Genomic DNA, 49,592 nt, shown 5'->3' on the forward strand with positions numbered 1-49,592 from the left:
TTCGCTAAGACTAATAAAAAATATTTAAATGTGACTTCAACATTGGTAATATATCCCTACGTATAAGTTAAATTTAAGTTGAGGTTATCTATGGTATTAATACATAGGAGTAAAAAATAGTTGGGAGTGAACTTGATGAAAGTATTAGTAGTTGGCTCTGGTGGCCGTGAGCATGCTATTGCGTGGAAGGCAGCGCAAAATGCATCTGTAACTAAAATATATTGTGCACCAGGTAATGGCGGTACTGCTTTAGAGGATAAATGCGAGAATCTAAATATAGTAGACATAGAGGAATTAGCTAATTTTGCACAAAAAGAAAATATTGATTTAACTATAGTAGGACCAGAGGTTCCTCTTATAGATGGAATTGTAGACGAGTTTAAAAATAGAGGGTTAAAAATATTTGGACCAACAGCTAAGGCAGCTATGTTAGAAGGAAGTAAAATCTATTCAAAGTTTTTTATGAAAAAGTATGGAATTAAAACTGCTGCCTATGAAGTTTTTGAAGAAAAAGAACCTGCATTGGAATACATAAAATCTTGTGAATATCCTATAGTAATTAAAGCAGATGGATTAGCTGCTGGAAAAGGTGTAGTTATATGTAACGAATACGAGGAAGCTCAAAAGACTATAATAGAATTTATGGTAGATGATATTTTTAAGGGTGCTGGAAAAAGAATTATTATAGAAGAGTTCTTAGAAGGACCAGAAGCTTCTATTCTATCAATCACAGATGGAGAAATAATACTACCTTTTATTTCTGCCAAGGATCATAAGCAGATATATGATGGAGGGGTAGGTCCTAATACTGGTGGAATGGGCGTATTAGCACCAAATCCTTATTGTACAGAAGAAGTTCTAGATGCTTTTAAAAAGGATATTATGGAACCAACGCTTAAAGGAATAAAAGAAGAAGGATTAGACTATACAGGTATAATATTCTTTGGAATAATGATAACAAAAAAAGGACCATATTTACTAGAATACAATGTAAGAATGGGTGATCCAGAAACTCAAGGAGTTTTACCATTAATGAAAAGTGACCTTATAGAACTTATACTTGCAGCATTAGATAAAAAACTTTCAAAGTTTGAATTGCAGTGGCATAATAAGGTTTCATGTTGTGTAGTGGCTGCATCTAAAGGATATCCTGGAAAGTATGAAACTGGTTATGAAATTACAGGTTTCAATAAAGCTGACAACGTATTTGCCGCAGGAATTAAATACGAAAATAATAAGCTTACTACTAATGGTGGAAGAGTATTAAGTGTAGGAGCTTTAGGCGAAAATATAGATAAAGCAATAAAAGAAGCATATGCTAATATAAAAAGTATTGATTTTGAAGGAATATATTATAGAAAAGATATAGGAAATATAGATTAAGGTAAGCAATAAAAAATTATTAATATAATTCATAATAAAACGGATAAAATTACTGGTGTAAGTTGGTGTTTTATTCGTTTTTTGTTTATCCATTGGACTACTAGTGCTAATACTACTGCTTCTGCGAATACTGGGTTAAAGGCTGCTACGCTGTGGATTACTTTAACTAAAATTCAGATGGCATTAAAACTCCACCTATATTAAATTTCACTGTATTTACACTTTATACATAAATATAGTCTATAATAATCCATGGGTAGAAATAATTTTAAGATAATAGTAAAATATGTTATGTGCAAATCTATAACATCAATGTTACTGAAATGATTTGGAGGTAAGTATGAAGGAAGAAAAGAATAAGCCAGAAGTAAAAAAAAGAAGAAAGAAGTTTTCAGTAAGGCTGCTAATAACTTTTTTTATTTATGAACTCATAGTTGTAGCTATAACAGCACCAATATTTATTTTTTATGGACCTTTTCAAAATGTAAAAAGAACTATAGTAGGTACAGCAATGGCTACCTTTTCCCACCAATATATAGCAACAACATTTTTGTCTAGTGATGAAATAAATGGTATCTTAAACAGTTCTTCAAATGGTGAAACAACTAGTAGTGAAATAGAAAATTTAAGCAATATACAGGTTAACCATTCTAAGGATATAGATATTTATGATATACATACTAAAAAATTTGATGGATATATTTTAGAAGTAAAAGATCCAACTAGGATAAGAATAGGATATACAAAAAAAATAGGAGAAGTGGGGCAAAGAACCAGTGAAATAGCTGCTGAAAATGGAGCTATTGCAGCTATAAATGGGGGAGGATTTACAGATAGAGCTTCAAATAATGGCAAGCTTTGGGCAGGTACGGGAGCCTATCCTGAAGGTATAGTAATGTCTGATGGAAATGTAGTTTATAATGATGTTAAATCTACAGAAAAGGTAAACGTAACAGCTTTTAATAAAGAAGGAAAACTTATAGTTGGTGATCATACTTTAAATGATTTAAAGAAACAAGGAGTAGTAGAGGCAGTATCCTTTAGAAATACTTTAATAATAAATGGCAAAACAGTTGCAGTGCAGGATGAAGGATTAAATCCTAGAACCGCTATAGGTCAGAAAGCAGATGGAACTATAGTCATGTTAGTATTAGATGGAAGACAAGGGCTAAAGCCAGGGGCTACATTAAAAGAAGTACAAAATATACTATTGCAAAGAGGAGTAGTAAATGCAAGCAATTTAGATGGAGGCTCATCATCTACAATGTATTATAATGGTGAGGTAATAAACAACCCTTGTGACTGGAATGGAGAAAGAACTGTAGCAACAGCTATATATGTAAAACCTTAGAGGAGAGTGTGACAATGAGAGGATTCAAAAGACTTTTGGTATGGAGTCTAATTCCTATATTAATAGAATTATTAGGATTACTTTATCTAGATAATTTTTATCTTAAGGATGAAACTAGTTTTAATACAGAAAAAATGGATTTAACTTCTAAGAAGGCTCCAAATAAAATAAATATTAAAATTCCAGATTCAGCAGATGATATTCAAGTATCCTATAAAGGAAACTATATTTCATATTATGATAATGGAGTTATTAATGTTGTAGATACATCTAACAACAAAAAGAAGGAAATACAATTTGATAATAATACAAAACTTTCTTATTATAAGTGGCTAAATGATAAAAATATAATGTTAATAGCAGAAAAATATTATGATGTTGATGGTGATACTTATATAAAATTTGAATCATATAGTGCAAAAAAAGATGAAAAAATGCCAGTTAGTGATGAAAAAAATAAACAATTAAAAATATCGATAAAAGATGAGAAATCTGAAGTTCAAGATATAGGACTACCAGGTGCTGGAAATGTAACTTATGTTAAGCTTGGAAAAGAAGGGACTAGAAGCAAAATATATAGAATTAATGTAATGGCGCAATGGGAACAAGTTAACTATCAAGGTAACAAATTAGGGAATATAGAAGCTTTCTACAAAGAAGATAGATTAATTTATGAAGATATTATTGCTAATAGAATACGTGCAACCGGACTTAAAGATCCTATAGCAACTGGAGAAAATGCTAAACATAATCTCTTAAAGGTAGATAATGAAGATAACATATACATAGGGAATGGAGAAGGAGACAGCGTAAATAAAATATTTGTAGTTAATTTGAAAAAAAATAACGGTGATCGGAAAGTAATAACTTTAAAAGAGCCTGTTAAGAAAAGTAATATTTATATCACTATGGATGGAAAAATATATGTTAACAATACTCAAAGTAATGTAGTTACGGATATTGAATCAGGGAAGGAAACTCAATACACGGGAACCTTGTTAAAGATATATAATTATGGAATAATTTCTAAAAATAATGGAAAACTAATTGGAACTTTGTTTTAGCTGAAAAATTTAATTATAACCTTTCATAATTAAATAAAAACACTATCAGTTTATTGAATTTGAATAAATTTTGATAGTGTTTTTATTATATTTGAGCATAATATAAATGGCATTTAAAAAATTCTACATCACTGTGATTTCTTAAAATAATAAAGTTTTCCGTATTCTAAAGAGTAATCTATAAAACCTTTAGTGAAAAGATAACTTATGAAGGCACACACAGAACTATAGCTTAAATGATATTGATAGAAATTATAATCCAACTCATTTAATACAGTTAGATTTTCTAAAATCTCCTCACGAGTTAAAGGTTGATCTAAAAGATCCAGTATTTGTTTATTATAATTTTCAATGTTATGAAGATTTTTTCCTACTAGAGTAATTATTTCGTCCTTATTTAATATATTTTCTGCATGGCCTATAACAAAAAAGTCTGCATCAATTTCTTTTATTTTGGCAAGAGTATTTAAACTTTCTTCTAAATCAAAAAGATATGGTAAAGAATACTTTTCAAGTATATTTTCACTAAAAATAGAGTCACCAAGGAAGCATACTCGTTCAGGAGTTATTACTCCTATTTGTTCAATAGAATGGCCTTTTAATGAAATTATATCAAATTTTTCATCATTAATTTTATTTATGCCATAATCTAAAGTTAAATCTACAATTATAGACTTAGTAGACTTTTCAATACCTTTCATTGGTGAAGAACATGAAAGAATAGAGGCATGAATCTCCTGATTCTCCATAAACATTTTTTCCTTTGATGATGAATAAACCAGACAGCCAGGATAATTTTTTTTGAAATAATTGTTTCCACCACAATGATCTAAATGACTGTGAGTATTTATTATATATTTAGGGTGTAAATTGTTCTCTGAGATCAGTTCATCTATTTTCTTTGCATCACTATTATTAGAACCTGTATCTATGATTAAACAGTTCTTGTTTTTAAATATAAAAACACCAACATTAATAGCTGAATCTATATAGTAAGTATTACCTTTTATTTTATTTAAATTCATAGTAGTCACTTCCTTATAGTAATGATAATTTAACATAGTATTTATTATACATTATATAATTCTATTTATCCATTCACTACCAATAATAATATTCCTAAGAAGAACATTTCCAGGGATTGAAGTTTTTAAAGACTTTGAAGTTTAGATATTACATGATATAATTTTTTGTATGTCATAATAAAAACCAAGCATGGAGGTTAAATAATGTCAAATGTATTACTGATCTTAGCAATTATGGGAATTCTTCAAGGATTAGCTATGAAGTTTAGTAAGAAGGTGCAGGATAAGCTTAGGTTAAATGCGGAAGGTATAAATAAAAAATATGTTAACTTTAAAGTTAACTCTCTTATACTCATTGGTATGGTATTATTAGTAACTCAAGTGGTTTCTGGGTTTAAACCCGAATTAGAGGAGAAAATGAATATATTATTTTCGGCTTTTTTACTTCTATACATAATTACAGACCTTATTCATAAGAAGACTAGGAATAAACAAAATCAGAACTAGGGAGAAAATTTCCTAGTTCTTCATTTTTTCATACTACAATAATTTCTATTTTATCATTCCAAAAAGCATTTTTCCTGCCACAGCTAAAGACATAGTTACAAAAATCGGCTTTATTAATTTAGCTCCATTGGTTAAAGCAACTTTTGTACCAAATCTTGCACCAATCATCATAAATAATGCTACAGGTATACCTATTCTATAGTTAATCTGCCCTCTTATTGCAAACATACCTAAGCTGGCAATGTTGCTTATAAAATTAAGAACCTTCCCATTTCCGCTAGCTCTAAGAAAATCAAAAGAAAATATATTAATGAGTCCAAAAATTAGGAAGGAACCTGTACCTGGGCCAAAAAAACCATCGTAAAAACCTAATGATAAAGCAAGAAGAATACCATAAAATATGCCTTTCTTAGAAAGTCCTTTAAAGTTGTCAATAACTCCAATATTTTTTGAAAATAAGCTGTATATACCTACAAACAGTAAAAGCACAAGTACTATGGTATTAAGGTAAGTAGTATTAATACTAAGCACTGAGTTAACACCTAAAATTGCTCCTATGAAAGTGAAAGGAATTAAAAATTTTAACAGCTGAAAATCAACTTTGCCAGATCGAGCAAATTTAATAGAGCTGGTTAAAGAAGCACAAGAAGATGAAAATTTATTTGTACCTAATGATAAGTGAGGTGGAATACCAGCTAGCAAAAATGCAGGTACACTTATAATTCCCCCTCCACCTGCTATAGAATCTACGAAGGCAGCAAAAAATCCAGCTGCACATAAAAATATTAAATTATTAGTCATAAAAACACCGCCTAACAAGTTAAATTTACGTCGTATGTATAGGGTTCCAAAGTAGAAACTTAACTTATACTCCGGAATATGTTGCCAAACTTCAGCACGTTAAAAACTTTTAATCAGTCTAAAGTTCGTGTTTTTGAAAATCTAAGAAACTTTGATAAACTCGTATCTCAAACATATCAAAGCTCCTAAGATTTTCTAAAAACACTTCACTAAGACTGATAAAAAAGTTTTTAAATGTGCTTCAGTTTTGGCAACATATTCCTACGTATAAGTTAAGTTTCGAGCTTGAACCCTATAATTGTAACATAAAATAATATTCTTATGCTATAGATATAGTTGTTAACTATGGTTTTCTGCATAATAAAAAAAACATACAGCATACAATAATAACTTTGCAAAGTTCTACAAATAATGATGAACTAATTAAAGTATATTATTGTTACTGCATGTTTTTTATTTATTTATCTTCTAGTTTGAACTTTTTTAGTAAATTATGTTTTAGTATTTCATCAGAATACTGTAGTTGATCTAAAGCATTTTCTCTGCTATCTTTTAGGTTATCATTTTCCGAAATCTTTTTTGAGGAATTCATATCATAGTATGTATTGGTTTGAGCCATATAATAATAATTATCATCTATAAAAGATCCGTCTCTAAAAATTACTTTGCTACCTCTGGAGTTAAACAAATCTTTTCCCATTAAGTTTTTGTTAGGCAAATCAAACAAGTTGCATATTGTAGGATAAATATCCATTTGACCACCTAAAGTGGCATTTATGCTAATATAATTTTCTTCGGGAAAGTGTATAATAAGAGGAACTTTCTGAAGTTTCATCCAATCTAAATCGGATAAAGATGATTTACCTAAAAACTTAGCTAAATATATTTCTTGGTTTCTAGGGATTGCATAATGGTCTCCATACAAGACAACTACTGAATCTTTTAAAATACCTTCCTTTTCTAATTGAGTTAAAAACATTCCAAGTTGTTCATCAGTGTAATGTATAGCTTTTAGATAGTTTCCAAGCAGAGTATTACTAAAAGGTTCAACATTAAAGTCACCGTAATTTTTTACATCATCATAGGGAAAATGACTGCTTAGAGTTACCATAAAAGCATAGTAGGGCTTTGTTAAATCTTTTATTTTAGAAACTGATTGAGATAGGAAGGATTTATCACTTAATCCTAAACCTATATTTTCATTAATAGTATAGCTTTTTTCACCATAAAAATTATTAAAACCAAATCGTTTGTAAACTAGATTTCTATTCCAAAAGGTTTCTTTATAACCATGGAAAGCTGCAGTATCATAACCAGCTTCTTTAAAGTTTTTAGGCATTGCATCAAATTCATTTCCACAATACAAGAAATAAGCAGCACCAGCAGCAGCAGGATATAAAGAGTTATTAGATATAAATTCGGCATCTGAGGTTCCGCCAGCAGCTATTTGATAATAAAAATTATAAAAGTATTCACTCTGTTCTGCCCATTTATTAAGATTTGGAGTTATTTCCTGGCCGTTAACTGTATTGTTTAGTACAAAGTCTTGAAGAGCCTCTACTTGAATCATAATTAGGTTTTTTCCCTTAGCAATTCCCTTTAAATTATTAGTATCAGCAGTATTAGTCTGTAAAAATGTTTTAATTTCATTTTCCTTAGCTTTAGATAATGGAGTCTTTTTACTTATATTAGAATAAAGAGAATTATATATATCTAAATAGTGATAGTTAACAGTACCCAGTTTACGTACCACATAAACTTTATTATACATAGTACTTAAAAGACGAGGTTGCTCTAAGGACAAAATGTAAAAACTTCGAGCATCTAGTCCTATACACATAAGTAATAAAATAGTAGCAATAGAAATCTTTATTCTTCTAGGCAACTGAGCATTATTGTTTTTATAAATATAACGGTTGATTTGGGGTAAGATAATAAGGTCTAATGCATAAAAGAAATCTGATAACTTAATAAGATTGCTGACACTAGATTTAACAGCACCTAATTGCAGCCCATTTATTAAAACTGGTATAGAAATCACATCTTTAAAGTATCTAAAATATGTAAGATCACTTATTATGAATATGGTTATAATCAAGTTGCAGAAATATAAAAATCTTGCTCCAAGTCTATTTGAAAAAAACATTGATATAGCTGTAAGAGCTAAAACAGAAAAAAACACTGGAAAAAATAATGAATAAAAAGAGAAATTTTCTGGTTCCATTTGTTTTCCATAGAGCATTACTTTTGAAATAACTAAAAATACAAATAGAAATTTATCTAAATAGTATTTTACAAGAATATTTAACTTTTTCATATTATATCCTCCGTGAAATAAAATTTGGCAAAATAGATTATAAATCTAATATGTGTATAATTGCAAAACAATATGTTAACAAAGTGTTTCTAAACAAATTTATTTGAAAACATATTTTTATAAATTTATATTACTATTTACATACACAAAATAGTATAGCATAATATACTTGGTGTAAAGTGAAAAATAACTAGGAGGAATTGTAAATGTTAGATAAGGATGAACTTAAGGAAGAAATTTTAATAGATGAAAAAGAGGCTAAAAAACGATTTTTGGAAGAATTGAGAAGTAAAAATATGGAACAAACAAAAAAAATAGAAAATAATGATGAGGCTGAACAGATAACAGATGAAGAGTCCTTAAGCACTATAGATAAGGAAGCGTCGGAACAGATTGGAGAAAATGAAAAAGCTTCAGTGGATGAAAAAACAAAATTTCAATCATTTAAAAAGAGTTTTAAGGTATCTTTAATAGATACAGCTGTATCAGCTATACTTTCTGTTGCAGGTGTATATTTATTTGATTTAATTCTAAGACTATTATTTGGATATTTTGTAGTTGATTTTAAAGGAATATATATAATAATATTTTTAATAATATTAGTTATATATCCAGCTATTATGCAAAATTCCAAGGAAAAGCAAACAATAGGAGAAAAGTTATCTAAGAATATACATGCAAGAAAGGTAGAATAAGAATTGAAAAAAGGTAATGAATATGAATTTTACATAGAAAAAACTCAATTTCCTGGTACAGGAGTAGCAATGTATGATGGAATTGAAACGTTAATTAAGGGTGCAGTTCCAGGACAAAAAGTAAAAGCAAGAGTTACAAAAAAGAAAAAAGATTATGCTGAAGCTAGAATGTTAGAAGTTTTAGAGAATGTAGAACATGCAGTTCCAGCTTCCTGTAAACATTTTGGATACTGCGGAGGATGTGGAACACAATTTTTGCCTTATGATAAACAATTAGAACTAAAGGAACACCAAGTTCTAGAACTTCTGAACAAAGGAGACATAAATAACTTTGAATTTTTAGGTATAGATAAAAGCCCAGAAGAATTTGAATATAGAAATAAGATGGAGTTCTCCTTTGGAGATTTTGAAAAAGGTGGAGAACTTACATTAGGTATGCATATAAAAGGAAAAAGCTTTGGTATCATAAATGTTGAAGAATGTCAAATTGTTGATAAAGACTTTAGAGTTGTTTTAGATACAGTTGTTAACTACTTTAGAACTAAGAACGTTTCTTATTATAAAATTATGAAAAGAGAAGGATACTTAAGAAATCTTGTAATAAGAAAAGGAAAGAATACCGGAGAAATATTGATTAATATTGTTACTACTTCACAGTTAGAGTTTAGTTTTGAAGAGCTTACTGAAATACTTGTTAACTTGGACTATTCAGGGGAATTAAAGGGTATACTACATACAATTAATGATAGCTACTCTGATGTAGTTCAAGCAGATAGTGTTAAAATACTTTTTGGAAGAGAATACATAATGGAAGAAATTCTAGGACTTAAGTTTAAAATCTATCCTGAGTCATTTTTCCAAACTAACTCTAAAGGAGCAGAAGTACTGTATAGTATAGTAAAAGACTTTTTAGGTGATGCATCATCAAAAGTGATTTTTGACTTATATTGTGGTACTGGAACTATCGGCCAAATTGTTGCTAAAGATGCAAAAAAAGTTTTAGGTATTGAGCTTATAGAGGAAGCAGTTAAATCGGCAAACGAAAATGCTAAAATTAACGGACTTACAAACTGTAGCTTTATTGCAGGAGATGTGGCTGAGGTAATAAAAAATATAAAAGATAAGCCTGATATAATAATATTAGATCCTCCAAGACCGGGGGTGCATCCCACTGCATTAGAATATGTTACTAAGTTTAATGCTCCTAGCATAATATATGTATCCTGTAATCCAAAAACACTGGTAACAGATCTTAAAATTCTACAAAAATCAGGTTATAGTGTAGAAAAAATAAAACTAATGGATATGTTTCCTCACACACCACACGTGGAGTGCGTAGTAAGATTAGAAAGGAAACACATATAGCTTTAATATAGTAATACCAATGATTTAAAGCCCTCGAGTACACGTACACACACTCGAGGGCTTTCGTATGCGGGAAGATATTTAATAGATTAAAAAAGGTACAATATGAAAAAACCATTGACATTAAAACAAAAAGGTAATATATTATCTATATAGGTAATATATTACCTTTATTATTAATAAATAGGAGATAATAAGGGTAATACAGAAAAATCTGTAAAATACTGATGAAATGGATATAAAAAGTGAGGAGGAGAGGTAAAATGAAATATAATAAATAACAAAAAATAATGTTCAATCAGAGGCACTATTCCAGTTATTTTTAGAAATTAAGGTATTGAACAATAGTCGTCCTAAAAAGTTAAGCTTGAAGTCCAGTTGTATCAAAAAATATATTGAGAGGGTTGTTAAACATGAATAAAATTAATTTTCAACTTAAAACTGATAAAAATCTTTTATATTTCACTATTCCAATTGTTATACTTATTGCAATTTGTAGTGGTATAGGAATTTGGAATCAAACATTGTATTCAAGAGAAACTGCAGATTGGTCGGCACAATGTATTGGACAAGATACTTCAAATATGTTTTTTGTGGCGCCTATTCTTTTAGTATCAGCTATTTGGGCTTCAAAAGGAAGTAAAACTGCAATAATAATTTGGCTTGGGACAATGATTACGAATGCTTATACTTATGTTCTTTATTGTTTTGCTATCCATTTTAATTTCTTATTTCACGTTTATTGTTTAATTTTAGGCCTATCAATTTTTTCATTACTTTATTTCTTTACTAAATATATTAATGAAGACTTCAGAAATTGGTTCACTGGAGAAACACCTAATAAAGCAGTGGGAACCTTCTTGTTAATTATTGTAGTGATATTTGTTTTTTTATGGCTTGCTGACTCGTTGCCTGCAGCTTTAACCAATACAACACCAGAGAGCATTGCTAAGTTTGGTTTACTTACAAATCCAGTTCACGTTTTAGATTTTTCTTTTTTCTTGCCATTAACGTTTATCTCTGCTATAAGTCTGATTAAAAAGAAAACCATAGGATACCTATTAGCACCAATGATGATGGTTTTTGGTATAATAACCGATATCAATATTATTTGTTTATCGTTTGTTGTTATGAAAAAGACTGCTTCTAATAATATGCCACTAATTATTACTTTTATTGTATTTTCATTTGTTTATCTAGGGTTTTTATGGTCAATGTTAAAAAACATTTCACGAGAGTCCAAAATTGGTTAATTATATAAATAGCATCATGGGAGAAAATAATGAGTAGATAAATAATAAAGGAATATAAAGCATTATAGTTAAAGGACATAAGATGTTTTTAAGTTATTTCAAAGCATGAAGAAAACGCAGTGGTAATGCCTGTGTATCTTCATGCTTTTTTATTTTCCTCAGTCCCTTAAGACAACAAAAGAAGAATAAAAGGATTGATAAATTGTAATATGATTTCAAAGAAGGAATTTTATATTATATATAGAATATATAAACTTTGTAATAAAAAGAAAAAGTTTATAAACTAAAAAATAAACTAATATATACAATTTTAGTCATACTGCTATATTTTCCTTAGGAGGCTTAATTTTATGATGCATAGTAAACGTACTCAGCAGAATATTATTTTCTTTATATTTTTTATTATTTTCTTTTTTTCTCTTCAAAAATCTGTTCATGCTCTAGGTGCAGATGAAAAAAGTGTACTAATCTTAAGTTCAAGTGCAAATGGAAGTACTATTTTATCTGGATATGAATCAAAAGAATGGACTGATGAAATTATATCTTCAATAAACTCACAGTTTGTAGACAGTAAAAAAAACATAAATATTAAAATGCAATATATGGGGTTTGGGGAAAAATCTTGGCCGCAATATTATGAGCTATATAAATATAATTTTACAGATACTAGATTTGATGTTGTAATTAGTTTAGATGATAATGCATTTAATTTTTTATTAAAGTATGGAGATAAGTTATTTCCAAATACCCCTGTTGTATTTAGTGGCGTACATAATTTTAATAAATCTACTGCGATGGAACACCCGCTTTTTACAGGAAGAGTAAAGAGTAATGATATTAGAAGCACTTTAGATATTGCTTTGAAACTTCATCCTAACACTAAACAAATATTTGTAATTGATAGTTATGTGGGAGGATTGCAATGGCTCATTCCTTTATATAAAGATAAAGTTAACATAGTATTTTGTAATGAGTCCAATATTATAAAAATTAAAGAAAAAATAAATAATTTACCTAAAGACACTGTTATTTATTTTAGTAAAACATTTTACAATGATAAAGGTCAAAATATCCCCGTACAGAAAATTACAGATTTTCTTTTTAAAGATATTAATATACCCGTATATTCTATATACTATATAGAACTTAACAGAGAAAGTGTTGGAGGAATGATTACATATGGCAGCGACTTAGGAAAAGAAGTAGGTCAACTAGCTTTAAGGATATTAAATGGGGAAAAGCCATCTAATATACCTATTACTGAGGATTCATCACATAAATATGCATTCAATTATGAACAATTAAAAAAATTTCATATTGACTTAAAATCTTTACCTAAAGGCTCAGATATAGTTAACGTCCCAAAAAGTTTTTATACTATCTCTAAAAAAATAATTTTATATATTACAGCTATTATTTTATTAATAATTACATCAGCAATTATTTTTATAATTATTAATATATACAAACGCAGACGAGTTGAGAGATTGTTATCTGAAAGTGAGAGCTTATTAAATACATTAATAAATTATACTCCTAGTATAATTTACTTTAAGAATGCTGAAGGTAAGTTTCTTGATGTAAATAATACAACTTTAACATTATTAAATATTCATGAAAAAGATTATAAAAATAAGAGGGTTCATGAATTAACTAATGTATCAGTTCAGACAAAGTATTTACTAGCAAAATGGGCAAATAAGGATGAAAAAGCATGGAAACTAGGTACTATATATAGATGTGAGGAAGTTATACTAGATGAGAAAGAAAAAATAGACAAGATTTATGACATTTTAAGAATACCCTTATTTAATGATGATGGAACACGTAAAGGGTTGATTTTATTAGGAGTTAATATAACGGAGCATAAGCATAATGAGGAAAATGAAAAGCTCATTAAGGACTTGATGTACTATGATAATCTTAGAAGTAATTTTTTCTCTAATATTTCTCATGAACTGAGAACCCCTTTAAATTTGATTTTTAGTGCTCTTCAAGTTATAGAATTAAGAACTATTTCAGATAAAGAAAAATATAATAGTGAAGAAAAATATATAACAATAATGAGGCAGAACTGCTACAGATTACTTAGAATTATAGGTAATCTTATAGATATAACAAAAATTGATGCAGGACATTTTTTTACACAGCCTCAAAATAGAGATATAGTAAATATAATAGAAAACATCGTATTATCAGTTGTCCAGTATGTAGAAAGCAAGGGTATTTCTATTACTTTTGATACAGAGATAGAAGAAAAAATTATGGCTTTTGATCCGGATGCTATGGAAAGAATTATACTTAATTTGTTATCAAATTCTATAAAGTTTACCCCTAATGGTGGAAGTATAGAAGTTAATATATACGAAAAAGTTAACAGCATAGTTATATCTGTTAAAGATACTGGACTAGGGATACCTAAGGAAAAGCAAGCCTGCATATTTGAAAAGTTTGTTCAAGTAGACAAGTCTTTATCTAGAAATAGAGAAGGAAGTGGCATAGGTCTTTCATTAGTTAAGGAATTAGTAGTTATACATGGAGGAACTATTAAATTAGAAAGTACCTTGGGTAAAGGAAGTGAGTTTAAAATAGAGCTTCCTGTAAGATTGGTACATGAGGATGAAAAAACTACTGAACTTAATACTTATACAAGTGAAGATAAGGTAGAGAGGATTAAAATAGAGTTTTCTGATATATATAATTAGGAAGAGTATTAACGTTAGTATTTTATATAGATTATCCCATAGGGAAAATATTATGTAATTTTAAATTTAAAAAAATACCAGCTGAAATTAAGATAGATATTACTATAATTTTATAGTGGTATCTATCTTAATTTATTTTAACCTATATCAGTATTAACCATTTTTCAAAAGTATGCATATAAAGATAATAACAATATACTTTATTAAGGGATTAAGGAGTAGAAAATATGGGTTATATTATCCTTCAATATACTTTAATAGTAATAATGGTAATCGGTGGTGGTTATTTTTTATATCTTTTGAAAGATAAAGACATAAAAGTTAACCAAGATTATTTTGGCATAACTTATAACATTTTAAATTCTTTGGATGAAGATAATAATTCACATGAAAAGATAAAAAGTATTTTAAGATTAGTTTCTACTGCAGTTCTTTATGTTGAAAATAATTATAAGGATGAAGAAAATAAAACAAAGGAGTACATGGCATTAAAATTTGCAAAAGAAGATTTAAGAAAGCATAAATTAGATAAAGATATAAGTGAGGATAACATAATATATATCATAAGACTGGCAGCTGCATTACTGCCGCCTACTAATAAAGTTTAGTGGTAAATTATAGATACTCATGCTCGAAATTTAACTTATACTCCGGAATATGCTGCCAAACTTCGGCACGTTAAAAACTTTTAATTAGTCTAAAGTTCGTGTTTTTGAAAATCTAAGAACCTTTGATAAACTCGTACCTCAAACATATCAAAGCTCCTAAGATTTTCAAAAACACTTCACTAAGACTAATAAAAAAGTTTTTAAACATGCCATCAGTTTTGGCAGCATATTCCTACGTATAAGTTAAATTTAAGTTATGGTTATCTATATAGATCTGGAACTTTTAAATTTAATTTATGTAGCATAGCATATTACTAGATTGTGTCACATTTAAATAGTTTATTAGCAAGTCTTGGCCTCAAATTAGTAGAAAAGCTTAGTACTTTGATACTGTTTGAGTCTAAACGAGTTTATCAAAGTCCTTAGCTTTTCTGCTAATTTGAGGCTTAGACTTGCCTAAACTATTTATCAGTGGCATAATCTAGTAATATGCTAGGTGGAATAAATTAAATTTAAAAGTTCCGTACCTATATAACCAAAACCAAAGTAATACAGTCAAAATGTTGTTAAAATATAAATGCTAGTGTATAATAAGTCAAAGTATTATATAGAATTTTTATACAAAATAAGAACGTTTGTTTTTATTTTTATTTTTTGATATAATCTTTACCATGGCTATATACAGATTATACTTATAATAAACAAAATTTTGGAGGAAAAATATGGAGCAAAAAGAAAAGCAAATGCAGGTATATGATGTAACGTCTTTAACATCACTAGAAAAATTAGAGCCAGTTCGTGTAAGGCCTGGGATGTATATAGGATCTACAGGAAGTAAAGGACTTCATCACTGCATATGGGAGATATTAGATAATGCTATAGATGAAATATCTAATGGTTTTGGAGATAAAGCTATTATTATATTAAATAAAGATAAAAGTGTGACAGTAGTGGACAATGGCAGAGGAATACCTACAGGAATACATCCTTTAAAAAAGAAATCAGGAGTGGAGATGGTTTTTACTGAACTTCATACTGGGGGAAAGTTTAATAATGATATCTATAAGACCTCTGGAGGACTTCATGGAGTTGGGGCAGCAGTAGTTAACGCTCTATCCAAATGGTTAGAGGTTGAAGTGAGCCAAGATGGTAAAGTATACAAACAAAGATTTGAACATGCATACGATAAAACCGTTAAGAGAATTATGCCTGGTACCCCTGTAACTACTTTAAAGGTTATAGGAACTACAGAGGAAACTGGTACAAAAATAACTTTTATGCCTGATACTGATGTTTTTTCAACTGGAGAATTTAAGTTAGATGTTATAGATGAAAGACTTCAAGAATTAGCCTTTCAAAATAAAGGCATAACTTTAAAGCTTGTAGATAATAGAAAAGAAGAAAAAATAGAAAAAGAATATCATTCAGAGAGAGGTTTATTAGATTTTATAGAATATTTGAATGAAAGCAAAACTCCTTTACACAACCCACCAGTTTTATTTGAAGGAGAACGAGAAATAAATGGGTTAAACCTTTATGGTGAAGTTTGTATTCAGTTTACTGATTCTACAACGGAGCATATAGCAAGCTATGTGAATAATATCCCTACAACAGAATCAGGAACCCATGAAAGTGGTTTTAAGACTGGTATGACAAGAGCTTTTAAGGAATGGGCTAAGAAACTGAACCTTATAAAAGAAAAAGATAAAGAATTTGAAGGTGACGATCTTAGAGAAGGTATGACTGCTATCATAAGAGTTAAAATTACTAATCCTATATTTGAAGGACAAACAAAAACTAAGCTTGGAAACACAGAAGCTTATACAATGATGAATGATGTTGCCTATGTTAGATTTTGTGAGTGGATAGAAGACAACAAAGAAACTGCAACTTTTATAATAAATAATGCATTGGAAGCAGCAGCAAGACGAGAAAAAATTAAAAAAATAAATGAGGCTGAAAAGAAAAAAATAGGCAAGGGTACAGCGCCTTTAGCTGGAAAGGTAGCTGTATGTACTATTAAAGATGCAGAGTTTTGTGAGTTTATAGTTGTAGAAGGAGACTCTGCGGGAGGATCTGCTAAGCAAGCAAGAGATAGAAGATTTCAGACTATAATGCCTTCAAAGGGAAAAATAATGAATACAGAAAAACAAAAGCTGGAAAATGTACTTGGAAGTGAAGAATTAAAAATATTTAACACTGCTATAGGTACTGGAGTACTAGAAAATTATAATGAGTCAGATTTGAAATATAATAAAATTATTATAATGAGCGATGCCGATGTAGATGGATATCATATACGAACCTTATGGATGACGTATATTTATAGATATATGAGACCGCTTATAGCAAATGGTCATCTTTATATAGCATTGCCACCTTTGTATAAAGTATACAAACAAGGAAAAAATGGAGAAATAGTAAAGTATGCCTATAGTGATGATGAGTTAGGTAATGCTAAGAGGGAAGTTGGAAAAGGAGCATTAATTCAGAGATATAAAGGTCTTGGAGAAATGAATCCAGATCAATTATGGGAAACCACATTAAATCCGGAAACAAGGACACTACAACAGATAACCATAGATGATGCGGCTAAAGCAGAAAAAATGGTATCACTGCTTATGGGAGATGTGGTAGCACCGAGAAAAAATTATATGTATAAATACGCAGAATTTTAGATAGGAGGGATTAAAAAATGGCTAAAAAGCAATTAGCTATTCCCATTGACAAAAATATAGTTAAAGTTTCCATTGAGGAAGCTATGCCGGATAACTATCTTCCTTATGCAGTTGAGGTAGCTAAAGAAAGAGCTCTTCCTGATGTTCGTGACGGATTAAAGCCTGTGCATAGGAGAATAATATATGGATCCTATATGCTTAAGGCTTTTCCAGATAAGCCCTATTATAAATCAGCTAGAATTGTAGGAGATATCCTAGGTAAGTATCATCCACATGGTGATACTTCTGTATACGATGCTATGGTAATATTAGCTCAGGATTTTACAACTAGAGAACCCTTAATTGATGGACATGGTAATTGGGGTTCGCAAGACGGAGACAATGCAGCTGCTATGCGTTACACAGAAGCAAGACTTACGCCTATTGCCATGGAAATGATAAGAGATATAGATAAGGGAGTAGTTAATATGGTGGATAACTACTCAGCATCGGAGAAAGAGCCAGAAGTTTTACCAGCAAGGTATCCTAATTTACTTGTAAATGGAGTTTTTGGAATAGCCGTGGGACTTGCTACTAACATTCCACCACATAATTTAGGGGAAGTAATAGATGCAACTATAGCATCCATAGATAACCCAGAAATAAAAACCACAGAGCTTATGCATCACATAAAAGGACCGGATTTGCCTACAGGAGGTATAATAATAGGCAAGAACTCACTAATCTCTGCTTACGAAACAGGAGAAGGTAGGGTTAGCCTAAGAGCAAAAACCTCTATAGAAAAATTAGAAAACGGAAGGCTTGGAATTGTTATAACAGAGTTTCCATATAGAAGAAGTAAAGCAAAGCTTCTTCAAACTATTTCCGAAATGACGGCAGATAAAAGACATTCTAAAGCTTTAGAGTCTATTTCGGACATTAGAGACGAATCAGATAGAACAGGAGTCAGAGCAGTAATTGAGTTTAAGAAATCTATTGAGGAGGAGGCTGTACATAAAGTTCTTAAGTATTTATTTAAAAGAACAGATTTACAGTGTAATGTTTCCTTTAATATGGTAGCTATAGCAGAAGGAAAACCTCAGACTTTAGGACTTAAAGCTATACTGAAATATTATATAAATCATCAAAAAGAGGTAGTTATAAAAAGAACACAAAGAGAATTGGAAATAGCTGAAAGAAGATTCCATATAGTCGAAGGTTTCATAAAAGCTATAGGTATAATGGATCAGATTATAGAAACCATAAGAGCATCAAAGTCAAAAAAAGATGCAGGAAAAAATCTTATGGATAAATTCGGATTTACAGAAATTCAAGCAGAAGCTATATTAGAACTTATGCTTTATAGACTTACAGGTCTTGAAATTGTATCTTTTGAGAAAGAGTATAAGGAATTGGAAAGAGAAATAAAGAAACTAAATAAGATACTTGGAAGTGAAAAAGAGCTTCTAAAAGTTATAAAGAAAGAGCTTTTAGATATAAAAGAAAAATACGCTAGTATAAGAAAAACTGACATCGTCGAAAATGATGAAGAAGCTAAAATAGATGTAGAAGAACTAATAATAGAAGAAGATATAGTTATAACTATGTCTAATGAAGGTTTTATCAAGAGAATCTCTCAGAAAACCTATAGTCGCTCAAATGTAAATATTGAGGATATAGAATATAGAGAAGGAGATTATAACAAATATATAATAAATTCAAATACTAAAAGTACTATAGTGTTCTTTACTGATAAAGGAAATATGTATCAGATAAAAGGAATAAATATTCCAGAGTTTAAATGGAAAGATAGAGGAGAAAGAATTGATAATTTAATTAAGGGACTAGATTTATTGTCAGAAAAGGTTATAGCCCTTTACTCTATGGATAGTTTAGATGAACAAAAAGAATTTGTTTTTTTCACTAGCAGCGGTGGTATAAAGAAGACCAGTATAGACAAGTTTAGTACAAATTATTCTAAAATTATGGCTTTAAAGTTAAAAAATGAGGAAGAACTTATTGAAGTAAGGTTACTGGACCAACAAAGAGAAAAGAAGGTAATTAGTATAAATACAAAAACAGGGCTTGATTTTACTATAAATGAACCTGTGCTAGAATCTGTAGATAGAAATATACTAACTACTCAATTAATCAATTTATCTCCAAGAGACAGAGTTATCAGCGTTGATTTTGCTGATAAATTTTTATATAAAGAATTTAGTGTAGCCATAGATAAATCTGGTATAATTAAAGTATATGATTCTACCAGCATCAGTAAAAATTTAAGTACTTCTACAAATTCTAATAGTAAAATTCTTATATTTTTAAGCGATGGAAGAGTACTCTCTATATATGCACTAATGCTTCAGAATTTAGGAAATAAAGGCATGGATATAAGGGATATATGGGATAACATAAGTAGGAATAATATTTTAAATGTAATTTCATTAGAGAACAATACTGAAAAAGGTAGTATATATTTCTTTACTAAAAAAGGTCTAATTAAAAAAACATCTATAGATGAATTTCAAGGGGAATATTTAAGTACTGTTGCATATAAGTTTAAGAACCATAAGGATTTACTTATAGATGTACAATATTATAAAGAATATAATGAAGAGATATTATTAATAACTAAAAAAGCTATGTGTATAAGATTTGAAGGTAGTAGTGTTGGCTACATGGGAAAAATAGCATCCGGAGTTACTGGAATAAGTCTAAAAGAAGATGATGAGGTGATATATGCTTCATTGTTGATAAATAATAGAGATAAGAATAAAAATATATTTATAAAATCCTCTAAAAATATACAACATACAATTGCTTTGAATAGTATTAAGGCCCAAAATAGAGCAGGAAGAGGAAAATGTTTAGTTGCTATGTCTATGGAAGATGTTATTATAAAGACGGATATAAAATAATAAATTTAAGGATGGTGTTTTTATGAAAAAGGCTATAGTTTTACTAGCAGAAGGTTTTGAAGAAATAGAAGCTCTTACAGTAGTAGATGTTTTAAGACGAGGAGGAGTACAGTGTACTACTTGCTCTATAGGTGAAGAAATTGAAGTAACAGGATCTCATAGCATCCAGGTAAAAGCTGATGATCTACTATCAAAAGCAGATGTTAATAGTTATGATGCAGTAGTTATTCCGGGAGGAATGCCTGGTGCTGCCAACTTAAGAGACAGCAATGCTGTTATTGAATTAGTTAAAAAATTTAATGATGAACATAAGTTAATAGCTGCTATTTGTGCAGGGCCTATAGTTTTAGGAAGAGCTGAAATACTTAAAGGTAAAAAAGCTACATGTTATCCTGGATACGAAGATCAATTGGGAGCAGATACTACTGTGGAGGATATAGTAGTTCAAGATGGTAACATTATTACTAGCAGAGGGCCAGCAACTGCTGCATATTTTGCATACGAGATACTAGAAAATTTAGTTGATAAAGAAACTATAGAGAAGCTTAAGGACGGTATGCTTATAAATTTTGTAGAATTTAAGCATAAGCTAGCTAAGTAATTAGATTAATAGATATAATACATAAGCTCTAATTAGATATAAGCGGGCAGTCATCGGATAAATAGAGTTCTTGGCATCAGATGGAAGTTAAATGCTGTTTATGCATTTAACTTCCATTTGATGCTTAGAATATGGTATTTTTTATAAATATTAAATTAAAAAAATTAATAATTTCAATAAAAAATTTTCCAGCTCAGAGAAATGTTTCATTTAAAATATGAATGGTTAAATATAAATTAATTCATTGATGTTTTTATAAAATTAATGGAAATGCAATGTAAATGTATTCATAAAGAGGGTGTAGTTATATAAATAGTTATAAAAAAATAATAACGCAATATACGGATGTAACATTTTCAATGTATTGTATATTCGGAATTTTTGAATATTTATAAATATGCTTACATTGTACTAATCGTAAGAATTAACGCAAAAAATAAATAAAACATGATTTCTATTTGGTTAAATGAAGAAATTTAATCTAAAATGAGCTTTAAATATGAGAAAAACAGCTATGACAAAAATGTAGAATAATATATAATCATTCCATACCAAAATTAAAAAAATTTACTTTTAGAGGTGTAGGGAAAATGGAATTAAAATTAGGAAGGTTCCTTATAGGTAAGAGTCTGAAAACTGAAGATTTAAAGGATGAAAAATTTAATGTTTTTTGGGGATTACCTATTTTATCTAGCGATCCTATATCTTCTGTAGCTTATGCTGGAGAAGAAATATTATGGGTTCTTGTACCGATAATAGGACTCATGTCGTACAAGTACATGTTTTATGCGGCTTTATGTATAGTATTTTTAATGTTTTTACTTGTATTTTCCTACAGACAAACCATAGATAACTACCCTAATGGAGGGGGGGCCTATATAGTTGCAAAAGATAACTTAGGTACTATTCCAGGACTTACTGCAGCTGCTGCGCTTTCGGTGGATTATATTTTAACTGTAGCAGTAAGCACCTCTGCGGGAACAGCAGCATTAGCTTCAGCAGTGCCTGCGTTATATCCGCATAGGGTTATCATAAGTATAGCTCTTATATTAATATTGACAATAGGAAACCTAAGAGGTATTAAGGAAGCTTCAAGAATATTTGGAGTACCTACCTATTTATTTCTAGTAGCTGTTATATCAATGATTGTTGTAGGTATTGTTAAGGTACATATATTTGGGTATGTTCCACATACGTCATATAAAATACCTGATATTACTGGAGATCTTACTTTACTTTTATTTGTTAGAGCTTTTGCAGCAGGTTGTACTGCATTGACTGGTATAGAAGCTGTAAGTAATGGTATCCCAAGTTTTAAAGAACCATCGCAAAAAAATGCAAAAAGAGTTTTAGAATTGCTTGCTTTTTTAGTCTTAACAATATTTGGTGGACTTTCTTATTTAGCAACACTTTATCATGCAGTACCCAATCCGCAAGTAACTGTTATTGCACAAATTGCTTCTCAAGTTTTTGGTACAGGCTTTATGTTTTATATACTTCAAATAACTACGGCAATTATATTAATTATGGCTGCTAATACAGCATTTACTGGATTACCTCTTCTTTTAGCTTTGATGGCTAAGGATGGATTTGTACCAAGACAATTGGCTAAAAGAGGAAAAAGATTAGGTTTTTCTAACGGAATTATTGTTTTAGCAATTTTAGCATCTATATTAGTAATAATATTTAAAGGTGATACACATCTTCTTTTACCTTTATATGCTGTTGGTGTATTTATATCATTTACATTATCACAGTCAGGTATGTTTACAAAATGGTTAAGAGGTAAGCAAAAAGGATGGAGACATAAAGCATTTATAAATGGCTTAGGAGCTCTAGTAACTTCTATAATGGTAATTATAATAGGAATAACTAAATTTGTGCATGGAGCATGGATTGTTTGTGTACTTATACCGATACTTGTTTATATTATGATCAAGATAAAATGCCATTATAATAAAGTAGCAGAACAATTGAAGTTAAACATTAATCAAAAACCTAAAGCGATAAATTTTGCAGAGCAAAAAAGATACGCAATAGTTCCAATCGATACTTTAAATAAGTCTTTCTTAAAAGCGCTAAATTACGCTAGGACTATGTCAGATAACATAATTGTTTTTCATGTGTCTGTAGATGATGTAGCTACTGCAAAGCTACTTAAAAAATGGGACGAGTATAATGTTGGTATTCCTATAATAGTAAAAAAATCACCATATAGAAACGTAGTAGGTCCTTTAGTTAAATTTATTGAGTCAGAAGAATATGCAGCGGGTCCTAGGGATATAGTAACTGTAGTAATGCCGCAGTTTATAACTACTAAATGGTGGGGAAATATTCTTCATAATCAAACTGCATTATTTGTTAAAACTATGCTTTTAAAAAGAAGAAATATTGCTTTTGTTACTATTCCATATATAATATTTGAAGAATAAAATTAAAGAGGGATTTTCCCTCTTTAATTTTTTATGCTATTTAAAGTAAGTTATATAGGTTTCCGCGGTAGAAACTTAACTTATACTCCGGGATATATTACTATACTTTGTCACGTTAAATATTTTTAATTAGTCTAAAGCTCAAATTTGAAAAAAACCTAAGAACTTTGATAAACTCGCTATGCTCAAACAATCTAAAGTTCTAAGGTTTTTTCAAATTTTCGCTAAGACTAATAAAAAATATTTAAATGTGACTTCAGTATTAGTAATATATCCCTACGTATAAGTTAAGTTTCCAGCTAGGAACCCTATAAATTATATAGTAGTTTCAATTATAAAGTAAGAATTAGATAGAGTTTATATTAAATTTATAAACAACTATGGTATTATATATTTATGTTTAATTTCAGTATTTAGAGATAAATTTTTATATATGTTATATATTAAAATTGGAGGCTAACATGAAAAAATGTGTTTTGAGAAATGGCGTTAAGTTAATATATGAGCATAGAGAAACGGAAATAACGTCCTTTTGTATAGGATTTAATGCAGGAGCACAGGAAGAGATAAGGGGTTTTAAATTAGGGGTTGCTCATGCTGTAGAACATATGATATATAAGGGTACAGTTAATAGAAGTGAAATGGAAATTAATAAATTATGTGACGAAATTTTTGGATTCCAAAATGCCATGACAAACTTTCCTTATGTAGTTTACTATGGGACTTGTCTTTCACAGGATTTTGAAAGAGGAATTGAACTCTTTTCAGATATACTCTTAAATCCCAGGTTTCCTAAAAATGGATTTAAAGAAGAAATGAATATAATACTACAGGAACTTAAAGAGTGGAAGGATGATATTCAGCAGCATTGTGAGGATAGTCTTTTATATAACGCCTTTAATAAAATAAGAATTAAGGATTTGATAATTGGAAATGAGCGAAGCATAGAACATATTAAAATAAAAGATATAGAAGAATTTTATAAAACTTACTATACTCCAAATAACTGTGTAATTAGTGTATGTTCTTCTCTACAATTTAATGAGGTTCTTGAAACTATAAACAACTATTTTGAATGTTGGGAAACAGCGTTTAATCCAATAAAAAAAGAAGAATATGAAGACAACAATGAAGGTATATTTGTGGAAAAAGTACCGGGTATCACTGGTGCAAAAATACAATATATCTTTAAAATAGATTCCTTAGATGAAAATGAAATAAAAGCTCTAACTTTATTTAATGAGGCCTTTGGGGATGGAACAAGCAGTATACTATTTGAACAAATAAGAACTAACAATGGCATGGCTTATGAAGTTAGGAGCAGTATAAAAAATGAAAGAGGAATAAAACTTTTTACTATAAGTATGGGAACTTCTTCTTGCAACGTAGAAAAAGCTATACAACTTGTAGATAAAAGTATTGAAAACATAAAAAATAAAAAAGCATACTTTAATGAAGATAACATAAGACAATTAGGTAAAAGAACAAATCTAAAAAGACAACTTAAGCTTGAAAAATCTATTCAGCTTTGTAAAGAGCTAACAACTTATGAACTAATGTATGGTTCAGCTGAAAAAGTGTATAATGAAGTTAGTAATTTAGAACTTATTAATGAACAAGATATACTGAAGGTATTAAATAAAATATTAAAGAAACCTACTGTGCAGGTTATACTTCCTAGTTAGGTATAATTTTTTAGAAGAAAGAGGTGATACTTTGAAAGAAAGATGGATGCTAAGACGTTCTAGTACTGACACAAAAAAACTTTCAAGTTGTACAGGTGTAAGTGAAATTATAGTTTCTATATTAGCTAATAGAGGAATTAATACAGAGGAAAAAATAAGAAGATTTATGAATCCTTCCATTGAATATATGTATAATCCTTTCTTGATGAAAGATATGGATATGGGTACTAACATTATTATAGATTCAATAAAACAAGGGAAAAAGATTGTAGTATACGGGGATTATGATGCAGATGGAATAATAAGTACATATATTCTGTATTCTGCGTTATTGAGATGTGGTGCAGCAGTAAAATATCATATACCTGATAGGATTACAGAAGGATATGGTATTAATAGTGATAGTGTAAAGGAACTTAAGGAAGATGGTTATGAGGTTATAATTACTTGTGATAACGGTATATCAGCAATAGAACAGATTAAGTTAGCAAAAGAACTTAATATGACTGTCATAGTTACAGACCACCATGATATACCTTTTATTGAGAGGGAAGATGGGGCAAGAGCATTTATAGTTCCAGAAGCAGATGCGGTAATAAATCCTAAGCAGCAAGATTGTCAGTATCCTTTTAAGCTGTTGTGTGGAGCAGGTGTGGCATTTAAATTTTCTCAAGTATTATATGAAAAGCTTGGTATAAGCAAAGAAGAGGCCTATAAGTTTTTAGAATTTGCAGCTATAGGTACTATATGTGATGTGGTGGACTTAATAGATGAAAATAGGATTATTGCTAAGAATGGTTTGAAGTTATTGAATTCCAGTGAGAATATTGGTATAAAATCCTTAATTAAACAGACTTCATTAGAAGGAAAAAAAATTAGTTCTTATCATATAGGTTTTGTAATTGGTCCCTGTATAAACGCCACAGGACGACTAGAAAGTGCAGTATTAGCCTTAAAACTTCTGTTATGCAAGGATGAAAAAGAAGGGGAAGCGCTTGGAAAAAAATTGCATAACCTTAATATTGAAAGACAAAATATGACCATGGATAGTGTAAACAAAATTATAGAAACAGTAGAAACCTCAAATCTGAAAAAAGATAAGGTTTTAGTTGTGTATAGACCAGAGGTACATGAAAGTATAGCTGGTATAGTAGCAGGAAGATTGAAAGAAAGGTATAATCTCCCTTGTATAGTACTCACCAAGGGCGAGAAGATGCCTAAGGGATCAGGAAGATCAATTGAAGAATACAACATGTTTGAGGAACTTGTCAAATGTAAATCACTTATTGAAAAGTTCGGTGGTCATCCTTTAGCTGCTGGGTTATCAATTATGGAAAAAAATATAGATGAACTTAGAAGAATGTTAAATAATAATTGCAGTTTGGAAGACTTTGACCTAGTTCCTAAAATAAGAATAGATAAACAGCTAGAATTAAAGTGGTTATCTTACAAATTAATTCAGGATATAGAACTACTTGAGCCCTTTGGTAAAGGAAACTCATCACCAATATTTGCAGAAAGAAATATTAATATATTTAAAGTATACTTTATTGGAAAAGAAAAAAATATACTAAAACTCTTCTGTAGATCGGTTGGTAGTCTAGGGAAAATAGATGCCATATGTTTTGATGGGGGAGAAAAGTTTAAAGAAATTGTATCACAGGCATATGGGGATGAAAAACTTAAAGAAATTTTAAATAGTAATACCGCAAATATGAATATGGATTTAGTATTTACTCCATCTATTAATGAATATAATGGAAATACTAGCATACAATTAATTGTTAAAGATTTTAGGTTATCATAGTAAATAATTATGGAAATATAAAATATAGAAGGAATTTTTTAGAATATATAGAATATATAGAATAAATAATATGGTATTTTATTTTTGGGGGAAGATTTCATGGAAAACTCTATAAACAGTATATTAGCAATAAATAATTTGTCAGAGACAATATTAGATGCTTTGCCTAATTTTATATATATAACTGATAAAAATGGAGATGTAGTTTATATCAATAAAGCAGGATTAGTGGAGTTATCTAAACTTAAACTTGAAAGCTTAAAAAATGCCTATGAGTTCTTTTATGAACGTGAGGTTTGTTCGGAAAATGGTCAACAACCTAACGTTAAGTATTATCCGTTAGATAAAACGTTAAATGATAAAGAGGAAATTACAAACTTAGTTTTAAAATTTCACATTGATAATGAAACACTGTATTTTTCAGTATCTAGTTTTCCGTTAATTAAGGATAACATCTCGGTGGGTGCAGTAATAACTTTGAGAGATATTACTAATGATTACTTACAAAGATTAAAAATTAAAAATGAAAGAGAAAAGTTTTTAGAACTTTCCACTGAATTAAAAACCAAGTGTGACATTATAGAGATATTAAGAAACCGAGAAAAGGAACACCTTATGCACTTAAAAGATGTTATAAACAATATTTCTGAGGGTATAATGGTGGTAGAAACCAATGAGAGAATAAGTTTATGCAATAAGGCTGTTTTTAATATTTTAGATTTAACTGCTATAGAACTTGTAAATCCTAAAAAATTTATAGATAAGTATGAAGTTACAATTATCGATCATGAAGAACAGAATTTAAAAAACATATACGTTTCGTACATAAAGGGTAAAAAACCTATCAATAATGCCGTAGTGAAACTAAAAGAGAAGAAAAGTTTGGAAATAAAGTATATAGAGGTAAATAGCGCTCCTATAATAAATAAGAATGATGAGCTAGTTTATACTATACTTACAATAAAAGATATAACAGAAACTAAGCTGCATCAGATTAATGCTGAAGAACAAGCTGATTTTGTGCGAGATGTGGTAAATACGGTAGATGTGCCTATTGCTGTAGTTGATTATCCAAGTATAAAGTACAGATTAGTTAACGCAAAATATGAAGAAATAATGGGTTATAATATTTACAAGAGTATTAATAGTGAAGGGTCACTTGATGATTCTTATAGGAAGGTCAGATATATTAACCATGATCTACATAAAATATTAGTTAATGTTGGGGAAAAATATAAGCCGTATACTATAAGTCCTTATAAGGTAAAAGACTATAAAGGAGATGACAGATTTTATAAGATAAAGTTTGTTCCTTGTAAAAATAAAGATAACAGTACAAGAATTCATATTCATGGGTCTGATGTAACAGAAGAAATAAATCATAATATTGAATTGGAAAAGATAACTCAATTAAAAGATGAATTTTTTACTATAATATCTCATGAATTAAGAACGCCCTTAACAATAATGTACTCTTCACTTCAACTTGCCTACGATGTGTATAATAAGGAAATAACGCCTAATATAGATAAGACTCTGGCGAGAATAAGTCAAAATTGTAGCAGATTGTTAAAGCTTATTAATAATGTACTAGATATATCAAAAGCAGAAGCTGGATTTCTTGCAACAAACAGTTCAGATTTTGATCTTATATATGTTAGTGAAACTATTGTAAATTTAGCGAACTCTTATGCAACTAGTAAGGGCATAGAATTAATATTTGATACTAATGAAGAGGAGTGTAATGTAAGATTAGATAAGGATAAATATGAAAAAATTCTACTTAATCTGTTATCAAATGCTGTAAAATTTACCCCGGAAGGACAGAAGGTCATAGTTTGTTTAAATATAGAGGAAGATTATTTTTATCTGTCTGTAAAAGATTTTGGAGTAGGCATACCAAAAGATAAAATAAACTCTATATTTGATAGATTTGCACAAATTAATAGCTCCTTATCTAGAAGAGCTGAAGGAACTGGAATTGGATTAGCTCTTGTTAAAAAATTCATAGAGCTGATGAACGGAGAAATTAAGGTAATAAGCGAAAATGGTAAAGGAACGGAATTTATTGTAAAGTTTAAAAAAGAAAATGTTGAAGTAAATCATATAAATAATTATGCTATATTAACAGAAAATATTGATGAAAGAATAAATACGGAGTTTTCAGATATAAACTAAAGAATAGTAACTAGTAACAAGTAACTAGTAACAAGTAGCTAGTAACTAGTAACAAGTAGCTAGTAACAAGTAGCTAGTAACAAGTAGCTAGTAACAAGTAGCTAGTAACAAGTAACTAGCAACTAGCAACTAGTAACTAGCAACTAGCAACTAGTAACTAGCAACTAGCAACTAGCAACTAGTAACTAGCAACTAGCAACTAGCAACTAGTAACTAGCAACTAGTAACAAGTAACTAGTAACTAGCAACTAGCAACTAGCAACTAGTAACTAGCAACTAGCAACTAGCAACTAGCAACTAGTTACTAGCTACCATTTTCCTATCAGGTTTCTCTCATACTCTTCTATCATTTCTATAATAGTCATACTACTATAATTACAAACTGAATTAAAGTTGTTTTTATTATTTATTCTTGATAAGTTTTCCATAGTAATTTCAATTTTTAGTTTATCTAAACCTTCTTTAGCTTTTGAGAATAGGATGTTTTTATACATCATCAATACCTCCTCAAAAAAATATAATATACTTAACGACATTAGCATATATATACATATATTATGTGCCAGGTGTATTTAATTTAAGTGAAGAAATATATTCCAGCTACGTGCTTCAAAGCCTAAGAAGCTCTAAAACTTGCTCAGGGTCAAATCAAACTCGCTACACTCAAACAATGATTTGCCCTATCTTCACTGCGTTAAGAGCTTCTAAGGCTTCCACGCAATGTAGCTTTCCATATTTTTCTTCACTTAAATTAAATGCACTCTTATGTCCCTTCATAATTGTTTGTAGTAAAAAAGTATAGTATTATATAAAGATGGGAGTATTATAGCGGGTAGTCATCGGATAAAGTGAAAACTAATAAGTGGGAATATATTTTACCAGTTTCTAAAGTTGGGAGGAAATATAGTTTGAAAAAAATAATTATGACTGGTGGAGGATCAGCAGGGCATGTTACGCCAAATCTTGCGCTTGTACCAAGACTAAAAGAGTTAGGATATGAGATAAAATATATAGGTACTAAAGATGGTATAGAAAGAAAAATAATAGAAGAAGCAAACTTAGAGTATCATAGTATATCAAGTGGAAAATTAAGAAGGTATTTTGATATAAAAAATTTCACGGACCCTTTTAATGTTATAAAGGGTATATTGCAGGCAATTATAATAATAAAGAAGGAAAAGCCTAACATTGTTTTTTCAAAAGGTGGATTTGTATCAGTTCCAGTAGTTATAGCCGCTCACTTAAGTAGAATACCCGTTATAGCACATGAATCTGATATAACACCAGGGCTTGCAAATAAGTTATGTATTCCATATTGTACAAAAGTCTGTGTAACATTTCCTGAATCTATCAATCATATAAGTAAAAATAAAGCAGTACTCACAGGTACACCTATAAGAAAAGCGTTATTAGAAGGAAGTAAAAGCCTAGGGAGAAAATTGTGTAATTTTCAAGATAACAAACCAGTACTTCTCATAATTGGTGGAAGCTTAGGATCTAAATTTATAAATGATATTATAAGAAAAAAATTAGATCAACTACTTTATAAATATAATATTATACACATTTGTGGTAAGGATAACGTTGATAAAAGGCTTGAAGGGAAAAAAGGTTACAGACAGTTTCAATACATAAGTGATGAAATGCCACACATAATGAATGCAGCTGATATAGTTGTTTCTAGAGCTGGCGCAAATGTTATTTTTGAACTTTTAGCCTTAAAGAAACCTAATCTGTTAATTCCTCTTTCAAAAAAATCTAGCAGAGGAGACCAGATTTTAAATGCGGCTTCTTTTGAAAAAAGCGGTTATAGCATAGTAATTCAAGAGGATAGTTTAGATGAGAATAAGCTAATTGATAAATTAGACGAATTATATGTAAATAGAAGCAAATATATAAACAATATGAATTCTAGTCCTACAAAAAATGGAGTAGAAGCAATAATTCAATTAATACAGAAATATGCTTTATGTAATAAATAATTCAAAAATAAACAACTTGAAATATAAGAAAATTTATTATAATCTAAAAATAGGAGTTTATTCAGAAAAAATAACTAATAACGATTAAACAACTATAAGTATAAAACAGAAGTAAATTATTAAGTATTACAGATAAAAACTGTGCCACATTTTAAATTATGGGCAAAAAATATGAAAAATTAATTTTACATATAGTAAATTTTATTGTATATTAGAAGTATGGTAGTTTTAAGCGTTATTTATATTAAATTTTCAATTATATGGTTATAAAATTAAAGTATTATTAATGCAGTGGTATGACCAAAAAAACATATCTGTATTATAATTAATATAGGTTCTGTATCATAAAATTAATATATAAATTATGAAGTTGATTGTTTTTGTTTTATCAAAGTTTATTAATGAAATATGTAGTTTTATGTAAAGCTGCATAATCTCATAATATATAAATTCAATTATATAAAATACATCAAATATATAAAATACATTAAAGAAAGAGGGAATTTTTTATGAGAAAAATGAAGACTATGGATGGAAACACTGCTGCAGCTCATATATCTTATGCATTTACTGATGTAGCAGCTATCTACCCTATAACTCCATCTTCACCAATGGCAGAGCACGTTGATGAATGGGTTGCTCAAGGAAGAAAAAATATTTTTGGACAAACTGTCAAAGTAATGGAAATGCAATCAGAAGCCGGTGCTGCTGGTGCTGTTCATGGTTCATTACAAGCTGGTGCATTGACTACTACATATACTGCATCACAAGGTCTTTTACTTATGATTCCTAATATGTACAAGATCTCTGGTGAACTTTTACCAGGTGTTTTACATGTATCAGCAAGAGCTCTTGCTACAAACTCATTAAACATCTTTGGTGATCACCAAGACGTTATGGCTTGTAGACAAACTGGTTTTGCAATGCTTGCAGAAAGTTCAGTTCAACAAGTTATGGATCTTTCAGCAGTTGCTCACTTAGCAGCAATAAAAGGAAGAGTTCCATTTGTAAACTTCTTTGATGGATTCAGAACTTCACATGAAATTCAAAAAATAGAATTATTAGAATATGATGAATTAGCAAAATTAGTTGATATGGATGAAGTAAAGGCATTCAGAAGAAGAGCTTTAAATCCAGATCATCCAGTAACAAGAGGAACAGCTCAAAACCCAGATATATACTTCCAAGAAAGAGAAGTTGTTAACAAATACTATGATGCACTTCCAGAAATAGTTGAAGGCTACATGGCTGAAATCACTAAGTTAACAGGAAGAGAGTATCACTTATTTAATTATTATGGAGCACCAGATGCTGAAACAATGATAATAGCTATGGGTTCTATATGTGATGCTATAGAAGAAACAATAGACTATTTAGTAGCTAAAGGAGAAAAAGTAGGTTTATTAAATGTTCATTTATATAGACCATTCTCATTAGAACACTTCTTTAAATATATACCAAAGACAGTTAAGAAAATTGCAGTTCTTGATAGAACTAAAGAACCAGGATCAGCTGGAGAACCTTTATACTTAGACGTTAAGAATGCATTCTACGGAAAAGAATGGCAACCAGTAATAGTTGGAGGAAGATACGGATTAGGATCAAAAGATACTGTTCCAGCTCATATCCTTCCAGTGTTTGAAAACTTAAAAGCAGATAAGCCTAAAGATGGATTCACAATTGCTATTGTTGATGATGTAACTAACACTTCATTACCAGTAGGAGAAGATATAGATACAACACCAGCTGGAACTTCAGCTTGTAAGTTCTGGGGTCTTGGATCAGATGGTACTGTTGGAGCAAACAAGAGTGCTATAAAGATCATAGGAGACAAAACAGACATGTATGCACAAGGTTACTTTGCATATGACTCAAAGAAATCTGGTGGTATAACAGTTTCACACTTAAGATTTGGTAAGACTCCAATTAAGTCACCATACTTAATAAACAAAGCTGATTTCGTAGCTTGTCATAACCAATCTTACGTTTATAAGTATAACGTATTAGAAGGATTAAAGAAGGGTGGTAAATTCTTACTTAACTCTATCTGGACTCCAGAAGAAGTTGAAACACACTTACCAGCATCTATGAAGAAATTCATAGCTGAAAATGATATAGAATTCTTTACATTAAATGCTGTTAAGATAGCTCAAGAAATAGGTCTTGGCGGAAGAATCAACATGATAATGCAATCTGCATTCTTTAAGATTGCTAATGTTATTCCAGTTGAAGATGCTATAAAATACCTAAAAGATGCAGTTGTAACTTCTTATGGTAAGAAGGGACAAAAAGTTGTTGATATGAACAACGCTGCTATTGATAAAGGTGTTGAATCAATAGTTAAGATAGATGTTCCAGCATCATGGAAAGACGCTGCAGATAAAGATGAAGCAGCTGCTACAGTTGAAGTTCCAGAGTTCATAAAGAATATAGTAAATCCAATGAACAGACAAGATGGAGACAAACTTCCTGTAAGTGCATTCATAGGAATGGAAGATGGTACATTCCCTCAAGGAACTGCTGCATATGAAAAGAGAGGAATAGCTATAAATGTTCCAGAATGGCAAATGGATAAGTGTATACAATGTAACCAATGTTCATATGTATGTCCACATGCTGCAATAAGACCAATTCTTGTAAATGAAGAAGAATTAGCTAAAGCACCAGCTACATTTGAAGCTAAAGATGCTACAGGAGCTAAAGGACTTAAGTTCAATATGGCTATATCACCACTTGATTGTTCAGGTTGTGGAAACTGTGCTGACATATGTCCAGCTAAAGAAAAGGCTCTTGTTATGAAGCCTCTTGATACACAATTAGAAAAGACTGCTGCATGGGATTATGCTATGACAGTATCACATAAAGAAAACCCAATGAATAAATTCTCTGTAAAGGGAAGCCAATTTGAACAACCATTACTTGAATTCTCAGGCGCATGTGCTGGTTGTATGGAAACTTCATACGCTAAACTTGTTACTCAATTATTTGGTGACAGAATGATGATAGCTAATGCTACTGGATGTTCATCAATTTGGGGAGCATCAGCACCAGCAACTCCATACACTGTTAACCACAGAGGACATGGACCAGCTTGGGCTAACTCATTATTTGAAGATAATGCTGAGTTCGGTATGGGAATGTTCCTTGGAGTTCAACAAGTAAGAGACAGATTAGCTATTAAAGCAGAAGAAGCTATAAACAGCGGCGTAAGTGCAGAATTAAAAGCAGCTCTTGAAGACTGGAAAGTTAACATGAATGTTGGAGAAGGTTCAAGAGAAAGAGCTGATAAAGTAATAGCTTTACTTGAAGCTGAAAAAGGAAACAATGCGTTACTAAATGAAATATATGAAGATAAAGATTTCTTAGTTAAGAGATCACAATGGATATTCGGTGGAGACGGTTGGTCATATGATATAGGATACGGTGGAGTGGACCACGTTCTTGCATCAGGAGAAGACGTAAATATATTTGTATTTGATACAGAAGTTTACTCAAATACTGGTGGACAATCTTCAAAAGCAACTCCAGCTGCTGCTATAGCTAAATTTGCAGCTAGTGGTAAACATACTAAGAAAAAAGATCTTGGTATGATGGCTATGAGCTATGGTTATGTTTATGTAGCACAAATTTCTATGGGAGCTGATAAGAACCAAACATTAAAGGCTATCCAAGAAGCTGAAGCATATCCAGGACCATCATTAATAATAGGTTATTCTCCATGTATCAACCACGGATTAAGAGTTGGTATGGGTAAGAGCCAATTAGAAGGTAAGAAAGCTGTTGAATGCGGATACTGGGCTATGTACAGATTCAATCCTGCACTTAAAGAACAAGGAAAGAATCCATTTACATTAGATTCAAAAGAGCCAACAGGAGACTTCAGAGAATTCTTAATGGGCGAAGTAAGATACGCTTCACTTGCTAAACAATTCCCAGAAGCAGCAGAAGCATTATTCGAAAAGACTCAAAGAGATGCTATGGAAAGACTTGAAGGATACAAGAAGCTTGCTGCTAATCAATAGTTTATAATAAAAAAGATGAGGTGTTTCACCTCATCTTTTTTATTGTAGGTGCCCAATCCCAGAACTTGACACATACCCGGGAATATAATAACAATTCTTCGATACCATAAATACTTTTTTTATAGTCTAAAGCTTGTGTTTAAAAAGTAGTTAAGACCTTTGATAAACTCGCGACCCTCAAACATATCTAAAGGTCTAAACTCCTTTTCAAACACTTCGCTAAGACTATAAAGAAAAGTATTTAAATGATCTTCAGAATTGTTATTATATTCCCTAGTATAAGTTAAATTTTCACAAGTGGGCCCAATAAGTTAATTAATAACAAAAATTTAAATATAAATTAAAAAAAACCCTTTTAATATTATAAGATTAAGGGTAAAATTAGAACATAACACTAAAAGGAGGTGAAAAATCCTGAGTTTAACTGGGAGAGAGAAAAGCTCAATCCTATTTTAGTGAGTATATGAATTACTTATATACTAAATGCTAGGTTAATTCAGGAATATGTTATGGATAAAGAAAATTTAAATGAATGCGGCTGCGGTTGCGGAGAAGGAAATAATAACTCTTGCGGATGTGGAGAACACGAGCATGGTCATGATCACGAATGTGAATGTGGCTGCGAAGAACATGAAAATCTAATAGTAGATTTAGAAGATGAAAATGGAAATATAGTTCCTTGTGAAGTTATAGATGGATTTGAATACAAAGACAATGAATATGCTATAGTACAACATCCAGATAACGGATCAGTTTTCCTATTCAAAGTTGTAGGAGAAGGTGAAGAAGGAGAACTTGTAATTCCAGATGATGCAGAATTTGAAGAGGTATCATCTTACTATGAACAACTAATGTCAGAAGAAAAATAAAATGAAATTATTAGAAAAGTCGATGCTAAATATTAGCAGCGACTTTCTTTATAAAATGACTTTAAAGAGAGGTACTTATTTTGGAAAGATTAGCTATATTCGATGTGGATTATACCTTGACTAAAAGGGAAACCTTAATGGAATTTTATATGTTTATGATGAAGAAAAATCCTAGTCTTATAATTCATGCACCTAGAGGGATAGTATCAACTATACTATATCTTCTAAAAATATATGACTCTAAGAAAGCTAAGGAAAATTTCATCGCTTTTATAGATGGAATAGAAGAAGAGAGCATGAAGCAATTAGTGGAAGAATTCTATGAACAAAGACTAAGTAAAATACTCTATAATGACGCTATAGATACTATGAAAAAACTTAAAGCTGAAGGATGTAAAATATATCTTATTTCTGCATCTGCTGAATTTTACTTAAATGAATTATATAAAATAAAAGAAGTTGATAAAGTAATAGGTACAAGGTTTACCTGTAAAGATGGAAAATATAATAGAATAATATCTGGAGAAAACTGTAAGGGTGAAGAAAAGGTAAGAAGATTAATGGAAGTATTAAAAGAAGAAAAAATTGAAGTGGATTATGAAAATTCATACATGTTTTCTGATTCTTTAGCAGATTTGCCTTTGTTTAATCTAGTGGGTAATCCATATTTAATTAATTATAAAAAAGCACATGATAAAATAAAAATCTTAAAATGGAAATAACTAATGAGCACTATAAATGAAGTTAATTTGCTAGTCGAAAGTTGGAAGTGCTTTATGATATAATTATTTTAAAGCTTTCTTTGCTTAATTGTGCAATAAAGATAACCTTTGTTGTAACTAATATGTAACCGAAAGAGAGGCTATAAGTATGAGCGAATGCTTTAGTAAATATTTTTTATATAATGATAACATTGAACAATGTAACAAGTTTGATGAAAACTTATTAGTTACGGGAAAATCTTTATATGAAGTTATAAGAATAATTAATGGTAAGCCTTTATTTTTGGAAAGGCATCTTAATAGGTTAACTAATTCGGAAAAAATTACAAACCTAAGGTTATGGCTTGGAGAGAATGAACTAAAAGAAAGAATAAGGAGTTTAATTAAAGCAAATAATTTTACTGAAGGAAACATAAAGCTTATATTTAATTTTAATACTGACAATGTTTTCTTAGCTTATTTTGTTAAACATCACTATCCAGAGAAAGAAAAATATGAAAAAGGTGTGCCAACAATACTTTATCATGGTGAAAGAAATAATCCTAATGCAAAAGTTATAAATAGTAATTTTAGAGTTGCTGTAGATAAAGAAATAAAAGATAAAGGAGCTTTTGAAGCTATATTAGTTGATAGAAACGGTTATATTACAGAAGGCAGTAAATCTAATATTTTTATGATAAAAGATGAAAAGGTTATTACTGCACCTATAGAGGGAGTACTTCCAGGTGTAACAAGAGAGGTTATAATTGAAGTTTGCAAAAATATGGGCATAAAAGTACAGGAAGAGAAGGTGCACTACAACGATTTAAAAGATTTAGATGCTCTATTTATTTCTGGAACTTCACCTAAAGTATTGCCTATAAGTTGTGTTAATGATATAGAATTTAATTCTGCTAAGAATGAAACTGTAATTAAAATTATGAATGCATATAATGAAGCTGTAAAAAACAACATAGAGTAAAGCTTACATTAAATAAATAAATTTTAAGTATTAGGCAGGAAAGTTGATGTTTTATGCCAAAACTTTCAGCTAGATATTTTCAATTTAAAAGTCGTTTGGAGTTGAAGTAGATGGAAGTTTATAATATAAAAAAAGTTCTTAATAACAACGTAGTTATAGCAGAAAAAGAAAAGGAAGAACTAATACTCATAGGTAAGGGAATTGGCTTTGATTTTAGTAAAAGTAAAGAGATCCCAGAAGAAAGAGTTGAAAATGTTTTTGTAAAACAGACTGCAGCTATAGGAGAAAATTATCAAAAAGTATTAGAAAAAATAGATAGTTCTATAATTGGAATTTCAGAAGAAATTATACACTTAGCAGAGAAAAAACTTAATTTAAAGCTAAATAAAGCTATACATGTATCATTACCAGATCATATAAGTTTTGCGCTTAAGAGATTAGAAAAGGGATTAACCATAAAAAACCCTTTTCTAAGAGAACTGAATATACTTTATCCAACAGAATATAATTTAGCATTACATGCTTTAGAGATAATAAATTCTAGATTTCATAGTAGTCTTCCAGAAGATGAGGCTGGCTTTATATGCTTGCATATAAAAGCTGCAATTACACAAAAAGACGTAGCTCAATCTTTAGATTATACTAAAAAAATAGGACAGATAGTTAATGTAATTGAGAAGTTACTAGGTAAAAAACTAGAGAAGAACTCATTAGTTTATATAAGAACAATAACACACATAAATTTTATGATAGAGAGAATTGAAGAGGATAAAACCATAAAAAATCATTTACTTGATACCATAAAAAAAGAATTTTATTATGAATACAACTTAGCAGTTAAGGTTGCTATGAAAATAGAGGATTTATTCGACTTAAAGGTGCCAGAAGATGAAATAGCGTATATAGCCCTTCATTTAAAAAGGTTATCGGAATAATTATAATAATTAGGAGTTAGTAATTATGAAAAAGATTTTTGTGGTATTGCAAAAAATAGGTAGAGCATTAATGCTGCCTGTATCAGCATTACCAGCCGCAGGATTATTATATAGATTTGGACAACCAGATTTATTAAACATGCCCTACGTAGCAAAAGCGGGAGATGTTATATTTGGAAATCTTCCTATGATTTTTGCAGTAGGTGTTGCAATAGGATTTTCAAATGGAGAAGCCGTAGCGGCATTAGCCGCAGTTATGGGGGAGCTTATTCTAGAAGGAATTATGAAGCTGGCTACTGATAACGTTGTTAGTGAAACAGCACTAAAATTAGCTTCTGCACAGAATATGAAAATAGAAGCATTTATGAACACATCAGCCTATACGGAAATAGTAAAAAATACTACTATTGATATGGGTGTATTTGGTGGAATTGTGATAGGTATTATGTCTGCGGTACTATATAAAAAATTCTATAATATAAAATTGCCACAGGTTTTAGGCTTTTTTGGAGGAAAGAGGTTTATACCTATAATAACATCATTAGCAGCACTGTTATTTGCAGTTATAGGAGTTGCAGTGTGGATTAATGTACAAGATGACATCAACGTATTTGCTGCCTGGGTATCTACTTCAAATTTTGGACCGGCTTTTTATGCTGCTGGAAAAAGGTTGTTAATTCCACTTGGACTACATCACATGTACTATCCGGCATTCCTATATCAAATTGGCTCCTATACTGCTTATGACGGTATAACTTACTTTGGAGACTTTCCTAGATATTTTCATGGAGATCCTGAAGCAGGCATTTTCATGGCATCAGAATATCCGGTATTAATGTTTGGACTTCCAGGAGCAGCTCTAGCTATAATTGCTGCAGCTAAGCCTGAGAATAGAAAAAAAGTTTTAGGTATAATGGTTTCCGCAGCTTTTGTATCATTTTTAACGGGAATAACGGAACCCATAGAATTTTCTTTTATATTTGTAGCACCAATACTTTTTATTTTTCATTTATTAGCTTCTTTTACAGCTGGAATTATTACATCTATGTTGCACATAAGATTAGGGTATACTTTCTCTGCATCTTTTGTTGACTATGTTATTGGATACAAATTTGCAGAAAACCCATTGCTGATTTGGCCTGTGGGAATAGTATATTTTCTATTATATTTTGTAGTGTTTTACAGTTTTATAAAAGCTTTAAATATTGCTACACCGGGTAGAGAGGAGAAAGCTGATTCATTTGTTTCAATAACAAATGAATCAGGATTAAAAAGAGCAATGACTATTTTAACTGCTGTTGGAGGTAAGGATAACGTAGAAGATTTAGATGCATGTATAACAAGACTTAGGATAACGCTAAAAGATTTAAAAGCTGTAGATACTTCTATGTTAAAGGAGACAGGTGCAGCAGGTATATTACAGATAGAAAACAGTGTACAAATAATATATGGAACAGAGGCAGAGAAGATTAAGGATGAAGTTAAAGCTGCTATGAATACTAAATATATTTCCAATGACTTAGAGGATAAAATAGATTTAAAAACAAGTAAAAAAGTAAGTGTAGAATTGACTAGTCCAATAAAAGGAGAAATAATAAAGTTGGAAGATACACCAGATCAGGTGTTTGCAGAAAAAATTCTAGGAGATGGGTTTGCTGTTAACCCACAAGATAATAAGGTTTATGCACCGGTAGATGGAGTAATAGAATTGTTATTTCCAACTAAACATGCAATTGCTTTGAAAACTGACCACGGAATAGAGATACTTATTCATGTGGGAATAGAAACAGTTAGATTAAATGGGGATGGATTCACAGCACATGTAAAGCAGGGCCATAAGGTGAATAAGGGTGATTTACTAATATCTTTTGATGAAGAGATATTGCGAAAGAAAGCTAAAAGTATTATTTCACCTATAGTAGTAACTAATATGAATTTAGTATCAGATATAGCTGTTAAGTTTGGTAAAAAAGATTGTAAGGATGTTGTTGCAATAATTAACATAAAATGATACAAGTACTAAAATTTATGAATATATATTCTTATAAACTAAATGTATAAATTGAAATTGAACTTACATATGCTTAGAAAATGAGCCTTCAATTATTAAATGAAAGGCTTTTTTCTAAGCATATAGTTTTTGTATACTTATAGATACCCACAACTTAAATTTAACTTATACGTAGGGGTATATTACCAATGTTGAAGTCACATTTAAATATTTTTTATTAGTCTTAGTGAAAATTTGATAAAAAATCTTAGAACTTTAGATATGTTTGAGCATGGCGAGTTTATCAAAGTTCTTAGATTTTTCTCAAATTTGAACTTTAGACTAATTAAAAATATTTAACATGACGAAACATGGTAATATATCCGGTCGTGTAAGTTAAATTTCGGGCATGCTTATTTATATAAGATAACCAATCCATAATCATGAAACAAAATACAGAATTTAATTAAAATAAAAATTTAAGTGATAATTATGATTACTATTCAATAAGTGTTTAATTATACGATAAATAGATGGTATAATATAAGAATATGATTTAATTAATTAAAGTATGTAGAAAATACTTGTAAACTGTTACAAGTGTTAAAATTTTATAGGTATATGAATTCAGTGTTTATCTATTTGAATTTAGGTTCACTTTATATTTAGGGGTGATTATAATGAAAAAAATTTATAGTGAGTCCTCATTAGAGAAATGTTTGAAAAAGGCAAGTGGAGAGTTTAATATATTGCCTAAGGACTTAGAGTATAAGGTATTAGAAGAAAAGAAGTCCTTATTTAGAAAAAAGGTAACCATAGAAGTAGAAATTACTGACGATGATACTACAAAACAAACAGTAAATAACATATCAAATAGTAATCAAGGAACTATTAAAGTTGAAGATGGGAAGATATCCATAAAAAATCCCGAAAAAGGTGATGAACCTGCATCTATAGTAGTAGGAACTAACATAAAAGTCATGATTGATGGTAAAGAAGTAACAGGAAAAAAACAAGTTTTGGAAGAAAATATTATAGAAGTATATTTCCATGAAGAGGCACCATCAAGAGAAATGAAGTTGTCTATATCTAAAGATCAAATGGAAGCTTATGTAGAAATAGTATATAAAGCTAAAAGCATTTATAAATTAAAGGATAAAGAAGAAAGCAACAGTGTAGTTTTAGAACCGGAAATAGTATCTAAGATTGAACCTCCTAAGTATAATATTGAAGAAATTAAACGAGAGTTAACCAACAATAATATAGTTTATGGTATAATAGAAGAAAATTTCAAAAAATGTGTAGAAAATAGTAGTGAAAAAATTTTAATAGCCAAAGGGAAGCCTGTAGTAAATGGAGAAGATGACACTATAGAAATAAAGTTTAAAACCGATGATGAGTTAAGTAAATTAATTGAAGATAGCGTGGGGAACATAGATTTTAAAAGTATAGGATCCATAGAACCTATACACAAAGGAGAAACAATTGCTATAAGGCACATTGGAACTGATGGACAAGATGGGTGCGATATTACAGGTAAGGCAAAAAAGCATAAACTAGGTAAGAGATTGAAGTTAAAGATTGGAGAAGGCTGTACTATACATAACGAAAATATTATTTTAGCTTCAATAGATGGAAAACCTTGTGTAAAAAGTAATACATTTTATGTGTATCAAATACATGAAGTAAGAAGTGATGTTGACATAAAAACTGGTAATATAAAATTTATAGGAGATATAATAGTGCATGGAAGTATTAGAGAAGGCATGGAGATAGAATGCGGCAACTTCCTTACTGTAGAAAAAGATGTAGAAAGAGCCAACATTAAGGCTAAAGGAGATATAAATGTAAAAGGTAATGTTATTGCTGCTAGTATATGTGGCGGTGGTGAAGATGTAGAAAAGCTAAAGTTTCTTGATAACCTAAAAGATTTAAAACAAATGCTGATTAATCTAGAAGAAACTGTATCAGAAATACAAAAGTTCAATTTGCTTGGACAAGACAAAAAAGATGGGGAAATAATAAAAGTTTTAATAGAGAATAAGTTTAAGATGCTTCCAAAGTTATGTTTGAATATTCTTGATGATTTAAGTATTCAAAATAATAACTTTAGTGAAGAGAACTTGTTATTACTTATAAAGTCAAAGCTTCTAGGTATATCACCTATAAGCATAAAGCATTATTCGGAGTTAGACTTAATAATAGAAGCTGTAACTGAAAAGATATCAGTGTTAGAAACCACTCTTTCGCTGCCTGTAAATGTAAAATTAGAATATTGTCAGGATTCAAGTATACAAAGTTCTGGGAATATAATAATTAAAGGTAGAGGTGAATATATTTCTAAAATTATTGCTAATGGAAGTATAAAATTCACGGAAAAAAACAGTGTAGCAAGAGGTGGAATCTTAAAAGCTAAAGATGAGATAAGGTGTAGTGTTGTAGGAAGCACTGCTGGAGTAGCAACAAAGCTTCAGGTGGAAAAACATGGGCATATATGGGTTGATACTGCTTATGCTAATACTGTATTCATAATTGGTGCAAGGGAAGTAATATTAGAATCTCCAAGTAAAGATATACATGCTTATATAAATGATGAAGATGACATAGTTATAGATAAATTTTCAATATAATGAAGTTAGATTTAATACCTATTCTAAGTTTTTCAAATTAAACAATAAGGAGGAATTATAATGGATAACAATGAGGCTAAGGTATTGATATTTAATATAAATGGTGAACATTATGCAACAGATATTATGGAAGTAGAAAGAATATTGGGCTATGAAGAATCAACTAAGCTTCCGGATTCACCAGCTTTTGTAGAAGGGGTTATTAATTACGAAGGAAGTATACTTCCAGTAATATCCTTAACAAAAAGATTTAATTTAATTGGAAATGAAAAAAGAAACGATGCTAAAATTATAGTAGCTAAACAAGATGTAAATAAAATAGGTATTATTGTAGATGTAGTTTCAGAGGTTAAAGATATAAGTGTTAAAAATATAGAAGAAGCACCAGATATTGTTTCTGGTATTTCTAAGAGATACATAAAAGGATTAATTAAAATAGATGGAAAAATAATAATATTTTTAAATCTTAGTTCAATCCTTACTGAGGAAGAAAAAAGGCTTATATAATATAATTGAAAGGTGCATGTTTATGGAGATAAAGGAAATAAAAGTTGGAATTGCAGATATGAATACCGCTTCTTCTCCTGACAAAATTATAACTGTAGGACTGGGTTCATGTATTGGTATAGCTATATATGATAAAACAAAATTTTTAGGTGGACTTGCTCATATAATGCTGCCAGATAGCACTCAGTTTAACAATGTGAATAATCCATTAAAATTTGCGGACTTAGCAATTCCATTGCTTATTGAAAAAATTGAGAAAATAGGTGGTAATAGAAGAACCTTGAAAGCTAAAATAGCTGGTGGAGCATCTATGTTTAACTTTTCAGATAAAAGTATGGTGATGGATATAGGGAATAGGAATAGTATAGCTGTAAAAAATGAATTAAAGAAGTATTCTATACCTATTATTGCAGAGGATGTTGGAGGAAATAATGGTAGAACAATGATTTTTGATACCTCAGATGGTATTGTACTAATTAAAACTGTGGGCATAGGAATCAAAGAGTTATAAATTAAAATTTAATGGAGTGATATTATATTGGAAATAATAAAGATTTTAGTAGTAGATGATTCTGCATTAATGAGAAAAATTATTTCAGATATGATAAATGAAGAATCAGATATGGAAGTTATAAATACGGCAAAAAATGGAGAAGATTTAATAGCTAAGTTATCAAAAGCATTGCCAGATATTATAACATTAGATGTAGAAATGCCTAAAATGGATGGGATATCAGCATTGAGAGAGTTGAAAAAGTTAAATATTAATGTTCCTGTAATAGTTTTAAGTAGTTTTTCACAAAAAGGACCAGAACTCACAATGGAATGTCTTGCAGCTGGAGCTTTTGATTTTTTACCAAAGCCATCTGGAGCTATATCTCTGGATATAAATAAAGTAAAAAAGGAATTGACCCAAAAAATAAGAATGGCCCATGAAAAGGACCCCACTCACATTAAGAGACAAGGAAAATCTTTAAGCAGCGAATATAAAAAACTTAAAAACAGAAGCAACAGCATAACCACAGGTAAAGTTGAAGCTGTAGTTATTGGCGCTTCTACTGGAGGACCAAAAGCCTTGTATACTGTGGTAACTGCTTTGCCAGAGAAACTTGGAGTTCCTGTATTTATTGTTCAACATATGCCAGTAGGTTTCACAAAGGCTTTCGCTGAAAGACTTAATTCAAATAGTAAAATTAAGGTTGTAGAAGCTGCTGATGGAATAGCTGTGGAGAAAGATACTGTGTATATAGCACCAGGGGGATTTCATATGGAAGTTCACTCAGATATGAAAATACACTTAAATATGGAACCCACTATGTGGGGAGTGCGACCAGCTGTTGATAAATTATTTATATCAGCTTCAAAGGTATATAAATCTAAAATAGTAAGTATAGTGCTTACAGGTATGGGGAAAGATGGTTCACAGGGGACAGTAGAAATTAAGAAAAATGGTGGGACAACCATATCAGAACACAAGTCTACTTGCACCATATATGGTATGCCAAAAGCAGCATATGAAACAGGCATGGTAGATATAGTAATGCCAATTGATGATATAGCCAACGAGATAATAAGGATTGTGTCTGGTAATAGGGGGTAAATTTAATGGATATGGCTTATTTTGAGCAATGGGTTTTAAAGGAGTTTAATATAAATCTTTCTGCTTATAAATCAAATCAGCTTCACAGAAGAATAAACAGTTTAATGTCAAGAGTAGGTGCCAACAGCATAGAAGAGTATATTTCTCTGCTAAAAAAAGATGCAGTCCAAAGACAGAAATTTTTAGACTTTATAACAATAAATGTTTCTGAATTCTTTAGAAATCCTGAAATTTTTCAAGATCTTAAAGATAAATTAAAAAATGACTTATTAAAAAACAATACTTCCCTTAAAATATGGAGTGCTGCATGTTCTATAGGTGCTGAGCCGTATTCTCTAGCTATGTATTTAGACGAACTTTCACCTTCAGGAAGACATAAAATAATTGCCACAGATATAGATAGCACTATTTTGGAAAAAGCTAAAAATGGCGAATACAATGCTTCTGAAATTAAAAATGTTAAGAAAGAATATATAAGTAAATACTTTACGGAAAAAGACGATAAGTATATTATTAATACTAAGATTAAAAACATGGTTACTTTTAAAAAACATGATCTAATACTTGAAAGTTATGATAGAGATTTTGATCTAATTGTATGCAGAAATGTAGTAATATACTTTAATCAAGATATTAAGGATCAAATATATAAAAAATTTAGTCAATCATTAAAAAAGGGTGGACTACTATTTGTAGGGGCTACCGAAAGTATTTATAATTATAAAGATTATGGTTTTGAGAAGGCTTCCACATTTATATATAGGAAGCTATAAGGAGGTAGTATTATTATGGATACATCACAGTATATGTCCATGTTTTTAGAAGAATCAATGGATAACCTGCAAACGCTAAACGACTCTTTGCTTCAGTTGGAACAAGAACCCAATGATATAGATAAATTAAACGAAATTTTTAGAGTAGCTCATACTATTAAAGGTATGGCAGCTACTATGGGATTTAATACAATGGCTGAACTAACTCACAAAATGGAAGATGTGCTTTCAGAGTTTAGAGATGGACAACTTAAAGTTACACAAAAGGTTGTTACAGTTTTGTTTAAATGTCTAGATACTCTTGAACAAATGGTGAATAATATATCCGATGGAGTGGAAGAAGAGACTTCTATTGGAGAAATAATTAGAGAATTGGAATCTATTACGGAAAGTAAAGAAGAGGTCATTGTATTAGAAGAGAGTAGTATCACTAAAGAAGAGGAAGAAAATCAAGGAATAGAACTTAATGAGTATGATATTAATATAGTCAAACAAGCAGAAGAAAGAGGATATCATTCTTATGAAATAAAGTTACAGTTAAGTGAGAATACATTATTAAAGTCTGCTAGGGCTTTCTTAATATTTAAAAATCTAGAAGAGTCTGGAGAAATAATAAAATCTATACCTAATTCAGAAGATATAGAAAATGAAAATTTTGATTTTGAAATTGATTTAATATATTTATCTACAAAAGAAAAAAATGAAGTTTACGATACTTTAATAAATATATCTGAAGTAGATAAAGTTTTAATCAATAAGGTAGATGTAAAAGCTGAAAAGGTTAAAAAAATAATAGAAGAGCAGATTAAAGTGGAAGAAATAAAAGCTAAGGTTGAAAAAAAAGCAAAAGCTGTAGTTGATGAGAAGCCTGCTATTACTAATGCTGTTAATAAAGCTGGTAATTCTAAGACAACTCAAAAGGAAGCTCATAAAAAAGCTCATCAATCTGTAAGAGTTGATTTAGATAGACTTGACAAGTTTATGAATATGGTATCAGAGCTTGTTATTCATAGAACTAGATTAGAGCAGATAAGCAGCTGTCATAGATTAAATGATTTAAATGAAACCTTAGAACAAGTAGCTAGAACTACTTCAGATCTTCAAGATTTAGTTATGAAGATTAGAATGCTTCCTTTAGATAGTGTATTTAACAGATTCCCAAGAATGATAAGAGATTTATCTGTAGAGCTTGGTAAAGAAATGGAACTTATTATTCAAGGAGCAGATACAGAATTAGATAGGACTGTAATAGATGAAATAGGAGAGCCTCTTATTCACTTAATAAGAAATGCAGCAGACCACGGTATAGAATCTAAGGAACAAAGAATGAACAGTGGTAAAGATGCAGTGGGTAGAATAAGGTTAGTAGCTTACCAAGAGGGAACTAAAGCTATAATAAAGGTTGAAGATGATGGAGCAGGTATAGCTGTTGAAAAAGTAAAGGCAAAAGCAGAAAAACTTGGTATAATAACTGAAGGAATGTCTGATAATGACATTAGAAACTTAATATTTATGCAGGGCTTTAGTACAAATGAGCAGGTTACAGATATTTCTGGAAGAGGCGTTGGGATGGATGTTGTTAAAACAAAGATTTCAGCTCTTGGAGGAACTGTAGATGTTATTAGTGAAATGGGTAAAGGTTCTTCATTTATAATAAGATTACCTTTAACATTACAAATAATACAAGCATTATTGATAAAAGTAGGTCAAGAAACTATGGCTATATCTTTAGGTTATATTGATAGAGTAATAGATTATAGTGATGATTTAGTAAAAGTGACTAATAATAGAGAGGTAATTATTTACAATGGAAATGTAATTCCTCTTATAAGATTGAATAAAAGATTAGGACTCCAAAAGCCTGATAATGTAAAAAATTACATAGTAATAGTTAAAGTAGGAGAAAAGACTGTAGGGCTTATGGTAGATGGACTATTTGGACAAAAGGAAATTGTTATAAAGCCTCTTGGAAAAACACTTCAAGGGTTAAAAGAATATATAGGAGCAACAATACTTGGAGATGGACTTGTAACATTAATACTAGATGTTGCAGCCTTAATATAGGGGGGGTAAAAAAGTATATGAGTTATCAAGACCTTACTCCTATACAACTTGATGCATTAAGAGAGGTAGGAAATATAGGTACTGGAAATGCAGCTACTGCCCTATCTCAGCTTATAAATAAAAAAGTAGATATGACAGTTCCAGCAATAAATATAGTACCTTTTGATGATATATTTTCTACTATAGGTGGAGAAGAAATTGTTGTTGGAGTCATAGTAAGAGTTCTTGGGGATACCCCAGGAAACATATTATTTGTATTTGAAAAAGATACTGCTCTGCAATTAGTAGAAACATTAACTGGACAAAAAGAAGAGTATCTAAGCGAAATGGGTAATTCTGTAGTATGTGAAATCGGAAATATTATTTCCAGTTCATATATGAATGCTATAGCAAAGTTTACAGGGTTATCTATAATGCCCTCAGTTCCAGCAGTAACTTATGATATGTTAGGAGCTATTCTTTCTACAACCTTTATAGAGTCAGGACAATTTGATGATTATGTACTTGACATAGAGACAGTATTTTTACAAAATAATTCAAAAATAAGTGGGCACTTTTATTATGTACCAATGCCTGGCTCGCTTGAAAAGATTTTAAGTACACTAGGAGTTTAGTAAAACACAAAGTAGTAAATAAATTTGGAGGGAATAAAATGGCAAAAATATTAATCGTTGATGACGCTGCTTTTATGAGAATGATGATAAAGGACATATTAGAGAAAAATGGATTTGAAGTAATTGGAGAAGCAAATAATGGGTTGAAAGCGGTAGAGCTTTATAAAAAAGAAAAACCAGATGTAGTTACTATGGACATAACTATGCCAGATATGGATGGAATAGAAGCTGTTAAGGCTATTAAATCATTTGATCCAACTGCAAAAATAATTATGTGTTCAGCAATGGGTCAGCAGACTATGGTTATGGATGCAATAAAAGCTGGAGCAAGGGACTTTATTGTAAAACCATTCCAACCTGATAGAGTTTTAGAAGCAATTAAAAAAGTTATAGGATAAAGATTAAATTTTAAGTAAATTCAGGTGGAATACATAGGGGGCAGACTTGAAGCTTAACTTATACTCCGGAATATGTTGACGAACTTCAGCACTTTAAAAACTTTTAATCAGTCTAAAGTTCGTGTTTAAGAAAATCTAAGAACCTTATATAAACTCGCTACGCTCAAACA

35 protein-coding genes are annotated in these 49,592 nt (G+C 30.1%); 31 read left to right on the forward strand and 4 right to left on the reverse strand.

The annotated features are described in order from the left end of the window. Positions 1 to 135: 135 nt before the first annotated feature. From purD to HGI79_RS14960, 3 genes are all read left to right on the forward strand, one after another. The gene (gene purD, locus HGI79_RS14950) at positions 136 to 1,383 is read left to right on the forward strand and encodes a phosphoribosylamine--glycine ligase (RefSeq protein ID WP_185651502.1); all 1,248 of its coding nucleotides are present in this window, start codon (positions 136 to 138) and stop codon (positions 1,381 to 1,383) included. A 340-nt stretch (positions 1,384 to 1,723) separates the two neighbouring features. Next, complete coding sequence (locus tag HGI79_RS14955; RefSeq protein ID WP_185651503.1) at positions 1,724 to 2,734, forward strand: phosphodiester glycosidase family protein; 1,011 nt, start codon at positions 1,724 to 1,726, stop codon at positions 2,732 to 2,734. Between the two features lie 14 nt (positions 2,735 to 2,748). After that, positions 2,749 to 3,798 carry a hypothetical protein gene (locus tag HGI79_RS14960; protein WP_185651504.1) on the forward strand — a complete coding sequence of 350 codons (1,050 nt, stop codon included), beginning with the start codon at positions 2,749 to 2,751 and terminating at the stop codon, positions 3,796 to 3,798. A 128-nt stretch (positions 3,799 to 3,926) separates the two neighbouring features. On the opposite strand, the gene HGI79_RS14965 is transcribed toward HGI79_RS14960, so the two are convergent. After that, positions 3,927 to 4,823 carry an MBL fold metallo-hydrolase gene (locus tag HGI79_RS14965; RefSeq protein WP_185651505.1) on the reverse strand — a complete coding sequence of 299 codons (897 nt, stop codon included), beginning with the start codon at positions 4,821 to 4,823 and terminating at the stop codon, positions 3,927 to 3,929. A 204-nt stretch (positions 4,824 to 5,027) separates the two neighbouring features. Here HGI79_RS14965 and HGI79_RS14970 point away from each other — a divergent pair, with 204 nt between their 5' ends. Further along, entirely contained in the window at positions 5,028 to 5,330 is a 303-nt protein-coding gene (locus tag HGI79_RS14970; RefSeq protein ID WP_185651506.1) for a hypothetical protein, read from the forward strand. A 45-nt stretch (positions 5,331 to 5,375) separates the two neighbouring features. Here the strand turns inward: HGI79_RS14970 and HGI79_RS14975 are convergent, their stop codons facing one another. Beyond that, positions 5,376 to 6,131 carry a TSUP family transporter gene (locus tag HGI79_RS14975; RefSeq protein ID WP_185651507.1) on the reverse strand — a complete coding sequence of 252 codons (756 nt, stop codon included), beginning with the start codon at positions 6,129 to 6,131 and terminating at the stop codon, positions 5,376 to 5,378. A 457-nt stretch (positions 6,132 to 6,588) separates the two neighbouring features. After that, a complete protein-coding gene (locus HGI79_RS14980; RefSeq protein WP_185651508.1) occupies positions 6,589 to 8,448 on the reverse strand; it encodes an LTA synthase family protein in 1,860 nt (619 codons plus the stop codon). 206 nt (positions 8,449 to 8,654) lie between these two features. On the opposite strand from HGI79_RS14980, the gene HGI79_RS14985 reads away from it, so the two are divergent. The 12 genes from HGI79_RS14985 (at position 8,655) to HGI79_RS15040 (ending at position 29,355) form a co-directional block, all read left to right on the forward strand. Continuing rightward, positions 8,655 to 9,143 carry a hypothetical protein gene (locus HGI79_RS14985; RefSeq protein ID WP_185651509.1) on the forward strand — a complete coding sequence of 163 codons (489 nt, stop codon included), beginning with the start codon at positions 8,655 to 8,657 and terminating at the stop codon, positions 9,141 to 9,143. Positions 9,144 to 9,146: 3 nt separating this feature from the next. Next, positions 9,147 to 10,508, forward strand: a complete 1,362-nt coding sequence (gene rlmD, locus HGI79_RS14990) for a 23S rRNA (uracil(1939)-C(5))-methyltransferase RlmD (RefSeq protein WP_185651510.1) — start codon at positions 9,147 to 9,149, stop codon at positions 10,506 to 10,508. Positions 10,509 to 10,921: 413 nt separating this feature from the next. Then, a complete protein-coding gene (locus HGI79_RS14995; protein ID WP_185651511.1) occupies positions 10,922 to 11,761 on the forward strand; it encodes a hypothetical protein in 840 nt (279 codons plus the stop codon). A gap of 350 nt (positions 11,762 to 12,111) precedes the next feature. After that, positions 12,112 to 14,466, forward strand: a complete 2,355-nt coding sequence (locus HGI79_RS15000; RefSeq protein ID WP_241428226.1) for an ATP-binding protein — start codon at positions 12,112 to 12,114, stop codon at positions 14,464 to 14,466. A 227-nt stretch (positions 14,467 to 14,693) separates the two neighbouring features. After that, complete coding sequence (locus HGI79_RS15005) at positions 14,694 to 15,074, forward strand: hypothetical protein (RefSeq protein ID WP_185651512.1); 381 nt, start codon at positions 14,694 to 14,696, stop codon at positions 15,072 to 15,074. Positions 15,075 to 15,796: 722 nt separating this feature from the next. Further along, on the forward strand, positions 15,797 to 17,752 hold the full coding sequence (locus HGI79_RS15010; protein ID WP_185651513.1) for a type IIA DNA topoisomerase subunit B: 1,956 nt from the start codon (positions 15,797 to 15,799) through the stop codon (positions 17,750 to 17,752). A 17-nt stretch (positions 17,753 to 17,769) separates the two neighbouring features. After that, positions 17,770 to 20,652 carry a DNA topoisomerase IV subunit A gene (locus HGI79_RS15015; protein WP_185651514.1) on the forward strand — a complete coding sequence of 961 codons (2,883 nt, stop codon included), beginning with the start codon at positions 17,770 to 17,772 and terminating at the stop codon, positions 20,650 to 20,652. A 22-nt stretch (positions 20,653 to 20,674) separates the two neighbouring features. After that, entirely contained in the window at positions 20,675 to 21,253 is a 579-nt protein-coding gene (locus HGI79_RS15020) for a DJ-1 family glyoxalase III (protein WP_185651515.1), read from the forward strand. Between the two features lie 590 nt (positions 21,254 to 21,843). Continuing rightward, positions 21,844 to 23,685, forward strand: a complete 1,842-nt coding sequence (locus HGI79_RS15025; RefSeq protein WP_185651516.1) for an APC family permease — start codon at positions 21,844 to 21,846, stop codon at positions 23,683 to 23,685. A 461-nt stretch (positions 23,686 to 24,146) separates the two neighbouring features. Next, a complete protein-coding gene (locus HGI79_RS15030) occupies positions 24,147 to 25,370 on the forward strand; it encodes a pitrilysin family protein (protein WP_185651517.1) in 1,224 nt (407 codons plus the stop codon). 31 nt (positions 25,371 to 25,401) lie between these two features. Further along, on the forward strand, positions 25,402 to 27,177 hold the full coding sequence (recJ, locus tag HGI79_RS15035) for a single-stranded-DNA-specific exonuclease RecJ (protein WP_185651518.1): 1,776 nt from the start codon (positions 25,402 to 25,404) through the stop codon (positions 27,175 to 27,177). 99 nt (positions 27,178 to 27,276) lie between these two features. Then, entirely contained in the window at positions 27,277 to 29,355 is a 2,079-nt protein-coding gene (locus HGI79_RS15040) for an ATP-binding protein (protein WP_185651519.1), read from the forward strand. 308 nt (positions 29,356 to 29,663) lie between these two features. Here HGI79_RS15040 and HGI79_RS15045 read toward each other — a convergent pair whose 3' ends face one another. Further along, positions 29,664 to 29,849, reverse strand: coding sequence for a hypothetical protein (locus HGI79_RS15045; RefSeq protein WP_185651520.1), 186 nt, complete (start codon positions 29,847 to 29,849; stop codon positions 29,664 to 29,666). 414 nt (positions 29,850 to 30,263) lie between these two features. On the opposite strand from HGI79_RS15045, the gene HGI79_RS15050 reads away from it, so the two are divergent. The 15 genes from HGI79_RS15050 to HGI79_RS15120 all read left to right on the forward strand — a co-directional run bounded on the left by HGI79_RS15050 (position 30,264) and on the right by HGI79_RS15120 (position 49,422). Then, entirely contained in the window at positions 30,264 to 31,337 is a 1,074-nt protein-coding gene (locus HGI79_RS15050) for an undecaprenyldiphospho-muramoylpentapeptide beta-N-acetylglucosaminyltransferase (protein WP_278046719.1), read from the forward strand. A gap of 509 nt (positions 31,338 to 31,846) precedes the next feature. Beyond that, a complete protein-coding gene (nifJ, locus tag HGI79_RS15055; protein WP_185651521.1) occupies positions 31,847 to 35,359 on the forward strand; it encodes a pyruvate:ferredoxin (flavodoxin) oxidoreductase in 3,513 nt (1,170 codons plus the stop codon). Between the two features lie 509 nt (positions 35,360 to 35,868). Continuing rightward, on the forward strand, positions 35,869 to 36,228 hold the full coding sequence (locus HGI79_RS15060) for a DUF1292 domain-containing protein (RefSeq protein ID WP_185651522.1): 360 nt from the start codon (positions 35,869 to 35,871) through the stop codon (positions 36,226 to 36,228). A gap of 80 nt (positions 36,229 to 36,308) precedes the next feature. Further along, positions 36,309 to 36,950: an HAD-IB family hydrolase gene (locus HGI79_RS15065; protein WP_185651523.1), complete on the forward strand. Its 642-nt coding sequence runs from the start codon at positions 36,309 to 36,311 to the stop codon at positions 36,948 to 36,950. Between the two features lie 148 nt (positions 36,951 to 37,098). Next, the gene (locus HGI79_RS15070; RefSeq protein WP_185651524.1) at positions 37,099 to 37,911 is read left to right on the forward strand and encodes an aminotransferase class IV; all 813 of its coding nucleotides are present in this window, start codon (positions 37,099 to 37,101) and stop codon (positions 37,909 to 37,911) included. Between the two features lie 110 nt (positions 37,912 to 38,021). Continuing rightward, on the forward strand, positions 38,022 to 38,846 hold the full coding sequence (locus HGI79_RS15075; RefSeq protein ID WP_185651525.1) for a PRD domain-containing protein: 825 nt from the start codon (positions 38,022 to 38,024) through the stop codon (positions 38,844 to 38,846). 25 nt (positions 38,847 to 38,871) lie between these two features. Next, the gene (locus HGI79_RS15080; RefSeq protein WP_185651526.1) at positions 38,872 to 40,857 is read left to right on the forward strand and encodes a glucose PTS transporter subunit IIA; all 1,986 of its coding nucleotides are present in this window, start codon (positions 38,872 to 38,874) and stop codon (positions 40,855 to 40,857) included. Positions 40,858 to 41,516: 659 nt separating this feature from the next. Next, positions 41,517 to 43,466 (forward strand): DUF342 domain-containing protein, encoded by a 1,950-nt coding sequence (locus HGI79_RS15085; protein WP_185651527.1) that lies wholly within the window; start codon positions 41,517 to 41,519, stop codon positions 43,464 to 43,466. A gap of 60 nt (positions 43,467 to 43,526) precedes the next feature. Further along, entirely contained in the window at positions 43,527 to 43,973 is a 447-nt protein-coding gene (locus tag HGI79_RS15090) for a chemotaxis protein CheW (RefSeq protein ID WP_185651528.1), read from the forward strand. Between the two features lie 22 nt (positions 43,974 to 43,995). Continuing rightward, positions 43,996 to 44,484: a chemotaxis protein CheD gene (locus HGI79_RS15095; RefSeq protein ID WP_185651529.1), complete on the forward strand. Its 489-nt coding sequence runs from the start codon at positions 43,996 to 43,998 to the stop codon at positions 44,482 to 44,484. Positions 44,485 to 44,553: 69 nt separating this feature from the next. Continuing rightward, on the forward strand, positions 44,554 to 45,573 hold the full coding sequence (locus HGI79_RS15100; RefSeq protein ID WP_395939551.1) for a chemotaxis response regulator protein-glutamate methylesterase: 1,020 nt from the start codon (positions 44,554 to 44,556) through the stop codon (positions 45,571 to 45,573). A 5-nt stretch (positions 45,574 to 45,578) separates the two neighbouring features. Continuing rightward, positions 45,579 to 46,346: a protein-glutamate O-methyltransferase CheR gene (locus tag HGI79_RS15105; RefSeq protein ID WP_185651531.1), complete on the forward strand. Its 768-nt coding sequence runs from the start codon at positions 45,579 to 45,581 to the stop codon at positions 46,344 to 46,346. A gap of 15 nt (positions 46,347 to 46,361) precedes the next feature. After that, the gene (locus HGI79_RS15110; RefSeq protein WP_185651532.1) at positions 46,362 to 48,410 is read left to right on the forward strand and encodes a chemotaxis protein CheA; all 2,049 of its coding nucleotides are present in this window, start codon (positions 46,362 to 46,364) and stop codon (positions 48,408 to 48,410) included. Between the two features lie 17 nt (positions 48,411 to 48,427). Next, positions 48,428 to 49,024: a chemotaxis protein CheC gene (locus HGI79_RS15115; protein ID WP_185651533.1), complete on the forward strand. Its 597-nt coding sequence runs from the start codon at positions 48,428 to 48,430 to the stop codon at positions 49,022 to 49,024. Between the two features lie 38 nt (positions 49,025 to 49,062). Further along, on the forward strand, positions 49,063 to 49,422 hold the full coding sequence (locus HGI79_RS15120; RefSeq protein ID WP_185651534.1) for a response regulator: 360 nt from the start codon (positions 49,063 to 49,065) through the stop codon (positions 49,420 to 49,422). The last annotated feature ends 170 nt before the right edge of the window (positions 49,423 to 49,592 follow it).

Source organism: Clostridium sp. DJ247, from assembly GCF_014231265.1.

Bases quoted from the DNA above. Each gene is read 5' to 3' on its own strand.
- HGI79_RS14960 (WP_185651504.1), top strand. From the start codon at position 2,749: ATGAGAGGATTCAAAAGACTTTTGGTATGGAGTCTAATTCCTATATTA.
- HGI79_RS15020 (WP_185651515.1), top strand. From the start codon at position 20,675: ATGAAAAAGGCTATAGTTTTACTAGCAGAAGGTTTTGAAGAAATAGAA.
- HGI79_RS15080 (WP_185651526.1), top strand. From the start codon at position 38,872: ATGAAAAAGATTTTTGTGGTATTGCAAAAAATAGGTAGAGCATTAATG.
- HGI79_RS15000 (WP_241428226.1), top strand. From the start codon at position 12,112: ATGATGCATAGTAAACGTACTCAGCAGAATATTATTTTCTTTATATTT.
- HGI79_RS15120 (WP_185651534.1), top strand. From the start codon at position 49,063: ATGGCAAAAATATTAATCGTTGATGACGCTGCTTTTATGAGAATGATG.
- HGI79_RS14965 (WP_185651505.1), bottom strand. From the start codon at position 4,823: ATGAATTTAAATAAAATAAAAGGTAATACTTACTATATAGATTCAGCT.
- HGI79_RS14970 (WP_185651506.1), top strand. From the start codon at position 5,028: ATGTCAAATGTATTACTGATCTTAGCAATTATGGGAATTCTTCAAGGA.
- nifJ (WP_185651521.1), top strand. From the start codon at position 31,847: ATGAGAAAAATGAAGACTATGGATGGAAACACTGCTGCAGCTCATATA.
- HGI79_RS14975 (WP_185651507.1), bottom strand. From the start codon at position 6,131: ATGACTAATAATTTAATATTTTTATGTGCAGCTGGATTTTTTGCTGCC.
- HGI79_RS14955 (WP_185651503.1), top strand. From the start codon at position 1,724: ATGAAGGAAGAAAAGAATAAGCCAGAAGTAAAAAAAAGAAGAAAGAAG.
- HGI79_RS15115 (WP_185651533.1), top strand. From the start codon at position 48,428: ATGAGTTATCAAGACCTTACTCCTATACAACTTGATGCATTAAGAGAG.
- HGI79_RS15030 (WP_185651517.1), top strand. From the start codon at position 24,147: ATGAAAAAATGTGTTTTGAGAAATGGCGTTAAGTTAATATATGAGCAT.
- HGI79_RS15105 (WP_185651531.1), top strand. From the start codon at position 45,579: ATGGATATGGCTTATTTTGAGCAATGGGTTTTAAAGGAGTTTAATATA.
- HGI79_RS14985 (WP_185651509.1), top strand. From the start codon at position 8,655: ATGTTAGATAAGGATGAACTTAAGGAAGAAATTTTAATAGATGAAAAA.
- HGI79_RS15025 (WP_185651516.1), top strand. From the start codon at position 21,844: ATGGAATTAAAATTAGGAAGGTTCCTTATAGGTAAGAGTCTGAAAACT.
- purD (WP_185651502.1), top strand. From the start codon at position 136: ATGAAAGTATTAGTAGTTGGCTCTGGTGGCCGTGAGCATGCTATTGCG.
- HGI79_RS15060 (WP_185651522.1), top strand. From the start codon at position 35,869: ATGGATAAAGAAAATTTAAATGAATGCGGCTGCGGTTGCGGAGAAGGA.
- HGI79_RS15070 (WP_185651524.1), top strand. From the start codon at position 37,099: ATGAGCGAATGCTTTAGTAAATATTTTTTATATAATGATAACATTGAA.
- HGI79_RS15015 (WP_185651514.1), top strand. From the start codon at position 17,770: ATGGCTAAAAAGCAATTAGCTATTCCCATTGACAAAAATATAGTTAAA.
- HGI79_RS15005 (WP_185651512.1), top strand. From the start codon at position 14,694: ATGGGTTATATTATCCTTCAATATACTTTAATAGTAATAATGGTAATC.
- HGI79_RS15095 (WP_185651529.1), top strand. From the start codon at position 43,996: ATGGAGATAAAGGAAATAAAAGTTGGAATTGCAGATATGAATACCGCT.
- HGI79_RS15100 (WP_395939551.1), top strand. From the start codon at position 44,554: ATGAGAAAAATTATTTCAGATATGATAAATGAAGAATCAGATATGGAA.
- HGI79_RS15085 (WP_185651527.1), top strand. From the start codon at position 41,517: ATGAAAAAAATTTATAGTGAGTCCTCATTAGAGAAATGTTTGAAAAAG.
- HGI79_RS15075 (WP_185651525.1), top strand. From the start codon at position 38,022: ATGGAAGTTTATAATATAAAAAAAGTTCTTAATAACAACGTAGTTATA.
- HGI79_RS15110 (WP_185651532.1), top strand. From the start codon at position 46,362: ATGGATACATCACAGTATATGTCCATGTTTTTAGAAGAATCAATGGAT.
- HGI79_RS14995 (WP_185651511.1), top strand. From the start codon at position 10,922: ATGAATAAAATTAATTTTCAACTTAAAACTGATAAAAATCTTTTATAT.
- HGI79_RS15010 (WP_185651513.1), top strand. From the start codon at position 15,797: ATGGAGCAAAAAGAAAAGCAAATGCAGGTATATGATGTAACGTCTTTA.
- HGI79_RS14980 (WP_185651508.1), bottom strand. From the start codon at position 8,448: ATGAAAAAGTTAAATATTCTTGTAAAATACTATTTAGATAAATTTCTA.
- HGI79_RS15090 (WP_185651528.1), top strand. From the start codon at position 43,527: ATGGATAACAATGAGGCTAAGGTATTGATATTTAATATAAATGGTGAA.
- HGI79_RS15040 (WP_185651519.1), top strand. From the start codon at position 27,277: ATGGAAAACTCTATAAACAGTATATTAGCAATAAATAATTTGTCAGAG.
- HGI79_RS15045 (WP_185651520.1), bottom strand. From the start codon at position 29,849: ATGTATAAAAACATCCTATTCTCAAAAGCTAAAGAAGGTTTAGATAAA.